Source organism: Massilia pinisoli (assembly GCF_024753285.1).
Taxonomy (GTDB): Bacteria; Pseudomonadota; Gammaproteobacteria; order Burkholderiales; family Burkholderiaceae_D; genus Telluria; species Telluria pinisoli.
The window spans coordinates 1-57,671 of sequence record NZ_JANUGW010000003.1; the positions used below are offsets into that span (position 1 = coordinate 1).

A 57,671-nucleotide genomic window follows, 5' to 3' on the forward strand; every position below is an offset into this window, starting at 1 on the left:
CCATGAAACAAAAAAGCATGCGACGGGCGCATGCTTTTTCATCGGAGCGGACGGCGATCAGTCACCGTACAGTTTCTGCTTCAGCTCGCGGCGCTGCTGGGCTTCCAGCGACAGCGTCGCGGTCGGGCGGGCGATCAGGCGGGGGATGCCGATCGGCTCGCCCGTTTCCTCGCACCAGCCGTATTCGCCGGATTCGATGGCGGCCAGCGATTGCTGGACCTTCTTGAGCAGCTTGCGCTCGCGGTCGCGGGTACGCAGCTCCAGCGCGTGCTCTTCCTCGATGGTGGCGCGGTCGGCCGGGTCGGGCACGAGGACCGTTTCGCGCAGGTGTTCCGTCGTCTCGCCGGCGTTTTTCAGCAGCTCTTTTTCGAGCTCCTGCAGGCGGTTCTTGAAGAACGCCAGCTGGGCCGGGTTCATGTAGTCGTCGTCGCTCATGGCCCGAATTTCTTCTTCCGTCAGAAGGCGGTCCTCGGGCTGCGCCACGGTATTCGGTTTCGTTGTTTTAGTCATGACTTCACTTACCTTTGATACGACAGAGTTTCCATTTTATCAGCTAACTCAGCGGTCACCGTTGCTATGGTGCGCGCCGGCCGGCTGCCGTAACGGCCCGGTTTCCCGGGCCTGCCCCGTGTCCGGACGTGCGGGCGGGGCTGTCCAGTCGTTCGTTCCCGGGTGCCTTCAGGCAGGCCAACGATACCGAACGAAGGGTGGACCGCGCAAGGAGCACTTTAGAACCGGAGTAGTTTATACCAAACACTGTTCCAATCCGCGAATAAAGACATCTTTCGGTAAATTTTTACCAATAAACACCATCTTGCTGCCACGGGCTTCGCCGTCCGCCCACTTTGCACCGAGGTCGCTGCCCATGATTTGATGCACGCCTTGGAAGACGACCTTGCGGTCGGCGCCTGCCATCGACAATACGCCTTTATAACGGAGCATGTTCGGGCCGAAGACTTGTACCATGCTGCCGAGGAATTGATCCAGGCGCTCGGGGTCGAAGGCGCGCTCGCTCTTGAACACGAAGGCCGCGATGTCGTCGCTGTGATGGCCGTGATGGTGGTCGTGGCTGTGGTCGCACGCTTCCGTGTGCACGTGGTCGTGATCGTGGTGATCGTGGTCGTGGTCGTGCGCCTCCTCGGTCGTGAGGAACGCCGGATCCAGTTCCAGCTTGTCGTTCAGGTTGAAGCCGCGCAGGTCGAGCACGTCGGTGAGGGGCGCCCGGCCGAAGTCCGACGTGCTGATCGGCGCGCGCGGATTGATGCGGCGGATGCGTGCCTTCAGCTCGTCGACGGCGGCGGCGTCCACGAGGTCGGTCTTGGACAGCAGGATCTTGTCGGCGAACCCGACCTGGCGCTGGGCTTCCTCGTGGCGGTCCAGCTGGTCCATCGCGTGCCGCGCGTCGACGACGGTGACGACGGCGTCCAGCAGGTAGTGGGCGCCGACTTCTTCATCGACGAAGAACGTCTGCGCGACCGGACCCGGATTGGCGAGGCCCGTCGTCTCGATCACGACGCGGTCGAAGTGGATTTCACCGGCATCGCGCTTGCGGGCCAGGTTCGTGAGGGCGACGATGAGGTCGCCGCGCACGGTGCAGCAGATGCAGCCATTGTTCATCTCGACGATCTGCTCGCCCGGGTCCTGCACGAGGATTTCGTTGTCGATGTTTTCCTGGCCGAATTCGTTTTCGATGACGGCGATGCGCAGGCCGTGCTCTTCCCGCAGGATACGGTTGAGCAACGTCGTTTTGCCGGCGCCGAGGAAGCCGGTCAGGATAGTGCTGGGAATCAATTCCATATATCGCTGTCCAATGGGGTGAGCCGTTTCCCCTGCGGGGAATCGGAAGATTATGCCGGATTTTGCGGATCGTCACCACCCGCCACGCCGTGCCCGCCTTGGTCGGCCGGCTACTTGCGCTTGGCGCGCGGATGGGCCTTGTCGTAGACGGCGGCCAGGTGCTGGAAATCGAGCGACGTGTAGATCTGCGTCGACGTGATGCTGGCGTGGCCCAGCAGTTCCTGCACGGCGCGCAGGTCGCCCGACGATTGCAGCAAATGCGACGCGAACGAATGGCGCAGCACGTGCGGGTGCACGTGGACCGGCACGCCGGCCTTGCGTGCGTGGACTTTCAGGCGGTATTGCACGACGCGGGGACTGATGCGGGTGCCGCGCGTCGTCAGGAACAGGGCGGCACTGCCGTCGCGCGCGGGCGGGCGCACGGCCAGCCACGCTGCCAGCGCCGCGCGGGCCGGTCCGCCGACGGGCACGCGACGCATCTTGTTGCCCTTGCCCGTGACGACCACTTCCTGCGCCTCGAGTTCGAGCCAGCCGAGCGAGGCCGGCTGGCCGTCGCGGGCGGGCACGTGGTGGACGTCGAGCCCGGCCAGCTCGGACACCCGCAGGCCGCTCGAGTACAGCAATTCGAACATGGCGCGGTCGCACAGTTCCGCCGGTTCCGCGTTGCCCGGGGTCGTCTTTTCCATCAACTGGACGGCGTCGTCGACGGCCAGCGCCTTCGGTAGCCGCTTCGGGCGGCGCGGCGCGCGCACGCCGTCGGCCGGGTTCGCCGCGAGGGGCAGCTGCCCCGACAGCCAGTCGAAGAAACCGCGCCAGCCGGACAGCTTGCGCGCGATCGACGTCGCGCTTTGTCCTTCGGCGTGCAGCTTCGCGGCGAAGCGACGGATGTCGAAATGGGTCAGCGCCGTCCAGCCGGCCTGGTCCGGCAGGTTGGCGAGCCGGGCCAGTTCGGCCAGGTCGCGGCGGTAGGCGGCGATCGTGTGGTCGGACAGCTGGCGTTGCGTCTTCAGCTCCGCCAGGTAGCGGCCGGTCCAGTCGTCGGCGGCCGGCGTGTCCATGTCAGCCGAGCAGGGGAGCGAGCGCGGTGCCGGCCGTCTCGCCGATGTGCACGAGGAAATCCGTCGCCATCGCGGCGCTGAAGCGTTCCGTCTCGGGTGAACCGAGCACGAGCAGGCCGAACGCGGTGCCGCCGGCGCGCAGCGGCAACAGCACGGTCGAGCGCACGGCGCTTGCATCGGCCAGCCAGCCGACTGCCTCGAATTCCTTGTTCGGACCGCAGTACGGCGCGCGCAGACTGCTGGCGAACAGGCGCACGTCTTCTGAGACGTCGCGCGCATACCAGGCATCCGCGTGCTCGGGCGCCAGCTTCCACAGGCGCAGCGTGGCTTGCGGCACGATGAAATGCTCGACGAGGCCGTCGGCCACGGCGGACGGGAGCTCGGCGGGCACGCGCGTGCGCAGCAATTGCTGGGTCCAGCCGTGGAAACGGTTGGCGATCGCCGCGTTTTCCTCGGCGTGGCGCACCAGTTCGGACATGCGCAGTTCCAGAGCGCGGTACTTGTCGCGCATGACTTCCATTTGGCGCTCCTGCAGCGACACCGCGCGGCCAGTCAGCGGGCTCGACAGTTTTACCTCGCCCAGCAGGGCGGCGTACTCCACGAAGAATTGCGGGTGGTCGACCAGGTATTGGGCGATGGCGGTGGAATCCAGTGATGCGGTGGTCATGTGCGGCTTGCGGGTTGGGTAGACCGTTCATTTTAACCGACCGCAATGGCTCGGCGCAGATTTCCTCTTGGCATTGTGTCACCGCAGCATCACTGAAAACAGCAAGGGCGGACCCGGTTGCCCGGGCCCGCCCTTGCGGTGCGATGCGGCGGGGTTGCCCCCGCGCCGTCAGCTTAGAACGAGTGGTTCAGGCCGACGTCGTAGAAGTTACGCACCGACGAGCCAGCCACGAAGCCCAGCGTGTCGTACGTGAAGATGTTCGTCTTGCGCGATGCATCGACGTACAGGTACGTACGCTTCGACAGGCTGTACTCGTAGCCCAGCGAGTACTGGCGGGTGATCAGGTCGTGCAGGCGGGTGGTCTCTTCTTGCTTCTTCAGACCGAAACCGACCAGCATCTTGCCCGGGCCCATGCCGTAGGTCATACCGATTTCCGCGCCCTTGACGGTCGGACGGAAGGTGTTGGTGTGCTCTTGATCGTGATGGGTGTAGGTAGCCATCAGTTTCATTTCCGGGCTGACCGAGAACGAACCTGCAACCGACCAGACCTTCGATTCGACGGCGTTGCGCTCGTAAGCAACCATCGCAGCGGCGGGACCGTTGTTATAGGTGCCAGCGATCGAGAACGGGTTAGCCGAAGCTTCTTGGTTAGTCAGGTACGTTGCGCCATTACCGATGCCGGTCAGCTTGCCGCCGGTGGCTTCTTTCGATGCCCACGATGCGTTCACCTGGAAGCCGTTCGAGACCGGCGAGTTATAGAAGATCGCGTTCGAGATGCGGTTGCTGTTCGGCGAACCGCCGGTGCTGTTCACGTCCAGCGGAGCCGAGTTGAAGCCGGCGACCGAGATGTCCGTGTAGAAGCCGGCCGGGGACGGCAGACCGTGCCACGGCTCGAACGAACCGACGATTTCCTGGAACGGGGTCAGGCCACGGCCCAGACGGACCATACCGAAGTCACCCTGCAGGCCGACGCGGGTCTGGCCTTGGAACAGCGGACGGCCGCCGTTTTCGTTGGTGCCGGTGTCCGGCTCGTAACGCATTTCGACTTGGAACAGTGCCTTCAGGCCATTGCCCAGGTCTTCCGTGCCCTTGAAGCCGAGGGTGTTGGCGGCGCGCTTGCCGATGTTCAGGGTCTGGTCCGACTGCTTGGACATGCCGACGTCGATGTTACCGTAGATTTGAACGGCGGTTTGAGCTTGTGCAACACCGGCGAAGGCGCCCAGCAGAGCGGCTGCCACGAGGGTTTTTTTCATCTATTTTTATCCTAAAAAGTGAATCGAAGGAATCCAGAGAGCATTGAGATTTTTATTAGTTGCTGAACACTCGGATGTGTGAACCTTAAATGCTTAATGCGTCAAGATTGTCTGATTTGTCAATTATGACTGTTGCACTTGGTCGAAAGCCAATAAAACCAATCGTGCTGTTGTATTTTCGAAACGCATGACCTCGCAACCGGGGCACACCTTAAGCCTCGTTTAAGTTTCCAACCATCATCATGCTGTCCCCGTACCACGGCAGGGTTTGTGCGGGCTCAAAGGTCATTGGAATCGCAGGCGAATCGCGCCGACGCGGCTTTAGACTCTGGCCCATCCGACGTCCATTGTTACCGCAGTGCGCGCCGCGTGAGCTCATCGATAGCGCATCGTAATCGATCTTGCGCGCATCTGCATGTATTTATATGCGTAAATATGTTGCGCGCACGTCTCAGGCGTCTCTAACATCCAGAAAATGAACGATGGCAAATCGTGAAGAACTGGCAGTCATCCGCGGTGCACGCGCGGGACGCGCCGAATCGCAACTGGCCCTGGGCCGGCTCTACCTGTTCGGCAGTGCGGGACTGCCGAAGAGCCTGCCCACGGCCCTTCATTGGCTCGACCGTGCCGCGCAGCAAGGGTGCGCGGAAGCATGGCAATTGATCGGGAACCATATTCCGGTCGACCTGGCGCGTGACAGTCCGCAGCCCGTGACCGATTGGTACGAGCGGGCATATGACGGCGGGCTCGTGCGTGCGGGACTCGTCTATGCCCAGCTGGTGCTCGGTGCGGCGCGCGATGGCGACGGCGCGCCGGTCCGGCGCGCCAAGGCGCTGCGCGCGCTGGAAGACGCGGCCCGGGCCGGGTTCCCGGAAGCGCAGTGGCTGCTCGCGCGCGCGCACGGCGCGGCGGCGCCCGAGGCGGACGAGCCTGCGGTCCATGCCCCCGCGGCCAGCCCGGCCGGACAGCGCTGGCTGCGCCGGGCGGCCGACAGCGGCGTCGGCGCCGCGCAGTTCGCGCTGCTGGAACAGGACTGGAATGCGCAACGCTTGGGTGCCTGGCTGGCCCGTGCGCTTCCGCTCGCGCGCGCCCTGGCCGGTTCCGCTGCCGCGCAAGACCACACGGCGGCGCGGCTCGCGCCGGACGAAGTGCAGCTGCTGTCGCGCTGTGCGCGGCTCGTCGAGGCGAACGAGGTGTCGCACGACGTCGGCGCGGAGGAATTGCTCGGGTTCTGGGAATGCGCCGCAGCCGAGAACGACCGCCATGCCCAGTTCGCGCTGGGACTGTGGTGCGCGCGCATGCGCGTCGACGGCAAACGCGTTCCCGGCAGCCATGGCGCCGCCAACTTCAAGAAGGCGGTGCGCTGGCTGACGCAGGCGGGTGAGCAGGGTCTGGCGGAAGCGTGGTATGCGCTGTCGCGCATTTATATCAAGCCGGAATTCTCGCAGCGCAATGTCATGGAGGCGCAGAAATACCTGGAGCGCGCGGCGGAGATGGGCTATCGCGACGCCCAGCTCGAATGCGGGAACGCGGCCTGGCGCGCGCGCCGCGAAAACGAGAACAACGACGTGCGTGCGCTGTTCTGGCTGCAGAAGGCGGCGGTGCAGGGTTGTCCCAAGGCCGCGGCCACCCTGCGCAAGCTGGCGCCGCGCCACCCCGGCGCCTGGCAGCACCTCGATCCGCTGCTCGTGGGGCGCGACCTGACGGCGTATCCGCTGCTGGCCGCGCGCCTGGAGTTGGCCGTGGCGTTCGGCTTGAGCCGGGCGGAGGCCCTGTTGCTGGACATCCGCGGCGCCGACCGCGGCCACTGCCTCGTGATCGACATCCGCGCCAGCTACGGACGCAGCCGGCGCCGCCTGATCTCGGTGGATACGGCACAGGAACGCCAGCTGCTCGACCGCGTCGGGCTCGTGTTCGACAACGTCGATTGCGGTCCCGGCGGTCCGGAAGGGAATTACCGCCAGCGCCTGTACCGGTTGCGCAGCCTGTTGCCCGACACGGAGGTCGGCAGCCAGGGCGGCGAGGGCGCGGAGGACGGTGATTACTCGCTGGCCGCCTGAACGCAGGCGGTCGTCGCCAGGTCAGATCTCGATTTCGCCTTCGAATACCGTCTCGGCCGGGCCACTCATATAGACGGGCTGGCCTTCGCCGGCCCAGTTGATGGTCAGCTTGCCGCCCCGTGCCTGCACCTGCACGGGCGCATCCAGCAGGCCGCGGCGGATGCCGGCGACGACGGCGGCGCACGCGCCGGTGCCGCAGGCCAGTGTCTCGCCGGCGCCGCGTTCGTAGACGCGCAGCTTGACGTGGTTGCGATCGACGATCTGCAGGAAGCCGGCGTTCACGCGGCGCGGGAAGCGCGGGTGGTGCTCGATCTGCGGACCCGTCTCGAGCACGGGCGCGGCGTCGACGTCGGCGACGACCTGCACCGCGTGCGGATTGCCCATCGACACCGTCGACACGAGCACGGTTTGCTCCTCGCCCTTGACGGACACGGTCAGCGGCCACAGCGTATCGCGGCCTTCCGCGACGCCTTCCAGGCCCGCGGCGTCGAACGGGACCCGGCTTGGCTCCAGGATCGGGGCGCCCATGTCGACGGTGATGCTGCCATCGTCTTCCAGGCGCGGCGTGATGATGCCGCTCATCGTCTCGACGCGGATGCTGCGTTTATCGGTCAGACCCTTGTCGCTGACGAAGCGCACGAACGCGCGCGAACCGTTGCCGCATTGCTCGACTTCGCCGCCGTCATTGTTATAGATGCGGTAGCGGAAATCGCTGCCGGCCGTGGCCGGGCGCTCGACGATCAGGATCTGGTCGGCACCGACCCCGAAACGGCGGTCGGCCAGGCGGCGCCATTGCTCCGGCCCCAGGTCGAGTTGCTGGTTGATCGCATCGATCACGACGAAATCGTTGCCGGCGCCGTGCATCTTGGTGAACTTGAGTTTCATGGTATTCGTAGTTAATCGTAGAACGAGGGCTCGCCGGGCGGCCGGGTCTTGAAGCGTTTGTGCGTCCAGAAATATTCGGCCGGATGTTCGCGCACGCGGTCCTCGATGAAGGCGTTCATGCGGCGGGTGGCGGCGATGATGTCGTCGCCCGGGTAATCTTCCCATGCTGGATAGAACTCTACCTTGTAACCCTTATAGTTGGGCAGGAAAGTTGCCACGAGCGGGATCACTTTCGCGCCGGTCGCGCCCGCCAGGCGGCCCATTGCCGTCAAGGTGGCGGCCGGAATGCCGAAGAACGGGACGAACGCCGCGTCCTTCTCGCCGAAATCCATGTCCGGCAGCATGTAATAAGGAATGCCTTCGCGCAGCGCGCGGATGATGGGCTTGATGCCGTCGCCGCGCGTAAATAGGCGCACGGGACCGTAGCGTTCGCGACCATAACGCAACAAATCGTCGAATGCCTTGTTTTTTTGCGGCGAATACATGGTCGACAACGGCATCACGCGCGCCGCCACGCCGCCCACGTCCAGGCAGACGAAATGGGGGCAGAACAGGATCGTCGGACCACTCTCCATCTGCGCCTGCGGCACGGCCGGGACGACTTCGATCAGGCCGTGGATGCGCTCGAACGGCGCCCACCAGATCAGCGACCGTTCCAGGATGCTGCGCGAATAGGCCATGAAGTGACGCTTGGCGATGTCGACCCGCTCCGCCTCGCTCAGCTCCGGCATGCACAGGCGCAGATTGATCAGCGCGATCTTGCGCCGCTTGGGGATCGCGTAATACATCAGCCAGCCGATGGCGTTGCCGATACGGCCGAGGACAGGCAGCGGCAGGAAGTGCAGCAGCCACAACAGGAAAATCAGGAACCTCATGCGACGGTCTCGGCTTGCGGTGCTTCAACGCCTTGCGGCTTCTTGTAGCGGTTGTAACTCCAGAAATACTGGGCGGGGCAGAAGGCGATGAGTTTTTCCATCTGACGATTGATGGCGGCAGCCTGCTGGGCGGCATCGCCTTCCAGCGTACCGTCGAACGGCACGAAGCGGATGACGAAGCCGCGGCCGCGCGGCAGGCGTTCCGCGTACACGGTGAGGATGTCGGCCTTGCCCAGCTGGGCCAGCTTGGCGGGCAGGGTCATCGTGTAGGCGTCGCGTCCGAAGAACGGCGCCCATACGCCTTCGCCTTCCTGCGGCACCTGGTCCGGCAGGACGCCCACCGGTTGGCCGCCGCGCAGCGCCTTGACGAGCATGCGCACGCCCGACAGGGTGGCCGGCGCCAGATGCATGTGCTGGCGCGCGCGGGCGCCCTCGACGAGGGGCTTCAGGGCGCTCTGGCGCGGCGGCCGGTACATCACGGTCAGTTCCACGCGCAGCGAGACTTGCTGCGCCGTCAGTTCGAAGCAGCCCAGGTGCGGCGTGAGGAAGACGATGCCGCGGCCGGCGTCGAGCTGGCGCTGCACCAGTTCCCAGTTTTCCATGGTGACGTGGCGCGTGACGCGGTCCTGCGGCGCGCACCAGACGAATGGCAGTTCGGCGATGGCCTTGCCCGATTCGGCGATCGCGGCGCGCAGGTGGCCTTGGTAACCGGCCCGTTCGAGGTTTTCGCGCAGGCGTCGGCGGTGCGACGGAGATGCCAGGTAGACAATCCAGCCGAGCGCCGCGCCGAGCGCATGCAGCATGCGCAGCGGCAAAAACGACAGTATTCGAAACAAAAAGACGAGCATTTATTGATTTAGGGTAGAGAAGCGACGGGTTGCTGTGCCAGAATTTTTTGAGGAGCGTAAAATACCACTTTGTAGCATCCGCGGAGTTAATGACAACTTGCGAAGCGGAATATAAATCTCGCTAAAGCGTCGCAGGCCTTGGTGCTGCGGCAATCTTCATCACAGTATCAGGAGCCTCAATGTCTTCCAACGACTACCTCTTCACGTCCGAATCCGTTTCGGAAGGCCACCCGGACAAGGTCGCCGACCAGATCTCCGACGCCATCCTCGACGCCATCCTCGAGCAAGACCCGCGCGCGCGCGTGGCTGCCGAGACCCTGTGCAACACGGGTCTTGTGGTGCTGGCCGGGGAAATCACGACGCACGCAAACGTCGATTATATTCAAGTTGCACGCAATACCATCAAGCGCATCGGTTACGACAACACCGACTATGGCATTGACTACAAGGGTTGCGCTGTGCTGGTCGCCTACGACAAGCAGTCGCCGGACATCGCCCAGGGCGTCGACGAAGGTGCAGGTCTCGACCTCGACCAGGGTGCCGGCGACCAGGGCCTTATGTTCGGCTACGCCTGCGACGAGACGCCGGAACTGATGCCGGCCGCTATTTATTACGCGCACCGCCTCGTCGAGCGCCAGTCGCAGCTGCGCAAGGACGGCCGCCTGCCATGGCTGCGCCCGGACGCCAAGTCGCAGGTCACGCTGCGCTACGTCAACGGCCGCCCGGTGTCGGTGAACACCGTCGTGCTGTCGACCCAGCACGCACCGGAAGTCAGCCACAGCCAGATCGAGGAAGCGGTGATCGAGGAGATCATCAAGCCCGTGCTGCCGCGCGAGTGGCTGCAGGACACACGCTACCTCGTCAACCCGACGGGCCGCTTCGTCATCGGCGGTCCGCAGGGTGACTGCGGCCTGACGGGCCGCAAGATCATCGTCGACACGTACGGCGGTGCCGCACCGCACGGCGGCGGCGCATTCTCCGGCAAGGACCCGTCCAAGGTCGACCGCTCGGCCGCCTACGCCGCCCGCTACGTCGCCAAGAACGTCGTCGCCGCCGGCCTGGCGCGTCAGTGCCAGGTGCAGGTCAGCTACGCGATCGGCGTGGCCCGTCCGATCAATATCACCGTGTACACGGAAGGCACGGGCGTCATTTCGGACGAGAAGATCGCCGAACTGGTGATGGAGCACTTCGACCTGCGCCCGAAAGGCATCGTGCAGATGCTCGACCTGCTGCGTCCGATCTATACCAAGTCGGCCGCCTACGGCCACTTCGGCCGCGAAGAACCGGAATTCACGTGGGAACGCACGGACAAGGCCGCGCTGCTGCGCGCGGAAGCCGGCCTGGCGTAATCGCCGGTGCCTGACAAAAATGCGCCCACCCGGGCGCATTTTTTTTTGGCGCGTGATCGTTCAGGTGCCGTCGTACGTCTTGAGGAATGCCAGCATATTGTCAATGAATTATCTGAACGCTGAGGCTTGTCAACGATTGGCCTCGTTTCCGTCGGCCGACGAGTGCGCACGCTCGCCCGTCGTGCTACACTTGTCAGTTCCGAGGAGCGTTGCGACGAAAGAATCTCTTTCGCCAGGCTCGGATATCAACACCGCGCTCACGTTACTTTTTTCTTAATTTGAAAGGAGGGCGTGATGAGCGCCGTACTCAAAAACACCACCCAGGACTACCTCGTTGCCGACATCGGCCTCGCCTCGTGGGGCGAGAAGGAAATCCGCATCGCCGAAACCGAAATGCCGGGCCTGATGGCCATCCGCGACGAATACGCGGCCAGCCAGCCACTGAAGGGCGCGCGGATCGCCGGTTCGCTGCACATGACTATCCAGACCGCCGTGCTGATCCGCACGCTGGAAGCCCTCGGCGCGCAAGTGCGCTGGGCCTCGTGCAATATCTACTCGACGCAAGACCACGCCGCCGCGGCCATCGCGTCGGTCGGCACGCCCGTGTTCGCCGTCAAGGGCGAAACGCTGGACGAGTACTGGGAATACACGCACCGCATCTTCGAATGGCCGGGTGACAACCATGCCAACATGATCCTCGACGACGGCGGCGACGCGACCTTGCTGCTGCACCTGGGCGTGCGTGCCGAGAAGGACATTTCCGTGCTGGACAAGCCGGGCTCGGAAGAAGAAATCTGCCTGTTCAATGCGATCAAGGGCCGCCTGGCCGTCGATCCTCAGTGGTATTCGAAGCGCCTGCCGGAAATTAAGGGCGTGACGGAAGAAACCACGACCGGCGTGCACCGCCTGTACCAGATGCACGCGGACGGCAAGCTGGCCTTCCCGGCCATCAACGTCAACGACTCCGTCACGAAGTCGAAGTTCGACAACCTGTACGGCTGCCGCGAATCGCTCGTCGACGGCATCAAGCGCGCGACGGACGTGATGGTCGCCGGCAAGGTCGCCGTCGTCGCCGGCTACGGTGACGTCGGTAAAGGTTCGGCGCAGGCGCTGCGCGCGCTGTCGGCCCAGGTGTGGGTCACCGAGATCGATCCGATCTGCGCACTGCAGGCCGCGATGGAAGGCTACCGCGTCGTGACGATGGACATGGCCGCCGAGCACGGCGACATTTTCGTCACCTGCACGGGCAACTACCACGTGATCACCGAGCAGCACATGCTGCGCATGAAGGACCAGGCGATCGTCTGCAACATCGGTCACTTCGACAACGAGATCGAAGTCGCTGCCCTGCGCAAGTATCAGTGGGAAAACATCAAGCCGCAGGTCGACCACGTGATCTTCCCGGATGGCAAGCGCATCATCCTGCTGGCCGAAGGCCGTCTCGTGAACCTCGGTTGCGGCACGGGTCACCCGTCGTACGTGATGAGCTCGTCGTTCGCGAACCAGACCATCGCCCAGATCGAACTGTTCTCCAACACTGCCGCCTACCCGGTCGGCGTGTACACGCTGCCGAAGAAGCTGGACGAGAAAGTCGCCCGCTTGCAGCTGAAGAAGCTCAACGCCCAGCTGACCGAGCTGACCGAAGAGCAAGCCTCCTATATCTCGGTGAGCAAGGAAGGCCCCTACAAGGCGGAACATTACCGTTATTGATCTGGTAAGCTCTTCCGTGAATTGACGCCTGTCATCTCCCGTCGGATTCCATCGTCGACGGTGGGTGGCGGCGTGCTGGATAACCCCTCACGAAAGACACAACATGCGTTTGCTCCTGACCTGGCTGATCAATGCCGCAGCCCTGATGGCCTTGCCGTACCTGATGCATTCGGTGTGGGTCGACAATTTTGGCGCCGCCCTCGTGGCCGCGCTCGTCCTGGGCTTGGTGAACACGGTGATCCGTCCCGTGCTCGTCGTGCTGACCTTGCCCGTGACGTTTCTGTCGCTCGGCCTGTTCATCCTGGTGATCAACGCGCTGCTGTTCTGGCTCGTCGCGCACCTGGTCGCGGGCTTCCACGTGGCCGGGTTCTGGTCTGCTTTCCTGGCGGCGATCCTGTACAGTGTCATTTCGTGGGCGCTTTCTACCTTACTTCTCAATAAAGATGGAAACCCCTAACATCAGTATCGAGTTTTTCCCGCCCAAGACGCCCGAGGGTGCGGACAAGCTCCGTGTGGTTCGCCAGAAACTGGCCGAGCTGAATCCGAAATACTTCTCCGTGACGTTCGGCGCCGGCGGCAGCACGCAGCACGGTACGCTGTCCACCGTGCTCGAGATCCAGGCCGCGGGCCACGATGCGGCACCGCACCTGTCGTGCGTCGGCGGCACGCGTGAGTCGATCCGCGCGATCCTGCAGGAATTCAAGGACAAAGGCATCCGCCGCATCGTCGCCCTGCGCGGTGACTTGCCGAGCGGCTATGGCGGCGCGGGCGAGCTGCGCTATGCCAGCGACCTCGTCGAATTCATCCGCCAGGAAACGGGCGACTGGTTCCACGTCGAGGTGGCCGCGTATCCGGAAATGCATCCGCAGGCGCGCTCGCCGCAGGACGATCTGCAGGCGTTCGCCCGCAAGGTGCAGGCCGGTGCCAACGCCGCGATCACGCAGTATTTCTACAATCCCGACGCGTACTTCCAGTTCGTCGACAATGCGCGCAAGCTGGGCGTGGACGTGCCCATCGTGGCGGGCATCATGCCGATCACGAATTACACGCAGCTGATGCGCTTCTCCGACATGTGCGGCGCCGAGATCCCGCGCTGGATCCGCCTGAAGCTGGCCAGCTTCGGCGACGATTCGGCGTCGATCAAGGCGTTCGGCCTGGACGTCGTGAGCGGCCTGTGCGAAAAGCTGCTCGCGGGTGGCGCGCCGGGCCTGCATTTCTACAGCATGAACCAGGCGGCGGCCACGACCGCGATCTGGCAGCGCATCACCGGCGCCTGATCCGGCGTTGTCCAGCCTCGATGCCCGTGCGACCGGCAGGCCGCGCGGGCATTTTTTTATCAGGTGACGTTGCTGATCTCCGTGACGATCACGTCCAGCGGCACGTCGTGCGGCGCATGCGGGAACACGGCTTCCTGGTTGCTGTAGGCGATGCCCAACGTGTGCGGGCGGGGCGGCAGTTCGAGCGTGCGGTCGTAATAGCCGCCGCCATAGCCGAGGCGATAGCCGTCGGCGTTGAAACCGAGGCAGGGAATCAGGAGGGCAGGCGGGCGTTCGATGAAGCGCAGCTGGGCCGGCACGTGCACGCCCGCTTCGTCCGGCAGCATGGGTTCGCCGGGTGTCCATTCCGTGAACGTCAGCGGGGCGTCGCGTTCCATCACGACGGGCAGCGCCAGGCGTACGCCGGCCTGGTGCAACTCCGCGTAGGCCGCGCGCAGGTCTGGTTCGCCGACCAGGGGCCAGTACACGCCGAACGTGTCAACCTGGCGCAGGCGCCACCACGCGATGATTTGCGCACCGATGTGCGCATCCCATTGGACCTTGATTGCCGGATCAAGCGCCCCACGTGTAGTCCTGAGCGCCTTGCGCAACGCCGTCTTCGCCGCCTGTTTCTCGTCCGCCACGCTCGGGCTCGAGGGGCGTGGTATTCTTGATTCGCCGGTCATGGATGAAATGAAGCCTACATTGAATATTGCATTATCGATGTCGCAGAAACTGATTGCCGGCACTGTATCTGCCGCCTACAGCCTGCTCTTCCTCGCGTCGCCCGGCGTTGCGGCCCAGACCGCTTCGCCCGGCACGACGCAACCCGTACCCGCCGCAACGCCCGCCGCGCCGGCGCCGGTCGTGGTGACGCCGGGTGGGCTGTCGCCGGCCCCGCCCGTTGTCGCGCCCGGGCCGCAGGCGGACGCCAGTCGCGAACAGGACGAGATCTTCCTGCAGCTGCGCGACGCGGCCCGCAAGAACGATGCGGACAAGGCCGCGGCGCTCGCGGCACGCCTGCCGAACTACGCGATACCGTCGTACGTCGACTATTATCGGCTCAAACCGCGGTTGCGCGACGCTTCCAATGAGGAAATCCTGGATTTCCTGAAGCGCTACGACGGCAGCGCCATCGCAGACCGCCTGCGCAACGACTGGCTGCTGGAACTGGGCCGCAAGCGCGACTGGTTCAATTTCGACCGCGAGCTGCCGCAGTTCGTCAAGAACGACGATTACCAGCTGAAATGCTACGCGTTGCTGTCGCGCGCATCGAAGGGGCAGAACGTCGCGGCCGAGGCGCGCGTGCTGCTCGACAATCCGCCGCTGTACGGCGAGGCATGCGCCGCGCTCGTCAACCAATTGGTCCAGTCCGGGCAGTTCACGACGAACGATCTGCTGGCCCAGCTGCGCCTGGCGGGCGAGATGCACGCGACGGGGCCGTCGCGCCGCACGGCGCTGCTGCTGGACGCGTCCGATACCCGGGCCGCGCAGGCCGTCGACCTGCCGGCCGTCGCGATGGCGCGCGGCGTCGGCAACACGCGCGCGGAGCACGAGATCTACCTCGTCGCCATCGGCCGCATGGCGCGCACGAGCCTGAAGCTGGCGACGGTGGCGCTGGACCGCAACGCCGGCAAGCTGTCGCCCGAAGAAAGGGCGATCGGCTGGGCGAACATCGCGCTGGCCGCATCGCTGACGCTGGCGCCCGAGGCTTACGACGACTGGAAAAAAGCGGACGGGGCGCCGCTGACGTGGAACCAGATCGAGTGGAAGACGCGCATCGCGCTGCGCCGTGGCGACTGGAAGACGGTGCGCACGACGATCGAGGCGATGCCCGCGCACCAGCACGACGAGCCCGCCTGGACCTATTGGCTGGGCCGCGCCCTGCAGGCAGAGGGCCGGCGCGAGGATGCGCAGGCGCTGTTCCGCCGCATCGCCGACCAAAACAGTTTCTATGGCCAACTGGCGATGGAAGAGCTGGGCATGCAGATCAGCATCCCGCCCGCCGCGGTGCCGCCCACGCCGGCCGAGCTGGCGCAGGTCGCAAGCAATCCCGGCTTCAAGCGCGCCCTGAAATTCTTTTCGATGCGCATGCGCTTCGAGGGCACGCGCGAGTGGAACTGGGCGCTCAACGGTTTTACCGAGCGCCAGTTGCTGGCCGCCGCCGAATTCGCGCGCCAGAACGACATCCTCGACCGCATGCTGTCCACGTCCGAGCGCACGCGCACCGAGTTCGACTACACCCAGCGCTTCCCGGCGCCGCACAACGACATCCTGCATCCGACGGCGCAAGGGCTCGGCCTCGACCAGGCCTGGGTCTATGGCCTGATCCGCCAGGAGTCGCGCTTCGTGTCCGATGCGCAGTCCGGCGTCGGCGCGTCCGGCCTGATGCAGGTGATGCCGTCGACCGGTAAATGGGTGGCGGAAAAGATCGGCCTGACGGACTACGGCCATGGCATGCTCAACGACATCCGCACGAATATCGTGCTGGGCACGAATTACCTGAACATGGTGTTGAACAATGCGGACGGGTCGCAGGTGCTGGCGACGGCCGCCTACAACGCGGGGCCGGGACGGGCACGTACGTGGCGCGGCCTGTTGACGGCGCCGATGGAAGGGGCCGTGTTCGTCGAGACGATTCCGTTCGAGGAAACGCGAACCTATGTGCGCAACGTGATGTCGAACGCGACGAACTATGCCGCACTGTTCGAGAAGCGTCCGCAGTCGCTGAAGGCGCGCCTGGGGACGATCACGCCGCGCGGAAGCAGTATCGGCTTGCCGTAACGGCGGCACGGGCAACCATCGGGAGGCAGCATGGACGCGCAGTCGGTCGTCATGTTCGGCGGGACGGGGTTCATCGGAAGCCACATCGCGGCCAGGCTGTCCGACCACGGTGTGCCCACCGTCGTGCCCACCCGGCACGCCAGCCACGGCATGCACCTGATGCCGCTCGGCGTCGACATCGTGCAGGCCGACCCGTACGACGACACGGCGTTGCGCAAGCTCGTGGCCGGACGCGCTGCCGTCATCAACCTCGTCGGCATCCTGCACTCGCGCCGCGGCGATCCGTACGGCCCCGACTTCCGCCGCGCCCACGTCGAGCTGCCGCGCCGCATCGCCGCCGCCTGCGCGGCCGAAGGCGTGCCGCGCTATCTGCACATGAGCGCGCTCGGGGCCGACCGCGACGGACCGTCGATGTACCAGCGCTCGAAGGCCGACGGCGAAGGGGCCGCGACGAGCGAGCCCGCGGTCGCGACGACGATCTTCCGGCCGTCCGTCGTGTTCGGACCGGAAGATAAATTCCTCAACACGTTCGCACGCCTGCAGCGCCACCTGCCCGTCGTGCCGCTCGCGTGCGCGCATGCGCGCTTCCAGCCCGTGTTCGTGGGCGACGTGGCCGAGGCGTTCGTGCGTGCGCTGCTCGATCCGCACACGGTCGGCTTCACGTACGAACTGGGCGGGCCGCAAGTCTATGAATTGGGCGAGCTGGTGCGTCTCGCCGGCCGCTATGCCGGCCACGAGCGCAAGGTCATCGCCTTGCCGGACGGCCTGGCGCGGCTGCAGGCGCGGGTGTTCGAACTGCTGCCCGGCGAGCCCGTCATCACGCGCGACAACCTCGATTCGATGAAGGTCGACAACGTCGTCCACCCGTCCACAAACAATAAAGTCTTGACAACAACGGCGCTGGGAATCAAGCTCACGGCGCTCGAGTCCGTCGCGCCGCAGTATCTGGCGCCATCCGGCGGCCTCGACGTCCTGCGCACCCGCGCCGGGCGCTGACCTCAACGATCACGCCACACCATGCAGACTCTCGAACTCGACCCGACTCTGACGCAAACCCTCGACAACGCACGCCAGGCCGGCCTGACCTTGGTCATCGGCAACAAGAATTACTCTTCCTGGTCGATGCGCCCCTGGGTGGCCGCCACGGCCGCCGGCATCCCGTTCACGGAAGTGCGCGTGCTGCTCGACAAGCCGGACACGGCCACGAACATCGCCCGCTATTCGGCCGCCGGCCGCGTGCCGGTGCTGCTGGCCGGCGAGATGACGATCTGGGACAGCCTGGCGATCTGCGAATACCTGGCCGAGCAATTTCCCGAGAAGCATCTGTGGCCGCAGGACGTGGCCGCGCGCGCGATGGCGCGTTCCGTCGCCGCCGAGATGCACTCGGGCTTCGCCGACCTGCGCACGGCGATGACGATGAACATCAAGGCCCGCCTGCCGGGCCGCGGCCGCACGCCGGGCGCCCAGGCCGACATCGGCCGCATCTGCGAGATCTGGGAAGAGTGCCTGTCGCGCTTCGGCCACCACCAATTCCTGTTCGGCGATTTCTCCATCGCCGACGCGTTCTTCGCGCCCGTCGTCACCCGCTTCCAGACGTACGGCGTGGTGCTGGCCCCCGCGCTGCAGGCATATTGCGAGCGCGTGCTGGCGCATCCGGCCGTCGCGCGCTGGATCGAGGAAGCGCTGGCGGAGACGGAAGTCGCCGACGCCCACGAAGACGAGCTGCCCGACTGAGATGCAGGCGTACGTCGTCGGCGGCGCGGTCCGCGATGAGCTGCTGGGCCTCGCGGTCCAGGACCATGACTGGGTCGTCGTCGGCGCCACGCCTGACGACATGATCGCCAAGGGCTTTCGCCCGGTCGGCAAGGATTTCCCCGTGTTCCTTCATCCGGACACGCACGAGGAGTATGCGCTCGCGCGCACGGAGCGCAAGACGGCGCCCGGCTACCACGGCTTCGTTTTTCACACGGCGCCCGACGTCAAGCTGGAAGACGACCTCATCCGGCGCGACCTGACGATCAACGCGATGGCCCGCGCCGAGGACGGCACGATCGTCGACCCGTACGGCGGCCTGCAGGACTTGCGCGACCGCGTGTTCCGCCACGTGTCGCCGGCGTTCGCCGAAGACCCCGTGCGCATCCTGCGCGTGGCCCGCTTCGCCGCGCGGCTCCCCGATTTTACGGTCGCCGACACGACGCTCGCGCTGATGCGGCAGATGGTCGACGCGGGCGAGGTGGACGCGCTCGTGCCGGAACGCGTGTGGCAGGAACTGTCGCGCGGGCTGATGGAGCAAAAGCCGTCGCGCATGCTGGCCGTGCTGCGCGACTGCGGCGCGCTGGCGCGCATCCTGCCCGAGCTGGACGCGCTGTGGGGCGTGCCGCAGCCGCCGCTGCACCATCCTGAAGTCGATACCGGTGTCCACATGATGCTCGTGATCGACTATGCGGCCGAACGGGGCTACGACCTGCCCGTGCGCTTCGCCGCGCTGATGCACGACCTGGGCAAGGGTGCGACGCCGCCCGAACACTGGCCGAAGCACCATGGCCACGAAGGCATCGGACCGCGCCTGATCACGGACCTGTGCAAGCGCTTGCGGGTGCCGGCGGAATGCCGCGACCTGGCCGTGATGACGGCGCGCGAGCACGGCAACGTCAGCCGCGCCCTCGAATTGCGCGCCAACACGCTCGTCACCTTGTTCGAACGCTGCGACGGGTTCCGCAAGCCGCAGCGTTTCGCGCAGATGCTGCTGGCGTCCGAGTGCGACGCGCGCGGGCGCGGCGACGAGAACCACGAGCTGCGCCACCGAGACTATCCGCAGGCGGCTTACCTGTTGCGGGCGCTGGATGCGGCGCGCGGCGTGAACGCGGGCGAGGTGGCCGCGCGCTGCGCGGAGAACCGCGCACGGATTCCGGAAGCCGTGCACGCGGCGCGGGTGAGTGCCGTGAAGGCGGCGCTGCACGACGTGCGCGACTAGACCCGGTGCGCCGCGTCCTCCGCCGGCTGCACGTCGGCCGGGTGGACCATGCGCCATGTGTTCCGGCCCGCTTCCTTGGCATGGTACAGCGCCGTGTCGGCTTCCTTGTACAGCATGGCCGTGTCCCCGACGTGCGTGGACGCCAGGACGGCACCGATGCTGGCGCTGACGTGCATGGTGTGCGGCCCGAACGCGACAGGCGCGCGCATCGACTCGACGATGCGCCGGGCCACGTCGGCGACGATGGCGTCGCTGGCCGGCGTCAGGAGGACGGCGAATTCGTCGCCGCCCAGCCGCGCCACGCAATCGGTCTCGCGCACGGCCGCGCGCAGTCGCCCTGCCGCCGCGACGAGCAGCGCGTCGCCCGCATCGTGGCCCAGCGTATCGTTGATGTGCTTGAAGTGGTCGAGGTCCATCAGGAGCAGCGCGAACGGCGTGCCGTTGCGCCGACCCAGTGCGGCCAGACGCTGCAGTTCGTCGTTGAAACGGCGCCGGTTGGGCAGGTCCGTCAACGCGTCGTTGTAGGCCATCGTTTCCAGCTGCAGCTGGGTCGCGCGCAGTTCGGCGGTGCGGCTGGCGACCACCGCCTCCAGTTCGCGCTGACGCCGGCGCAGCAACGACGTGCGGGCTTGCACCAGCGCGGCCAGGAGTGCCAGCACGCAGACCGCGCCGAGCGCGTGCGCCCAGGGCTGCTGGTACCAGGCGGGCAGGACGCGGATCGGCAGTTCCAGCGTCGTCACGCCGCCGGCTTCGTCCGTGGCGCGCACGTGCAGGCGGTAGGCACCCGGCGGCAGGTTGTTGTAGCTGGCGCGGCGCACGGCCGTGTCGGCATCGATCCACGTGCTGTCGAAGCCGTCGAGCCGGTACGTGTAGCGCCGGTATTCGGGCGGCATGTAATCGAGCGCCGCGAACTCGACCGTGAAGCCGCGCGCACGATCCTCGGGCGCGATGGTCAGCGTGCCCGGCGCGGGCAACCTGGCCGGGCGTCCGCCCAGCATCAACTGCGTCACGGCGAGAGACGGCTGGGTTCGGTGGATGGCCAGCCGATCCGGGAACACGACGGAGAGGCCGGTGAGACCGCCGAACAGCACCTCGCCGTCGGCGCCCAGCGCGCCTGCGCTGCTCCAGTACGTGGGCACGTGGACGCCGTCGGCTGCGCCCAGCCGGCGGACTTCGAAGGTGTCGGGCTGCACGCTGGCCAGGTTGCGGTCGGTGCTCAGCCATACCAGTCCCGTTCGGTCCTGCACCATCATGTTGATGCTGTTGTCGGGCAGGCCGTCGGCCGTCGTCATGCGCCGGAACCAGCGCCGTCCCGCCCGATCGGTACGCTCGAGAATGGAAACGCCGTTGCCGAATGAGCCGATCCACAGGCGGCCCTTGCGATCGGTGAGGAGGGAGGAGATGAAGCCGTTCGGGGCACGCGTGCGGTCGGCGTTGTCGGCCGGCAGGCGCTCCACCGTCTTGCCATCCCGGTCGAGCCGGACGACGCCGCTCCGCGTGCCGACCCACACGGTGCCGTCGTCGAGCGGCAGCAGCGCGGTCACGCGGCGATCGCCGAGCGCCTGATCCTCGCGGCGCAACACCGTGCCGGGCCCGGCAGAGGGCATCCGTACGGCCCATAACCCGTCCAGTCCGCCCAGCCACAGCACGCCATCTTGCCAGGCAAGGGCCCACACGGCCGAGTCCGCACGGCGGCCGGGAATCTCGATGCGCCGCGTGCCGGCACCCTCGCCGTCGTTGCGGTACAGGCCTTGCTGGGTGCCGAAGTAGACGCCGCCGTCCGGCGCGTTCGCCATGCTGAGGACCCGGCCCTTGGGCAGGGCACCCGGCGTGCCCTCGACCCCGATCTCGGTGACGGTGCCGGCGTGCGGGTCGACGTCCACGGCACCGCCGGGAACGGACAGCATGACCTTGCCGTCGGGACGGGGCCGGATGTGATACACGCCGAGCCCGGGAACGTTGCCGATCGCGCGTACGGTCATCACACCCCGCGGGCGCGGATCGTGCTGGCTCAGCGCGGTTCTGGTGACGACGAACAGCTGGCCGCTGCGTTCGCGCAGCAGGGCGTTGATCTCGTCGTCGCGCAGGCTGTCCGGTATGTCGGCCCGGTAACGCAGGCGCCGCGTCGTTTCCTGCTGCACGTCGACCTCGACGATGCCGCCCGTCTCCGTGCCGAGCCAGATCGTGTCGGCATCCTTTTGCACGACCGCCGTCACACGCTCATGTTCCAGTGTGGCGTGCGCGCCTTGTTCCACGACGGACCGGGGCGCTGCGCCCGGTGCGGCCGCGACGAAGGCGCCGTTGGCGCTGGTGCCGATCCACACCCGGCCCGCTTCGTCCTCGTACAGCGTCCTGATCGAAGGTTCGTCGGGCCTTGGCCCGGCAAGGTGCACAGCCTGCAGCGGCGCAGTGTCGCCGGACCGGTAAAACAGGCCCTCGGGCGTGCCGATCCAGAGCCCGCCCTGGCGGTCGCGCAGCAGTGCGCTGATGCCGGGCGCCGGCAATTGTGGCGCGGCCAGTTGCGGCGCCCCGCTCGCCGCGCCGTGAAACCGGCCGCCGGCGTCGACGCGCGCCAGTCCCGCGCCGGTGCCGACCCAGATGCCGCCGGCGCCATCGTCGACGATCGCGGCAACGTGGGCATTGCCCTGGCCGCGCGGGGCCGTGCGCAGGGTGGCGAAGCAGTCGCACGCCGCGTCGTAGCGCGCGAGGCCGCCTGCGCTCGTCCCGATCCACACGCGGCCGCCCGCATCCGTGTGCATGCTCTGGATGTAGTTGTCGGGCAGGCTGCCTGGCTGTTCGGGATTGGCGTGGTAGAGCCGCGTGCGATGGCCATCCCAGCGCACCAGCCCGGTCTGCGTGCCGAGCCAGATGAAGCCGCTGCGGTCCTGGGTCAGCGAGGTGCCGGAATTCAGCGCATCTTCGTCGTGATGCCGGAACGATACCTGCGCGAACGGTGCCCAGGCCGAGGGCAGCGTGGCGGCCTGCGGGAACGATACCGCCAATAGTGTGCCGATCCACAAAACGGTAGACAGCAGGAATTGACGGGTAAATAACATGCGGGACTTCTAGTGTTTCTGTGGAATCAAGTGTACCCCGCTTCACATTCTGCAGGACAAGCGAAACGTGCGGTTCGGTAGAATGGGTGTGGTTGTATTGCACAAAGATCGATCATGCAGGACCATCCTCTGCGCCACTGGCTGAACAATTTGCTGAAAAAGAAGGGGCAGGCGGTGCTCGTCAAGGCGCTGGGCAAGCGCGACCGCCGGCGTGTCCTGCGCCACTTCCACGCCCTCGACCGCGACGACCGCCTGCTGCGCTTCGGCACCGTCCTGCCGGACGCACAAATCGAAGCGTACGTTGCGAAACTCGACTTCGCGCGGGACATCGTGTTCGGTGTCTACAACAGCATGTTCCGCCTCGTGGGCGTCGGCCACCTCGCGTTCGCGTCGCGCGACGCGCACCCGGGTAGCAGCCACGACACGGACAAGGAAAAAGTGGCCGAGTTCGGCGTCTCCGTGTCGAAGTCGGCGCGGGGGCAGGGCGTCGGCACCCGGCTGTTCGAACGCGCGGCCATCCACTGCCGCAATTCCGACGTCGACACGCTGTACATGCAATGCCTGTCGTCGAACCGCACGATGATGCACATCGCGAAGAAGGCCGGCATGGAGATCCGCCGCGAATACGGCGAGGCGGACGCCCACCTGCACCTGCCGCCGCCCAGCCCGGGCAGCGTGCTTGCGGAGGCCCTGGAAGAGCAGATCGCCAAGATCGACTACACGGTCAAGGCGAATGCGCGCGCCGCCGTCAAATGGTTCCGGCCGAAGCGCTGAGCGGCACTACGCGGAATCGCGCGGCACGAGGCCGCCCGTGAAGCGCTTGCGGTACGGTGTCGTGTCGGTGCCGTCGAGCTGCGCCTGCAGGCATTCCATCGCCGCGACGCCGATGGCGGCCACGTCCTGGCGGAACGTCGTCAGCGGCGGATACAGGTAGGCGGAGATCGGCAGGTCGTCGTGGCCGACGATGGCGAGGTCCTTGCCCGGTTCCAGGCCGAAGCGGCGGCAGGCCGACATCGCGCCGATCGCGAGCCTGTCCGTGCCGCACGCGAGCGCAGTGATGCCGGCGCGCTTCCCCGCGCCGCTCGCGAGCCAGTCGAGCACGTGGCGGAACGCATACGCTTCGAAATCCCACGACGGCTGCGTGCTGGCCGGGACGACGTGCGGTTCCACGCCAGCTTCCGCCATCGCTTCCAGATAGCCCGCCAGCCGTTCTTCCGGCGACGGATGCGCGACGGGCGGCGCCCCCAGGTACGCGGGCTTGTGGCCGCGGCCCAGCAGGTAGCGGGTCAGCATCGCCATGCTTTGCCGGTTGTCGTTCATGACGTAGTTGCAGTCTTCGTGGACGTAGCTGTCCATGTAGACGATGCGCATTTCCTGTTCGAGCCGCAGCAGCAGGGCGAGGTTGGCCTGCGAGGCGACCGCCGTCAGGATCACGCCGGCCACCTTCATCGAGCGCATCGTCATCAGCGCGGCCGCTTCCTCGGCCGGGTCGTTGTACGAGCACTGGATGATGACGTCCATGCCCAGCGCCTTCGCCTTTTCCTCGATGGCGCGCAGCGCCTCGGCGAAGAACGGTTCGTTCACCACGGGCAGGATGACGCCGACCATGCGCGAGCGTCCGCGCACGAGGCTCACGGCGTGCGGGTCGGGCACGTACTCGAGTTCGCGGCATGCCTGTTCGATGCGGGCCAGCGTGTCGGCCTTCAATCCTTCGCGGTCGTTGAAATACTTCGACACCGTCGCGCGCGACACGCCCGCGCGCGCGGCCACGTCGTGCATCGTGACGGGACCACGAGGGGCGGCATTCGTGTTGTGCGCAGGTTTCATCGTGATTTTGACTCGTGTAAATTTCTGTCGGCACCTTCCGGCCGAAGGCATGGCGCGGCGGCCGGTGCGTCGTCATCATAGCAAAAATACTTCGCTGCAATAAGAATTCTGGAAAGGCCCCTGCCGGCAGGGGCGAACACGGTTTGCTGCCGTGCCGTTGTGGTCGCTCAACTATTAAAAAATCTTTAAAAAATCTGTTGACGACAAAAAGTCGACACGTGTAAAGTTATTCGCAACGACACATCACAACAAGGGTGGCATGCCTCAGCGGACCACGAGCCGCGCCGCCCCCGATAAAACAGTTCGGAGACTACGTCATGAAAAAACAAGCCGTGTTCGGATGCATCGCGGCGGTCGCCTTCTCGCTGGCCGGCCCGGCCAGCGCGGCGCGGCCGCTGAAATCCGTCGGCGTCGCCGTCAGCGACCTCGCCAATCCGTATTTCGTCGCGATCGGCAAGGGCGCCAGCGACGCGGCCCGCAAGGTCGGCGGCGACAAGGTCAAGGTCACGACCGTGTCCAGCAAATACGACCTCAATACGCAGGTCGGCCAGATCGAAAACTTCATCGCCAACAAGGTCGACATCCTAATCGTCAACGCGTCCGATCCGAAAGGTATCGCGCCCGTGCTGCAGAAGGCGCGCAACGCAGGCATCGTCGTGATGGCCGTCGACGTGGGTGCCGACAATGCGGACGCGACGATCATGTCCGACAACACGATGGCCGGCACCGAGTCGTGCAAGCGCATCGTGGAGCGCCTGCACGGCAAGGGCAACGTCGTGATCGTCAACGGGCCGCCCGTCACCGCCGTCACCGCGCGCGTGGCCGGCTGCAAGCGGGCGTTCGCGGGCACCGGCATCCGCATCGTGTCGGACAACCAGGATGCGAAGGGTAGCCTCGATGGCGGCATGGAAGTCATGACGAACCTGTTGATCGCGCATCGCCGCATCGATGCCGTCTTCGCCATCAACGACCCCTCCGCGATCGGCGCCGAACTCGCGGTCAAGCAGGCCGGCCGCGCCGACGTGCAGATGGTCGCCTCCGTCGACGGCGCGCCCGACGCGGAAGCGGCGCTCCGCGCGAAGAACAGCATCTTCGCCGTCACCACGGCACAAGACCCCTACAAGATGGCCACCATGGCCGTCGACATCGGCTACGACATCATGAACGGCAAGCGTCCCGCGAACCCGGTCGTGCTGATTCCCACGCCAGCGATCACGAAGGACAACGTGTTCGCCTACAAGGGCTGGGCCAGCCACTAAAAATGCGGCCGGCCCGTGCGGCCGGTCCATCACCTCATCGGAGGAGACATGGCAACAACATCACCACCACCCGTGCTGGAGGTATCCGGCATCCGCAAGCGGTTCGGCGCCGTCACGGTGCTCGACGGCGTCCAGCTGACCATCCGTCCCGGCGAGATCCACGCGCTGATGGGCGAAAACGGTGCCGGCAAGAGCACCCTGATGAAGATCCTGGCCGGCGTGTACCAGCCGGACGCCGGCGAGATCCGCGTGGCCGGCAAGCTTGTTCGCATCGGCTGCTCGGCGGATGCGCGCGCCTGCGGCATCAACCTGATCTACCAGGAGCTGTCCGTCGCGGCGAACCTCACCGTCGCGCAAAACATCTTCATGGGCGCGGAGCCGCGCGGGCGCTTCGGCATCGTCGACACGGCCCGGATGAACCAGCGCGCGGCCGAGGTGCTGAAGACCCTGGGCGCCACGTTCGCACCCACGCGCATCGCGAGCGGTCTGTCGATCGCCGACCAGCAGCAGGTCGAGATCGCCCGCGCCCTCGTGCACGACAGCCGCGTGCTGATCATGGACGAGCCGACGGCGGCGCTGTCCGAACGCGAGACGGCGCGCCTGTTCGACGTGATGCGTGCGCTGCGCGAGCGCGGCATCGCGATCATCTACATCAGCCACCGCATGGCCGAGGTGCGCATGCTCGCGGACCGCGTGACCGTGCTGCGCGACGGCACGTGGATCGGCGAGCTGACGCGCGAGGAAGCGACGCCGGACACGGTCGTCCGGATGATGGTCGGCCGCGAACTGGGCGGCTTTTATGAACACACGGCGCGGCGCGCGCCCGGGCCCGTGCGCCTGAAGCTGGCCGGCGTGCACGGCGCCAAGGTGCATCCCGCGACACTGGAAGTGCGGGCCGGCGAGATCGTCGGACTCGCGGGTCTCGTGGGCGCGGGCCGCACGGAACTGGCGCGCCTCGTCTTCGGCGCCGACCGCCTCGCGGGGGGCACGGTCGAAGTGGATGGCCGGCCCGTGTCGATCCGCACGCCGCTCGACGCCATCCGCCTGGGCCTCGCGTACGTGCCGGAAGACCGGAAGGGGCAAGGCCTGTTCCTGCAACAGACCCTGCTCGCGAACGTGACGATGAACGTGCTGGGCAAGCACGCGCGCTGCGGCGTGCTGCGCCGGGGCGAGCTGCTGGACGTCACGCGCGATGCGATGTCGAAGCTGTCGGCGCGCGGCGCGGGACCGAACGGCATCATCGGCGGGCTCTCGGGCGGCAACCAGCAAAAGCTGCTGCTGGCGCGCTGGCTGGAAATCAAGCCGCGCGTGCTGATCCTCGACGAGCCCACGCGCGGCGTGGACATCGGCGCCAAGCACGAGATCTACCGGATCATCCACGAACTGGCCGACGCCGGCGTCGCGGTGCTGTGCATCTCGAGCGAACTGGCGGAAATCATCGGCGTGTGCGACCGCGTGGTCGTGATGCGCGAAGGCTGGCTCGCGGGCGAACTGGAAGGCGAAGGCATCACCCAGGAAAACATCATGGCACTGGCCACCCTGGCCCAGGCCGCATAGGAGACATCATGCAGACTCTGAAATCATCCCTTCCCGCGGCGCCGCATGCGGGCACGCACGGCGGCGTCAAGCAGGCGTTCTCGCGCATGTTCGCGACGATGGGCATGCTGCCCGTACTCGTCGCGCTGTACGTCGTGTTCTACTTCCTGACCGGCTACTTTGCCGAAGACGGCGTGTCGAATTTCGCGACGATGGCCAACACGATGAACGTGCTGCGCCAGAGCTCCATCAACCTCGTGCTCGCGACCGGCATGACGTTCGTGATCCTCACGGGCGGCATCGACCTGTCCGTCGGTTCCGTGCTCGCCGTGTCCGCCGTGCTGGGGATGATCGCATCGCTGCCGGGCCATGCGCCGTCGCTGTCGTTGCCCGTCTTCGTGCTCGCGGGCCTCGGCATGGGGCTGCTCAACGGCTTGCTCGTCGCCGTCTTCAAGATCAATCCGTTCGTCGTCACGCTCGGCACGATGACGGCGCTGCGCGGTACCGCGTACCTTCTCGCCGACGGCACGACGATCCTGAACCGCGAGATCCCGAGCTTCGAGTGGATCGGCAACGGCTCGTTCGCCGGCCTGCCTTGGCTCGTGTGGGTCGCTGCCGCGCTCGTGGTGCTCGCGTGGTTCATCCTGCGCCGCACGGTGCTCGGCATGCACGTGTATGCGGTGGGCGGCAATGCGCAGGCGGCGCGCCTCACCGGCATCAAGGTCGGTCTCGTCCTCGTGTTCGTGTATGCGTTTTCCGGCCTGTGCGCGGGCACCGCGGGCGCCATGTCGGCCAGCCGGCTGTATGGTGCGAACGGCAACTGGGGCTCCGGCTACGAACTCGATGCGATCGCGGCGGTGGTCCTCGGCGGCACGAGCCTGATGGGCGGTGTGGGCACGATCTGGGGCACGGTGACGGGCGCGCTGATCATCGGCCTCCTCAACAACGGCCTCACGATCCTCGGCTTGTCGTCGTTCTGGCAGTACGTCGCGAAAGGCACGGTCATCGTGCTGGCCGTGATGCTCGATAAATGGCGTTACCAACAACAGGCGAACTGACATGCAAGCACAACGACTCCCCCGCTACGTGGTCTTCGGCGAAGCGCTCACCGACATGATCCGCCAGGACGACGGCACGTGGCGCTCGCTGCCCGGCGGCTCGTGCTGGAACGTGGCCCGCGTCGGCGCGCGGCTCGGCGTGCCCACGGGGTATGCCGGCGCCGTCAGCATGGATGCCTTCGGCGACGAGATCGCGGAGGCGGGTGCCGCGGCCGGCCTGGATGCGCGCTTCCTGCAGCGTGTCGATGCGCCGCCGTTCATCGCGATGGTGACGTCGCGCCATCCGCCCCGTTACGTCTTCCTGGGCGAGAACAGCGCGGACCTGCACTTCCGGCCCGAGCTGCTGCCGGCCGGCTGGCTCGACGCGGCCGACGTCATCCACGTGGGCAGCCTGGCACTGGCGCGCGGCCCGCTGGCGCGGCGCCTCGTGGAACAGGCGCTGATGGCACGCCAGGCCGGCAAGCGCATCGCGTTCGACCCGAACTTCCGCACCGCGATGCGCGACGCGTCGTACCGGCCCACGTTCGAGCTGATCGCGTCGATCGCCAGCCACGTCAAGGTGTCGGACGAAGATCTGGAAGGCCTGTTCCCGGGCCTCGCGCAGCGCGACGCGCTCGCGGCGCTGCGCGCGCTGGCGCCGGCTGCCGAGATCCTCTTTACGCGCGGTGCCGACGGTCTTTCCCTGATCGGCGGCGATCAGGTGCTCGACGCTCCGGCATGCCGCGTCGACGTCGTCGATACCGTCGGCTGCGGCGACGCGTCGATGGCCGCGTGGATCAGCGGGCTGCTGCTGCATCCGGAGATGCCGGCACCGCGCCAGCTCGCGCGCATCGCGGCGGTGGCCGCCACGGCTGCCATGCATGCGGGGCCGTACGCGCCCACTGAGAACGAAGTCGAAGCCCTGCTCGAGCCTGCCCTGTAGGGTGGGCACGGGGTGCCCACCCTGCGAATGATCCTGTTCCATTGACCTGCCGCGGCATCTGCGCCGCGGCCGGACGGGACTCGCTTTGCCCAAAACATCAGGAGACAACATGCGCATGAACCACATCGCGCTGGCGCTGCTCGCGCTCGCGTGGAGCATCCCCGCGTCCGCGCTGGACATCCAGAACTACCTGCGCGCCAACGCGGCCGCCAATTCCGAGCACGGCGGCCAGACCTGCTTCGGCCTTGCCGGCGCGGGCGCCAAATACCGGCTCGGCAACGAGTGCGGCGTCTATGGCGAGACGATGCTGGGCCAGACCTTGCAGAACGGCGACGACGGCGAGCAGGTGAAGGCGTACGCGATGCTCAATCTCGGCAACGCGGCCGCGTCGAGCAATGCGAGGCGGCCGGAGGGCAGCTGGAAGATCGGCCTGCCGCAGGCGTATTTCGCGATCGAGCACCTGTCCGGGCTGCGCGGCGCGTCCGTGTGGATCGGCCGGCGCTACTACAAGCGCGAAGGCGCGAACGTCAACGACTTCCTGTACTGGAATCCGTCGGGCATGGGTGCCGGCATCGAGAACGTGCCCGTGGGCCCGATGCAGTTCAGCTACGCCTACCTGCACGACGACCAGCAGACGATGCCGATCATGCGCGTGGGCGACACGGCGAACCGCCACGACTTCCAGCTGCGCGGCATGCCCGTGAATCCGGGCGGGACGCTGGAACTGGGCCTCGCGCTGATCCGCGGCGACGGCGAGCTTGGCCACCACGGCGGCTCGATGGTCACGGTGCAGCACCGCCAGCGCCTGCTGGCCGGCGCCGGCGAGAACCGCCTCGCGCTGCAGTGGGGCACGGGCGCGGGCACGGACAACGGCGCGACGGGCGACATCACGAACGGCCGCGACGTGCACCGGCTGCGCGTCGTCGACAGCTGGTATGCGCAGGTCACGCGGCGCTTCGGCGCGGAACTCGTCGGCGTCTGGCAGCGCGACACGGCGCACGATGCGGCGAAAGCGAAGACGTGGGCGTCGGCCGGGGGACGCCTGTCGTACGGCCTGCGCGACCACGTGAAGCTGCTGGCGGACCTCGGCCACGACCGCGTCGCGCCGCAGAACGGCGACGTACGCCGGCTGACCAAGTTCACGGGCGCCGTCGCGTTCTCGTCCGCGCCCGGCTATTTCGACCGTCCCGAACTGCGGCTGTTCTTCACGCACGCGCACTGGAACGAGGCCGCGCGCGCGGCGGCGCGCGTGAACGATCCGCTGGCCGCCAATGGCATTTTCGGCACGACGCTGTCCGGCTACACCGTCGGCGTCACGTTCGAAAACTGCTGGTGATCAGGCATGCATCCCGGCCAGCAAGGTATCGATCGCAGCAAGCGACGGCGGCGTGGCACCGGCCGCGAGACACGCCGCGGCGCCCGCGGCGACGGCAAAGCGCAGGTGCGCGAGGCCGTCGCGTTCGGGCGCATGCAGCATGCTCCACGCGAGCGCCGCGATGCTGGCGTCGCCCGCGCCGACCGTGTCCACGGGCGTGATGCGCGGTGCCGGCACCTGCCACGACCCTGCGGGCGTATGCAGCGACGCGCCGGCCGCGCCTTTCGTGTACAGGTAGCTGGCATCGGGGTTCCAGCCGCGCAAGGTGGCGAAGGCGGCGTCGGCATCGTGCGTGCGCAGCAGGCCGGCGAGGTCTTCCTCCGACACCTTGATCACGTCGGCCAGCGCCGTCATGCGGCGCAAGGTGGGGTCGTAGTTCTCGTCCATCAGCGCGCGGAAGTTCGGGTCGTAGCTGATGCGTACCCCGTGCGCCTTCAGTGTCTCCGCGAGTGCGACGAGCTTGCCCGCCAGCGGCTGGCGCGCGAGGCTGATGCCGCCGAAGTGCGCCCAGCGGCACCCACCCATCCAGCCTTGGGGCAGCAGCGCGGCGTCGAAGTGCAGGTCGGCGCTGTCGTCGCCGACGAAGAAATAGCTGGGCGGGTCGAGCTTGTGCACGATGGCGAGCAGCGGCGATTTGTCGAGGCGCTGCAGGAAGCGGTCGTCCAGGCCGGCGTCGAGGCTGGCGCGCCACAGCTGGTCGCCGAATACGTCGCGGCTGACGGCGCCCGCGAACGCGCTGGGCGCGCCCAGCTTCGCCATCGCGCGCGCCACGTTCCACGTCGAGCCGCCCGTCACGCTGTGCCAGCGCGTGGCAGCGGCGTCATCGACGATCATGTCCGTCAGGGCTTCGCCTGCGGCGACGAATACGGGAAAGTCGCTCATGTCAATCATGTCAGTCCTTCGTGAGCACGGGCAGCACTTCGTAGCAGGCGCCCATCGTGTGGTAGTCGACCTTGCCGGCCGGGCTCTTTTCATCGGTCAGCTTTTCGTTGGCCGGACCGAGGATGCGGTACCACGCGCCGTGCTCGTGGTCGACGAAGTGTTCCCAGCTATAGGCCCAGATGCGGTCGTACCACGTCCAATACGCCTGGTCGCCCGTGCGCGCGCCGAGGAGGGCGGCGGCGGCGAGGCTCTCGGCCTGCACCCAGAAGTATTTGTCGGCGTCGCAGATTTCGTCCTGCGGGCCGAAGCCGTAGTAGATGCCGCCATGGTGCGCATCCCACGCCTTCGACAGCGCCGCGTCGAACAGCTGGCGCGCGCGCGGCACGAGCCAGTCGGACGGGCCGGCCATCAGGTCCTTGTGGCGTTCCATGATCAACAGGAGCTTGGCCCATTCCGTCAGGTGGCCCGGCTGGTAGCCCCACGGGCGGAAGATGTTCGTCTTGTCGTCGCGGTTGTAGTCCGGGTCGACGGACCAGTCGCTGTTGTAGTGTTCCCAGACCAGGTTGCCGTACAGCGCGGCCTGGCGCACGGTGATGTTGTGCGCGAGCGTCTCCGCGCGCCACAGGAATTTCGTGTCGCCCGTCGCGTCGAACGCGGCCAGCATCGCTTCGCAGGCGTGCATGTTGGCGTTCTGGCCGCGGTACGGGAACAGCGTCGCCCAGTCGCCGCTCGCCTCGTCCGCGTACAGGCCGTGCGCCGGTTCCCAGAAGCGGCGTTCCATCAGGTCGTACGTCTCGTCCAGCCAGGCGCGCGCCTCGTCGACGCCGGCCATGATGGCGTGCGCGTATGCGAGCAGCACGAAGGCGAGGCCGTAGCAGTGGTTCGTGTCGTCCGTGACCTTCTTCGCACCGTCGTTCCAGTCCAGCGTCCACGCATAGCCGCCCGTTTCCGGATTGCGGTGCGCGTCGCGCAAAAAGCGCAGGCCGTGCAGCACGCGGTCGCGGTCGGCGGGTTCGCGGAACCGGCGCCACGCCATCGAGAAATTGAAGACGAAGCGCGTGCTGCTCACCAGGTGGCGCGTGTGCGCATCGTAGACCGTGCCGTCGTCCTTGTAGAAATGATAGAAGCCGCCGCTCGGGTCGGTGCAGCGCGGATCGTAGAACTGGCGGGTGTGGCGGATGTGCTGCAGCAGTGTCGCGCGGGATCGGAAATCGGGAAGCATGGGTCGGTCGTGATGAGTGAATCGGTGAGAGGCGCCCCGTCGTGCGGCGCGGGCGCCATGCGGGTCGATGGCGGGCGGTTATCTGCGCATGCGGTAGTCCTCGCACACGGTGCTGGCACGCACGATCAGTTCGACCGGGGCCACCTGTTCCAGCGGCGGGTCCTGCGGGCCGCGCAGCAGCAACTCGACGCCCAGCGCGCCCAGTTCCTTCTTGTTGATGCGCAAGGTCGTCAGCGGACGGTGGCCCAGCACGGCGCCGGGGATGTCGTCGAAGCCCACGATCGACACGTCGTGCGGCACCGTCTTCCCGGCCGCGAGGCAGGCGCGCATCGCGACGAGGGCGGCGGCGTCGTTGTAGCAGAACACGGCATCGGGCGGGTGCGGCTGGTTCAGGAGCGCCTGCATCGCCTCGTAGGCGCCCGTCTCGAGGTCGACGCCATCCGGGATGCACGTCTCCAGGCGCGGGTCGGCCAGCATGCCGGCGTCGAACAGCGCCTGGCGGTAGCCGCGGTTGCGCTCGCGGATGCTGTAGTGACCCAGCGAGCCGGAGATCATGCCGATGCGCTCGCGTCCCAGCGAAATCAGGTGGCGCGTGGCGAGGTAACCGCCCATGTGGTTGTCCGGATTGACGGAGCTGTAGCCGCGCAGCTTCATGTCGATGAGGACGAGGGGCTTGCCGCTGCCGCGCAGGGCGTTCAGCAACTCGGGTTCGAAGAAGCCGGCGCACACGATGGCATCCGGCGCGTGCATGCGCAGCTGTTCCGTCACCCCGTCGGCCGGCCCCACGGCCATGAACGACAAGACGATGCCCTGCTTGCGGCACGCTTCCTCGGCGCCGTGCAGCACGGGCGAATAGAACGGGCTGCTGGCCGCCGTGTTGTGCTGACGGTGCAGCAGGAACGTCAGGCGGCGGATGCGCTTGCGGCGCAGCTTGCAGAAGTCATAGCCCAGTTCGTGGGCTGCCGACAACACCATCTGGCGCGTGCTTTCCGTCAGGCCCGGCTCGTTCTTGAGGGCGCGCGAGATCGTGCCGGCCGAGACGCCGGCGTACTTGGCCAGGTCGCGGATCGTGACCGGCGCCGGGCTTGCGCCCGCTGGGGTGCGTGAGGGTTCGGGGTTCACACTGTCTCCGGAATCATTTGCGACGCCCTGGGCGCCGCTCGTTTGAATGGAGTCTTGCATATCAAAATCGCCTTGGTCAAACGTCAGTCGGCACTTCAAGTCAAGTTTAGTCGGCTTTACTAAACAGCTGTTTGCCCGGTATATTCTCAATTTAAGAAACCGATTTCATAAGAGGGTAGCGCATGTTTAGTGACGACTGACTAAACTCCGCCGCGAACCCGACGTCGCGTTTGACCCCACCATCCTGCTTATGCAGAATATTTTTTACAAAAAAGTTACTCGTTTATAAGTTAGCGGTAACATCCACAAGGAGACAAGCATGGAACGTGCTTCACAGGCCGCAATCGCGCCTGCCGATCGGGCCCAGCCCGCCAATTACACCTTTGCCCTCACGGTCGTCACCGCGCTGTTCTTCATGTGGGGCCTGCTGACGTCGCTGAACGACATCCTGATCCCGCACCTGAAGTCGGTGTACAACCTGACGTACGTACAGGCGATGATGGTGAACCTCGCGTTCTTCAGCGGCTACTTCCTGCTGTCGATCCCGGCCGGCGCGCTGATCCGCCGCATCGGCTACAAAGCCGGCGCCGTCGTCGGCCTCGCCGTGTGCGCCGTCGGCGCCGCGCTGTTCTACCCGGCCGCGACGAGCGTGTACGCGCTGTTCCTGTGCGCGCTGTTCGTGCTGGCCGGCGGCATCACCATCCTGCAGGTGGCCGCCAACCCGTACGTCACCGTGCTGGGCGCGCCGGCCACCGCGTCGAGCCGCCTGAACCTGACGCAGGCGCTGAACTCCTTCGGCACCTTCGTCGGCCCCCCGGTCGGCGGCTACCTGATCCTGTCGCACATCTCGACCGTGGCCGATCCGAGCCACATGACGGCCGCCGAAAAACTGGCGCAGGCGCAGGCCGTGCAGGGTCCGTACCTGGGCCTGGCCGCGACGCTGGCGATCCTGGCCATCCTGTTCGCCGTGATCCGCCTGCCGGTCATCCGCGACGATGACACCGGCACGACGGTCGCCGGTTCGATCCTCAAGCAGAAGCGCCTGATGCTGGGCGTGCTGGCGATCTTCGTGTACGTCGGCGCCGAGGTGAGCATCGGCAGCTTCCTGATCAACTACATGGGCGACGCGTCCATCGCCGGCTTCACGCCGGAAATCGGCGCGAACTACGTCGCCTACTACTGGGGCGGCGCGATGGTCGGCCGCTTCATCGGTTCTGCCGTGATGCGCACCATCAGCCCGGGAAAGGTCCTCGCGTTCAATGCCGCCGTGTGCATCGCGCTGCTGGTGGCGACGACGTTCGGCCACGGCCACTTCGCGATGTGGGCCGTGCTGGCCGTCGGCCTGTTCAACTCGATCATGTTCCCGACCATCTTCAGCATGTCGGTGCACGAACTGGGCCCGCAGACGAGCCAGGGCTCCGGCCTGCTCGTGATGGCGATCGCCGGCGGCGCCGTCGTGCCGGTGATCCAGGCGCAAGCCGCGGACGTCATCGGCCTGCAGCCTTCGTTCCTCGTTCCGGCCGCGTGCTACGCCTTCATCCTGTACTTCGGCGCGAAATACGCCCGCATGTACGTGGACGTCAAGGCCGTCTGACCGGCAACGATCCCCTTGCCGCCGCGGCGCGTCCGCGGCGGCGTTGCGTCGAATACTGATAACGATCCATCCCTTAAAGAGCTTCGTCCCATGCGCCTCCGTCACCTGACCCTCGTCGCGGCCCTGACTGCCGCCTTCCCGCTGTTCGCCACCGCCGCCGACACGCCTGCCCAGCAGCCGTGGATGAACCGTTCCCTGAGCGCCGACCAGCGCGCCGAACTCGCCGTCAAGGCCATGACCCGCCAGGAAAAGCTGCGCTGGGTGTTCGGCTATTTCGGCACGGCGTTCCCGCCCAAGACCACGAAGCCGATCGACGGCGCGATCCCGTTCTCGGCCGGCTTCGTGCCGGGTAACCCGCGCCTCGGCCTGCCGGACCTGCTGGAGACGGACGCCGGCCTCGGCGTCGCCACCCAGGCCACGCCGACCCCGCGCGAGCGCACGCAGCTGCCGTCGGGCCTCGCCACCGCATCGACGTGGGACACGCAGATGGCCTATGCGGGCGGCGCGATGATCGGTTCCGAGGCGCGCGCGTCCGGCTTCAACGTGATGCTGGCTGGCGGCGTGAACCTGATGCGCGATCCGCGCAACGGCCGCAACTTCGAATACGCGGGCGAAGATCCTCTGCTGGCCGGCACGATCGTCGGCCATGCCGTCAAGGGCATCGAGTCGAACCACGTGATCTCGACCGTCAAGCACTACGCGCTGAACGACCAGGAAACGGGCCGCAACGAACTGGACGTTCGCATCGACAAGGCCGCATCGCGCATGTCCGACCTGCTCGCGATGCAGCTCGCGCTGGAACAGTCCGACGCCGGCTCCGTCATGTGCTCGTACAACCGCGTGTACGGCACCTATGCGTGCGAGAACGACTACCTGCTGAACGAAGTGCTCAAGAAGGACTGGGGCTTCAAGGGCTACGTGATGTCCGACTGGGGCGCGACGCACAGCACCGTGGAAGCCGCGAATCACGGCCTGGACCGCCAGTCGGGCCAGGAATTCGACAAGTCGCCGTACTTCGGCGGCGCGCTGGAAGAAGCCGTCAAGAACGGCCACGTGTCGGAAGCGCGCCTCGACGACATGGCAACGCGCATCGTGCGCGCCATGTTCGCCAAGGGCGTCGTCGACAATCCGGTCGCGCAGGGCGGCACCATCGACTTCGCAAAGAACGGTGCGGTGAGCCGCGCGACGGCGGAAGAGGGCGCCGTGCTGCTGAAGAACGACAACAAGGTACTGCCGCTGTCGAAGGACGTGAAGACCATCGCCATCATCGGCGGCCATGCCGACGTCGGCGTGCTGTCGGGCGGCGGCTCGTCGCAGGTGTATCCGGTGGGCGGCATGGCCGTGAAAGGCCTGGAGCCGAAGAGCTGGCCGGGCCCCGTCGTGTACCACCCGTCGTCGCCGCTGCGCGCGATCCAGGCGCTGGCGCCGAATGCGAAGGTCGTGTACGACGACGGCCTTGACCCCGCGCGTGCCGCGCGCGTGGCCGCGCAGGCGGACGTCGCGCTCGTGTTCGCGACGCAGTGGATCGGCGAGGCGAATGACGCGACGTCGCTGGCGCTGCCGGACAACCAGGACAAGCTGATCGACAGCGTGGCCGGGGCCAATGCGCGCACCGTCGTCGTGCTGGAGACGGGCGGCCCCGTCGCGATGCCGTGGGTCGCGAAGACGCCGGCCGTGCTGGAAGCATGGTATCCGGGCACGAGCGGCGGCGAGGCGATCGCGCGCGTGCTGTTCGGCGCCGTCAATCCGTCGGGCCACCTGCCGGCCACGTTCCCCGTGTCCGAAGAGCAGCTGCCGCGTCCGAAGCTGGACGGCGATCCGAAACAGCCGGACCAGCAGTTCACGGTCGAGTACAAGGAAGGCGCGGCCGTCGGCTACAAATGGTTTGACAAGCAGGGCCTGACGCCGCTGTTCCCGTTCGGCCACGGCCTGTCGTACACGACGTTCAGCTATGCCGGCCTCGCCAGCCAGGTGAAGGATGGCCGCCTGCACGTGCGCTTCAAGGTCACGAACACGGGCAGCGTCGCCGGCAAGGACGTGCCGCAGGTGTACGTGTCGCCGCTTGCCACGAAGTGGGAAGCGCCGAAGCGTTTGGCCGGCTGGGACAAGGTCGCGCTGCAGCCTGGCGAATCGAAAGAGGTCGATGTCGTCGTCGAGCCGCGCATCCTCGGCATGTTCGACGAGAAGTCCAAGACCTGGCGCATCGCCAAGGGCAAGTACAAGGTCGTGCTGGCTGAGGATGCCGCAGGCAAGAACGCGACGAGCGTGACGGTCGACCTGCCGGCGTCCACCCTGGACGTGCGCGGCCGCGCGCGCCGCTGAGTTTTACCCGCCGCCCGTGCCCGCGGGCGGCGTCCGATCCAAGACCGATAACGACGCTTCCCGAGGAGCGCGAGGAGACTATATGCAAAGCAAGTTCGGCAAGATCGCCCTGGCCGCCGCCCTGCTGGCGGCCGGCGCATTCGGCATCGCCCACGCGGCCGGCGCGGCGGGCGGCAAGAGCAGTTTCGTGGCCGTCAAGGACAGCCACTTCGAACGCAACGGCCAACGCTATATGGTGGCCGGAGCGAACTTCTGGTACGGCGGCTACCTCGGCGCGCCGAGCAGCGTCGGGCAGCGCGCCCGCCTCGTCAAGGAACTGGACCGGTTGAAGGCGCTGGGTGTCAACAACGTGCGCGTGCTCGCGGTGTCGGAGCAGACGGCGATGAAAAGCGCCGTCAGCCCCGCCACGACGAGCGCGCCCGGCCACTACGACGAGCAGCTGCTGCAAGGCCTGGACTTCCTGATGGCGGAACTGGCGAAGCGCGACATGACGGCCGTGCTGTACCTGAATAATTTCTGGCAGTGGTCCGGCGGGATGACGCAGTACCTGAACTGGTTCACCGGTTCGCCCGCGCACGACCCGAACGTGAGCAAGGATTACGAACGCTTCATGGCCGAGAACGCGCGCTTCTACACGAACGCGCGCGCGCAGGCCGAGTACCGCAACGTGATCGCGAAGATCGTCCAGCGCACGAACACGGTGACGAAGAAGCCTTACCGCGACGACCCCGTGATCCTGTCGTGGCAGCTGGCGAACGAGCCGCGGCCCGGCAACGCCAAGTCGACCAAGGAAGAGAAGGCGACGTACGTGAAGTGGATCGCCGACACTGCGCACTACATCCGCTCGCTCGACGCAAACCACATGGTGAGCACCGGTAGCGAAGGCCTCGCGGGTTCCGCGCAGGATGCGCAGCTGTACCTGGACGCGCACCGCACGCCGGACATCGCCTACCTCACGTACCACCTGTGGCCCGCGAACTGGGGCTGGTTCGATCCGAAGCAGCCCGACACGACGTGGGCCGGCATGATGGACAAGGCGCAGCACTACCTGAACGTGCACGTCGACTATGCGAAGCAGCTGGGCAAGCCGATCGTGCTGGAGGAATTCGGCCTGAACCGCGACGGCGGCTCGTTCGACATCAAGGCGTCGACGAAGGTCCGCGACCGTTTCTACGACGAGGTGTTCACGACGTTGGAGAAGCGCGCGGCCGCGGGCGACCCCGTCGGCGGCTGGGCCTTCTGGGCCTGGGGCGGCGCGGGCCGCGCGGCCAATGCCGATTACTGGTGGAAGCCGGGGAACGATTTCGTCGGCGATCCGCCGCAGGAAGAGCAGGGCCTGTATTCCGTGTTCGACAGCGACGCGAGCTCGCTCAAGTTGATCGCGGCCCACGACAAACGCCTGAAAACCATCGGAGCGAAACAGTGAACCGGAGAGCCTCCCTGATCCTCGCCGCGGCCATCGCGGCGTCCCCCGCCGCCGCGTGGGCGCAGAAATTCGACGGCCTCGCGGCCACCCCGCAAATGGGCTGGAACAGCTGGAATCGATTCGCCTGCGACATCGACGAAAAGCTGATCCGCGAGACGGCCGACGCGATGGTGAAGACAGGCTTGAAGGATGCGGGCTACCAGTACATCAACATCGACGACTGCTGGCACGGCGCGCGCGACGAGCACGGCGACATCCAGCCGGACCCGCAGCGCTTCCCGTCCGGGATGAAGGCGCTGGCCGACTACGTGCACGCGCGCGGCCTGAAGCTGGGCATTTATTCCGACGTGGGCGACAAGACGTGCGGCGGCCGCCCCGGCAGCCGCGGCCACGAATACCAGGACGCGAAGACGTATGCCGCCTGGGGCATCGACTATTTGAAATACGACTGGTGCGAGAGCAAGGGCTTGAGCGCCGTCGGTGCCTACACGACGATGCGCGACGCGATCCGCGCGGCCAACCGCCCGATCCTGTTCAGCCTCTGCGAATGGGGCGACAACAAGCCGTGGGAATGGGCGCCCGAGGTCGGCCACTCGTGGCGCACGACGGGCGACATCTATCCGTGCTGGGATTGCGAACTCAGTGCCGGTACGTGGTCCCGCTGGGGCGTGATGCGCATCCTCGACATGCAGGCGGGCCTGCGCAAGTATGCGGGGCCGGGCCACTGGAACGACATGGACATGCTGGAAGTCGGCATGGGCATGACGGAAGACGAGGACCGTTCGCACTTCTCGATCTGGGCGATGCTGAATTCCCCGCTGATCCTCGGTAACGACCTGCGTTCGATGCCGGAGTCGGTGAAGAAGATCATCGGCCGGCGCGACGTCATCGCCATCAACCAGGACCCGCTGGGCGTGGCGGCGCTGCGTTTCTGGAAGCAGGGGCCCGTCGAACTGTGGGCCAAGCCGCTCGCGAACGACGAGTGGGCCTTCATGGTGCTGAACCGCGGCGAGACGGCGCTGCCGCTGCACTATGACTGGAAGCAGAACGTGATCGACGACCAGGTCTTCAAGCACCAACTCGACTTCAGCAAGGCCACTTGGCACTGGACGGACGCGTGGACCGGCAAGACGGGCGACACGAGCCGCCGCCTCGACGCGACGGTGCCCGCGCACGGCGTCGTGCTGCTGCGCCTGAAGAAGGGCGCGTGATGCGTCGGCCGCTGGTCGCCGCGCTGCTGGCATGGTGCGCGGCCGGCGCGGCGGCCGAACAGACCATCGCGGCGAGCGATGGCCACGTGACCCGCATGGGCCGCACGGTCGCCGCGGACGATGGCACGGTGCGCTTCGGCTATCCCGGCGTGACCTTGCTGGTGGCCGTGGACGGCACGCGCCTCGCCGTCGATGCCTCGGGCGGCACCCGCAGCCTGTTCGACGTGATCGTGGATGGCAAGCCCGCGGGCACGCTGCGCCTGGCGCCGGAGATGAAACGCTACGACGTGTTCAAGGACGCGGCGCCCGGTCCGCACAAGGTGGAACTCGTGCACCGCGGCGAGACGTGGCTCGGCGAGCCCTCCATCGCGCGCTTCGCGACCGACGGCGCGTTCCTCGCGGCGCCGCCGCTGCCGAAGCGACGCCTGCTCGTGCTGGGCGATTCCGTGACGTGCGGCGCCGTCATGGAGCGTGGTGCCGACGAGAAGGACATGCCCGAATGGTCGAACCCGCGCCTGTCCTACGGCATGCTGGCCGCGCGCGCCCTCGACGCGCAGGTGCAGCTGGTCTGCTATGGCGGCCGGGGCCTGGTGCGCAGCTGGAACGGCCACACCGACGAATTCCAGCTGCCCGCGTTCTACGACCTCGCCATCGCCGACGCCGCGCATCCGGTGCGCTGGAAACAGGCCGATTACGATGCGGACCTGATCGTCATCGCCATCGGCACCAACGATTTCAACCCCGGCATTCCGGAGCGTGCGGGCTATGTGGACGCGTACACGGACCTGCTGCGCCGCGTGCTGCGCGACCATCCGCACGCGCAGGTCGCGCTGACGGAAGGCGTGCTGCTGAATGGCGACAAGAAGGCCGCGTTGATCGGCTATCTGAAGGAAGCGATGGCGCGCGTGCACGATGCCCGCGTCTACTCGCTCGCGCCGGCGACGTACCAGCCGGGTGACGCCGTCAACGGCCATCCGACGACGGCCCAGCATGCGGCCATGGTGGCCGAATTGCTGCCGCAGCTGAGGCGCATCGCGGGCTGGTAGGGGCAAAAAAAACCGACGACCGGGCAGCTGCCCGGTGCATCGGTAAGAAGAGAGCCGGTTGCCCGGCCGGAGACGAACCGGCCGCCGCGCCCTGAGTCGCGCCGGCTGGATCGAGACCCGGTCGAGATTACCGGTGTCGTGTTTGCCGGTCAAACGCGTCCGCACCGCGGCCTTTGAGTTTCGTGCTTATTACTAAACAGAAGAGTAAAGAGACGCTGACGTCCCGCGTGGGCTCGTCTCATTCGAGGCCGCCGGCCTCAAATGCCCACCCTACCAGTATAAGAACGCCCGTCAAACGATGGGCAGCGCCGTCGTTTCCTTGATGCGCTGGAGGGCGAAGCTCGATTTCACGTCCAGCACGGCCGGATGGCGCAGCAGGGTGCCCATCATGAAGCGCGAGAAGTGGTCCATGTCTTCCACGTGCACGCGCAGCAGGAAATCCATCTCCCCCGTCATCGCATAGCAGGCCACGACTTCCGGCCAGGTCGACACGGCCTGGGCGAACTCGAAGCGCGGCGACGTCGCGGGCACGCGCGCGTTCGGCGCGCCTTCGCTGTGTTTTTCCAGCCGGACATTCACATAGGCCAGCAGGCCCAGCCCCAGTTTGTCGGGATCGAGCAGGGCGACGTATTGCCGGATGACGCCGGCCTCTTCCAACCGTTTGATGCGGCGCAGGCAGGGCGACGGCGACAGGCTGACGCGTTCCGCCACGTCCTGGTTGGACAGGCGGCCATCCGACTGGAGAATGGCCAGGATTTTGCGGTCGGTTTTATCCAGCTCGATTTTTGACATGAATTCTCCTCAGGACGGGCGCACTTCGCAATTTTATTGCGCAAATCGTTTGGTGGGGGGAATTCATTGAAATTTAATGCTTGTGACACAGGTCTATACTGGCCCGGACACAGACGCGTTCAACCGGCGCCAATGCAATGGCCACGCGTACAACAAACACAACGGAGACACGCATGAACGCCCCCCTGGACCGCAGCCAGCTGGAACCGCTACCCCCGCACGAGATCACCCTCGACGATAAATGGACGCTCGAGCGCGGCCGCGCCTTCATGACGGGTACCCAGGCGCTGATCCGCCTGCCGATGCTGCAGCGCGAACGCGACCTGAAGGCCGGCCTGAACACGGCCGGCTACATCACCGGCTACCGCGGGTCGCCCGTCACGCAGGTCGACCAGACGGCGTGGAAAGCGCAGAAGCACCTGGAAGCGCACCACGTCCACTTCCACCCCGGCATGAACGAAGACCTCGCGGCGACGGCCGTCTGGGGCACGCAGCAGACCAATCTGTTCAAGGACGCGACCTACGACGGCGTGTTCGCCATGTGGTACGGCAAGGGCCCCGGCGTGGACCGCTGCGGCGACGTGTTCAAGCACGGTAACAATGCGGGCTCCGCGAAGAACGGCGGCGTGCTCGTACTGGCGGGCGACGACCATGCGGCGAAATCGTCGTCGACGGCGCACCAGTCCGACCACATCCTGCACCACTGCGGCATTCCCGTGCTGTACCCGTCATCCGTGCAGGAATACATCGACTACGGCCTGCACGCATGGGCGATGAGCCGCTACAGCGGCCTGTGGGTGTCGATGAAGTGCGTGACCGACATCATCGAATCGGGCGCCGTCGTCGACCTCGATCCGGACCGCGTGCAGACGATCCTGCCGACCGACTTCGAGATGCCGCCGGGCGGCTTGAACATCCGCTGGCCGGACGCCGTGCTGGACCAGGAAGTGCGCATGAACCACTACAAGTGGTATGCCGCCCTCGCGTATGCGCGTGCGAACAAACTCAATCAGATCATCTGGGACAGCCCCACGCCGAAGATCGGCATCATCACCGCGGGCAAGTCCTACCTCGACACGCGCCAGGCGCTGGCCGACCTGGGCATCGACGAGCAGGCGGCGCGCGACATCGGCCTGCGCGTCTACAAGGTTGGCATGACGTGGCCGCTCGACTCGGTGGGCGTGCACGAATTCGCGCGCGGCCTGGACGAGATCCTCGTCGTCGAGGAAAAGCGGCAGGTGCTGGAATACGCGCTGAAGGAAGAGCTGTACAACCTGCCGGACGGCGAGCGGCCGCGCGTCGTCGGCAAGTTCGACGACGCCGGCGAATGGAGCGTCAAGAACCGCTCCGGCCAGGGCGACTGGCTGCTGTCGGCGAACTACGAACTGAACCCGGCCCAGATCGCGCGCGCGATCGCGTCGCGCATCTCGCACTACTGCGCCGGGCACCCGGTCGAGCAACGCGTGAAGGAACGCATCGCCTTCCTCGAAGCGAAGGAACTGATCCTCAAGAACATCCCGAAGGCGAATCCGGAAACGGACCGCATCCCGTACTTCTGCTCCGGCTGCCCGCACAACAGCTCGACGAAGGTGCCGGAAGGGTCGCGCGCGATGGCCGGTATCGGCTGCCACTACATGGTGCTGTGGATGGACCGCGAGACGTCCACGTTCACGCACATGGGGGGCGAGGGCGTCACGTGGATCGGCCAGGCGCCGTTCACGGGCGAGAAGCACGTGTTCGCGAACCTCGGCGACGGCACGTATTACCACTCGGGCGTGCTGGCGATCCGCGCGTCGGTCGCCGCGAAGGTCAACATCACGTACAAGATTCTGTACAACGACGCCGTCGCGATGACGGGTGGCCAGGTCGTCGACGGTCCGCTCGACCCGGCCAAGATCAGCCGCCAGCTGGCGGCCGAAGGCGTCAAGCCGATCATCGTCGTCACGGACGAACCGGAAAAATACCCGGACGATTATCCGTGGGCCGAAGGCGTCACGGTGCGCCATCGTGCCGAACTGATGGACGTGCAGCGCGAACTGCGCGAGATGCCGGGCGTCTCCGCGATGATCTACGACCAGACCTGCGCGTCCGAGAAACGCCGCCGCCGGAAGAAAGGCGCTTACCCCGATCCGGCCAAGCGCGCCGTGATCAACGAAGCCGTGTGCGAAGGCTGCGGCGATTGCTCGAAGCAGTCGAACTGCCTGTCCGTCGAACCGCTGGAAACGGAGCTGGGCCGCAAGCGCCAGATCAACCAGTCGTCGTGCAACAAGGACTTCTCGTGCGTGACCGGCTTCTGCCCGAGCTTCGTCACCGTCGAAGGGGGCGGCCTGAAGAAACCGAAGAAGACGGCGGCCGAAGCGACGCCGCCGTCGCTGCCGATGCCGAAGATCCCGGCGACGACGAACCCGTTCGGCATCCTCGTCACCGGTATCGGCGGCACGGGTGTCGTGACGGTCGGCCAGATCCTCGCGGTGGCCGCCCACGTCGAGAACAAGGGCGCCCTCGTGCTGGACATGAGCGGCCTCGCGCAGAAGGGCGGCCCCGTGATGTCGCACGTGCGTCTTGCCGACCGCCAGTCGGACCTGTATTCGACGCGCGTCGGCACGGGTAACGCCGACCTCGTGATCGGCTGTGACCAGATCGTCACCGCCAGCCGCGACGCGCTGTCGCGCATGGGCGAAGGCCGCACGTGGGCCGCCGTGAACGGCACGGGCGCCACCACCGCCGCGTTCATCAAGAACCCGGACTGGCAATTCCCGGCCGAAGGCTCGCGCGGCGCCATCGTGCAGGCGTGCGGCGAGGGCAACGTCGACTTCATCGACGCCGGCCACATCGCGACAACGTTGATGGGCGATGCCATCGCCACCAATATGTTCATGCTGGGCTACGCGTTCCAGAAGGGCCACGTGCCGCTGCAGGAAGCGTCGATCATGAAGGCCATCGAGTTGAACGGCGTGTCCGTCGGCTTCAACAAGGCCGCGTTCAACTGGGGCCGCACGGCCGCGCACGACCTGCCGTCCGTGCAAAAGCTCGTCACGCCCGCGAAGGTGATCGAATTCAAGCGCGCGCAATCGCTCGACGACCTCGTCAAGCGCCGCGTCGAACTCCTGACCGCGTACCAGAACGCCGACTATGCCGCGCAGTACAAGGCCTTCGTCGACCGCGTGCGCGCCGCTGAAGAGAAGCTGGGCAAGGGCACGCGCCTGACGGAAGCCGTCGCGCGCTACCTGCACAAGCTGATGGCGTACAAGGACGAGTACGAGGTCGCGCGTCTGTACACCGACCCCGCGTTCATGGCCAAGATCGACGGCATGTTCGAAGGCGACGTGACATTGAAATTCCACCTGGCGCCGCCGCTGTTCGCGAAGAAGGACAAGGAAGGCCACCTCGTGAAGCAGGAGTTCGGCCCGTGGATGATGAAGGCGTTCGGCGTGCTGGCGAAGCTGAAGGGCTTGCGCGGCACGGCGCTCGATCCGTTCGGCCACACGGCGGAGCGCAAGATGGAACGCGCGCTGATCGCGGAGTACCGCGCGACCGTCGAAGGCCTGCTGCCGAAGCTGACGGCCGACAACCTGGCGCAGGCCGTCGCGATCGCGAGCGTCCCGGAAGACATCCGCGGTTTCGGCCACGTCAAGGAGCGCAACCTGAAGGCGGCCAAGCGCAAGGAAGGGGAATTGGTGGCCGCATTCCACGGCGGCGCCACGGTCACCCGCGCTGCCTGATCGGGCGTGTCACGACACCGCCGGCCGGGCAAAAACCGGCCGGCGAATGTTGCAAAAAATATTTGTTGCTCTGTTACATTTGGATATCGTGCGCGGGTATGCGGCAACTATAATTAATGCATGAGCACGCCAAAATTCCCCCCGACATCGACCGCTTTCTCCCGCCTGTTTGCCAGCGCTTTCGTGGCGCTGCTCACCCTGTCCGCTTGCGGCGGCGGAGGAGGTTCCAGTGGCACCTCGACACCGGTAGCCAACAACCCGACACCCACGCCGACCCCGGATCCCGGACCGACGCCGGATCCGATCCTCGCGGACTACACGAGCGTGCAGAACCTGTGCGCCAAGCCGCGCACGGGCGTCGACGCCGAAGGCGTGCCGTTCCCGGACCGCCAGGGCACCTTGCAGGACGAAATGAAATTCCTGCGCGGCTGGATCGATAAGACCTATCTCTGGTACAACGAAGTCCCGACCACCGTCCGCATGGCGGATTACACGAACACGCTCGATTACTTCGCCGCGCTGAAGACGAATGCAACGACCGCGTCCGGCCAGCCGAAGGACCGTTTCCACTTCACGTACACGACGGCGGAATGGGATGCGATCAGCAACCAGAGCCAGGATACGGGCTATGGCGTGACCTGGTCCGTGAATTCCGTCACGGCGCCGCGTAACTGGCGTATCGCGATTGTCCAGCCGAACTCGCCGGCCGCCGCGGCCGGTCTGCAGCGCGGCGACATGCTGACGGCCGTCGACGGCGTCGACTTCGTCAACTCGACGGATGCCGCGCAGGTCGACCAGCTGAACGCCGGCCTGCTGCCCGCGAATGCGGGCGAAAACCACACGCTGACGGTCCAGCGCAACGGCGCCACGGTCAACGTCCCGATGACGTCGGCCGTCGTCTCCATCGTGCCCGTGAAGAGCGTGAAGGTGATCGATACGCCGACGGGCAAGGTGGGTTATCTGAGTTTCGAAGACCACAATGCCGCATCCGAGCAGCAGCTGATCGACGCGTTCACCTCGCTGAAGAACCAGGGCGCGACTGACCTCGTGCTCGACATGCGCTACAACGGCGGCGGCCTGCTGTACATCGCCAGCGAGCTCGCGTACATGGTCGCCGGACCAAGCGCGGCGAACAAGACGTTCGACCGTCCTGTCTACAACGACAAGACGGCACCCGGTGCCGCCGTTCCTTTCCTGAGCACGGCCTACGGCTTCTCCGCCGCGGCCAACACGCCGCTGCCGTACCTGGGCCTGAACCACGTGACCGTCCTCACGTCGCCCGACACGTGCTCGGCCAGCGAAGCCGTCATCAATGGCCTGCGCGGCGTGGACGTCAAGGTCGACCTGGTCGGCGGTACGACGTGCGGCAAGCCCTATGGCTTCACGCCGGTGGACAACTGCGGCACGACCTACTTCTCGATCCAGTTCAAGGGCGTGAACGCGAAAGGCTACGGCGATTACGCGGACGGTTTCGCACCGACGTGCGCCGCGTCCGACGACATGACGCACGCCCTGGGCGATCCGGCCGAAGGCATGCTGGCCGCGGCGCTGTCCTACCGCGCCAACAACACCTGCCCGGCGGCGGCGACCGGTTTCGCGAGCTCCGTGCAGATGCGCCTGGCGAAGCCGGCCGCGAAGAAGATCGCGATCTACCCCAAGACCTGGGCGCGCTGAGCGTCATCCACCTGTCCCCGGGCCGGCGGCCCGGGGTGTCCCGTCCTGAGCAGGACCGATCCGCAGTACAGATCTATAATTTCCGGCTTATATCTTTCCTAATTTGCCGGAGTCGTTCGATGATCCGTACCGCGTTCCTGCTGGCCTTGCTGGCCGCTCCCCTGGCGCATGCCGCCCCCGACCTGGTCACCGTCTCGGAACGCTCCGGCTTCCAGGCCACGGGGCGCTACGATGAAGTCGTCAGGCTTTGCCGTGCCTTTCAGCAGGCATATCCGAAGCAAGTGAGCTGCTTCCAGTTCGGCACGACGCCGGAAGGCAGGCCCATGCTGGCGCTGGCCGCCAATGCCCGCGGCACGCTCACGCCGGTTGCCGCGCGCAAGGCGGGCCTGCCGGTGACGCTGGTCCAGGGTGGCATCCACGCAGGCGAGATCGACGGCAAGGACGCCGGCTTCCTCGCCCTGCGCGAGATCCTTGAGGGCAAGGTCGCGCCGGGTGTGCTCGACAAGCAGGTCCTGCTGTTCGTCCCCGTGTTCAACGTGGACGGCCACGAGCGCTTCGCCAAGTGGAACCGCCCGAACCAGCGCGGCCCCGTCGAGATGGGCTGGCGCACGACGGCGCAGAACTTCAACTTGAACCGCGATTACGTGAAGGCCGATGCGCCCGAGATGCAAGCCATGCTGGCGCTCGTGAACGCCTGGGACCCGCTGACCTACGTCGACCTGCACGTGACGGACGGCGCCAAGTTCCAGCACGACGTGTCGATCCAGGTCGAGCCCGTGTACTCGGGCGATCCGGAATTCCGCAAGGCCGGCCTGGCGCTGCGCGCGAACGTCATCGCCGACATCGCCAAGCAGGGTTCGATGCCGCAGGCGTACTACATGTCGTTCAAGGAGACGGACGACCCGGCCTCGGGTTTCGTCGACGGCGTGTCCGATCCGCGCTTCTCGACCGGCTATTTCCAGCTGCGCAACCGGATGGCGATGCTCGTCGAGACGCATTCGTGGAAGGATTACCCGACCCGCGTGCGCATCACGCACAATGCGGTAGTGTCCGTCCTGCAGCAGGTCGCCGCACACGGCGCGGCCTGGCAGCAGGCGGCGCGCGACGCCGACGCCCGCGCCACGCACATCGCCGGCCAACCGGTCGCGCTGACGTACCGCACGACCGACCGGACGACGATGGTCGACTTCCAGGGCTATGCGTACACGCGCACGATGTCGGACGTGTCGGGCATGCTGATGACGCACTACGACGAGACTCAGCCGCAAGTCTGGCACGTGCCGCTGCGCGACGAAGTCGTGGCCGACCTGCAGGTGCAGGCGCCGGGCGCCGGCTACGTCGTGCCTGCCGCGTGGGCGCAGATGGTCGCGGCCAAGCTCACGCAGCACGGCATCGTGTTCCGCAGGCTGGACAAGGCCATCGACGGCGCACCCGTGCAAACGTTCCGCGCCGAACAGGCCACGTTCGCGGCGACGTCGTTCGAATCGCACCAGCGCCTGACGGTGACGGGCGCCTGGAAAGCGGAGCCGCGCAACCTCGTCAAGGGCGCGCTGTTCGTGCCGATCGCCCAGCCCAAGGCGCGGCTCGTGATGGCCCTGTTCGAGCCGCAGGCTCCCGATTCGCTGCTGGCCTGGGGCGAGTTCAACAACGCCTTCGAGCCCAAGGAATACATGGAGGACTACGTGGCCGAGGATGTCGCGCGCGAGCAGATGGCGCGCGACCCGGCGCTGGCCGCCGCGTTCCGCAACAGGCTCGAGCACGACCCGGCGTTTGCAGGGAATCCCCACGCACGCCTGGAATTCTTCGCGCGCCGCCACCCGTCCTGGGATGAGCGGCTGAACCTGTACCCGGTGTTGCGCACCGACGTGGCGCTGTAACACGCTGCGCGGGCCGCATGCGCACGCGGGCCCCTGGATCGTTGGACCTCTGCCGTTCCCGTTCGTCGGCGCGACTTGCGCGCGGTCTGATCCCGCGCAAGCGCCGTCGATTCCGCTGCAACCGCCGCGCACGGCGCCGCTCTTACCACATGTGTGATCGACAAAGGAGAGCGCCATGCGGACCCATCCCGACTTTGCACCCGGTCGTCACGCCACGCGGGCCGTGGCCGGACGCCGCCGAACGCGCACGCGCGGCGGAGGCTGAGCATGGGCGCCGCGGCGGCCCGCGCCAGTTGCTGCATCGTGTGCGGCACGGCGGCACCGGAACGCATCGAGCGCCTGCTGCTCAGCCTCGCGACCGCCAGCCCGCACGTGCTGGTCTACCTGGTCGACGATGCACGCCACCCCGGGCTGGCCGCACTCGCCGGACGCTACGGCGTGCACTATCGGCGCCAGCCCGACTGGCCGGGTCACGCCCGCATCCATAACCGGGTGTTGCGCGAGGCTGCGGGCGCCGGGAGCGCCTACCACCTGCTGCTCAGGCCAGACATTGGCTTGCCGGTCGACGCGGTGGCCAGGATGGTTGCCTACATGGAGCAGCATCTGGACGTCGGCTTGCTGGCGCCGCGGGTGCAAGGGCCGGACGGGCGATTGGTGCCGATGTGCAGCCTGCTGCCGGGGCCGCTGGAACTGCTGCTGGGCCGCTGTTTCCCGTTGCTGCATCGGTCCAGCGGCAGGCTTGCGCGCTACCAGTTGCACGCGAGCGGCTACAGCCGCGTGATGGACGTGCCCGTGCCCACGGCCTGTTGCCTGCTGATGCGGATGGAGACGCTGCTGCGCGCCGGCATGTTCGACGAGCGCTTCCTGCTGCGCTTCGACACGGTCGACCTGGCGCGCCGTACGGCCCGCATCGCGCGCACCGTGTTCGTGCCGCACGTGACCGTCGTGCGCGACCCTGCTCACGTCGGCGGCGGGTGGCGCGTGCGGTCGGCGTGCTGGTGGCGGCGGTGCGTGTCGGCCTGGCGCTACTTCAACAAGTGGGGGTGGCTGCACGATGGGGAACGGGACCGCATCAACGCGCGCGCGCTGCGCCAGCTGGGGCCGGCGCAGGGGCGACAGGACGGCGTGATCCCGGCCGGGACCGACGTGGCCGGATGACAGTGCGTGGCCGGATCACGGTGCGGGTAGAAGGCGGTGCGGGTAGTCGGCGAGCGGTACGTCCGGGCAGGCAGGCTGCCCGGACGTAGAAGACGCGAGGATCGGTCGCGGGCTCCGTCGCAGCTTCAGTCGCGCTGCAGCGGCCGGCGCGCATACCAGCCGAACGCGAGGATGACGAGGTAGCACAGCGCAGGCACGGCGAGCGCGAGGCGCAGGCCGGCGGCATCGGCGGCGTAGCCCGTGATCAGCGGCACGATGGCGCCGCCGACGATGGCCACGCAGATCAGGCCCGAGCCTTCGGCTGCGCGCTCGCCCAGGCCTTCCGAGGCCAGCGTGAAGATCGTGGGGAACATGATGGAGTTGACGAGGCCGATGGCCAGCAGCGCCCAGCCCGACGCGGCGCCGTGCGTCGTGGCCGAGACGAGCAACAGCAGCGCGGCGATGGCGCCGGCGCCGGCCAGCACCTTGCCCGGCGAGCAGATGCGCAAGACGTAGGCGCCGAGGAAACGGCCGACCATTGCACCGCCCCAATACAGCGGGACGTGCTTGCCGGCCGCTTCCGCGCCCAGGCCCAGCACGTCGTGCTGCATCAGGTAGTTGACGATCACGGAGCCCACTGCGACTTCCGCACCGACGTACAGGAAGATGCACAGGGTGCCGAACGCGAAGCGGGGCTGTTTCAGCAGGTCGAAGGCGCCCAGCATGGTGCTTTCCGGATGGGGATGCTCGACGAGCTTCTTGCGGTTCGTCCAGACGAGGAAGGCGACGATGGCCAGCGCGACCGCCAGGCCGAGGTAGGTGTGCACGACGACCTGGCTCTCGGCGGCGCGGTAGGCGGCGAGGGCGTCGGCCGACAGCGTGGACTGGTCGACACGGGCCAGCGAGCCGAGGATCAGGATCGCGCCGACGTACGGGAAGACGGTGGTGCCGAGCGAGTTGAACGCCTGCGCGAACGTGAGGCGGCTCGACGCGGTGGCGGGGGCGCCCAGCATCGAGATCAGCGGGTTCGCCACGACCTGCACGATGGTGATGCCGGCGGCCAGTACGAACAGCGCCAGCAGGAAGGTGATGAACATGCCGGACGACGAGGCGGGGATGAACAGCAGGCAGCCGGCCGTCATCGTGAGCAGGCCGACGACGGCGGTCCGCATATAGCCGATCCGCTGCACGATAGCGGCGGCCGGCAGCGACACGATGAAGTAGGCCGCGAAGAACGCCGACTGCACGAGCATCGCCTGGGCGTACGACAACGTGAACAGGTCTTTCAGTTTGGGGATGATGACGTCGTTCAGGCTCGTGATGCCGCCGAACGTGAAGAACAGTGCGAACACGAAAATGCGCAGGCTGGCGACCTGCGGACTGGCGTTGGCGGAGGCGCCGCCCGGCTGGGCGGTACCGGCGGGTTGGCCGATTTGCATGTGGAATCCAGTGGGTTGGATGATGCGCGCGCCGTCGTGGCGTTGCGAGCGAGGTAGGAATATTACATCGCTTTAGCGGCCTGTTGTGTGGTTTGGCGCGGAGCCGCTAGAGTGAAATCGATGTCATTTTCAGGACGGGTGGCCGAGAGGAGGAAACTGCACTACATACGAAACGTCACAGATGCGGCAAGCGGTGTCCCGCGCAGGCGCGCCCGCGCGGGAAGGCCAACGCGGGTCAGAGCGGTTGCAGCGGAATGGTGCCCGTGGCCGGCGTGGAGCACGGCTCCTCGTCGAAGGCGATGTCCCCGGCCGGATTTGCGACGCCGTCGGCCTTCAGGTCCGTGAAGCCGAACATGTCGCGGTCCATCAGGTGCGACGGCACGACGGTCGACAGCGACGAGAAGATGTTTTCCACGCGGCCCGGGTATTTCTTCTCCCAGTCGCGCAGCATGGCCTTGATCTGCTTGCGCTGCAGGTTTTCCTGCGAGCCGCACAGGTCGCACGGGATGATGGGGAATTCCTTCACTTCGGCGTAGCGCTCGGTGTCCGCTTCCTTCACATAGGCCAGCGGGCGGATCACGACGTGCTTGCCGTCGTCCGACACGAGCTTCGCCGGCATGCCCTTGATCTTCGCACCGAAGAACATATTCAGGAAGAAGGTTTCGAGGATGTCGTCGCGGTGGTGGCCCAGGGCGATCTTCGTGCAGCCGAGTTCGTCCGCCACTCGGTACAGGATGCCGCGCCGCAGCCTGGAACAGAGCGAGCACGTCGTCTTGCCTTCCGGGATCAGGCGCTTGACGATGCTGTACGTGTCCTGGTTCTCGATATGGAACGGGATGCCCAGTTTTTCCAGGTAGGCCGGCAGCACGTCGGCCGGGAAGTTCGGCTGTTTCTGGTCGAGGTTGACGGCGACGATGTCGAAGTGGATCGGCGCGCGCTCGCGCAAGGTCATGAGGATGTCGAGCAGCGCATAGCTGTCCTTGCCGCCGGACAGGCAGACCATGACCTTGTCGCCATCCTCGATCATGTTGAAATCGCCGATCGCCTGGCCGACGAGGCGGCACAGGCGCTTGTGCAGCTTGTTGTTTTCGTAGGCCTGCTTCTCGGCCTTCTTGCCGGCTGCCTCGGCTGCCTCTTCCACGTCGGCCGGGCGTGCCATCGTCACGTCATTCATGCTTCATCCTTGATCTGGAACACTTCGACGCCGACGCCTTCGCAGTCGGGGTACACGTCGGGTTTCATCGTCGACACGCGGGCCGCGCGCACGTTCGGGTGGGCCAGCATCGCTTTGACGACGTCGTCGCACAGCGTTTCCTGCAGGTGTACGTGGCCTTGCGCCATGCGCCGGGCGATGGTTTCGCGCATGAAGTCGTAGTCGACGACTTCGTCCAGCTGGTCGTCCTTCGGCGTCGACAGCGCGAGCGGAATGTACAGGTCGACATTGATCAGGACGCGTTGCTCGCCCTTCTTTTCGAACTCATGGACACCGATGTTGATCATGACTTCGTAATTGCGCAGGAACAGCCGGCGGCAATCGCGCAGCTGCGGGTAATACAGGGCGGACGACATAGGAAACCTTGATGGGTAAAGGGGATAAATGAGGTTATTCGGTCAAAAACATCACGTCTCGGGCCAGCGGCATCAGGTGCTGGCCGCCGTCGACGAGCAGGGTGGTGCCGGTCAGCGCCGTCGCGTTCGCCGCGTAGCACACGGCGTCGACGATGTCCTGCGGCGTGGACGACCGTCCCAGCGGCGTGATCTTGTGCGCGCTCTCGAAGCCGGTGGCGCTCTGGTCGCCGGAGACGAGGGTGATGCCGGGCGCGACGCCGACGACGCGCAGTTTCGGCGCCAGCGCCTGGGCCAGCATCGTCGTGGCCGTGTGCAAGGCCGCCTTCGACAACGTGTACGACAAAAAATCCGGGTTGAGATTGTACAGTTTCTGGTCGAGCAAGTTGATCACGACGGCTTGGCCACCGTCCGGCACTTGCGCGTGCAATTCCTGCGCGAGCAGCAGCGGGGCCGCCACGTTGCACTGCATGTGGGTGGCCAGCAGGGCCGGCGAAAAAGCGTCCGGCTTGTCGTATTCGAACAACGATGCGTTGTTGACGATGCAATCCAGCGCGCCCAGCAGGTGCACGGCCTGGCGCGGCAGCGCGCGCACGGCCGTCTCGTCAGCGAGGTCGGCGTGCAGCGCGACGGCACGCCGGCCCAGCGCGCGGATCGCAGTCACGACCTCGTCCGCGTCGGCCGCCGACGCGCGGTAATGCACGGCCACGTCCCAGCCGGCGGCGGCCAGGCCCAGCGCGATGGCGCGGCCGATGCGTCGTCCGGCGCCCGTGACGAGCGCCACGCGCGCGCGCCCGGCATGCGGTGCGTGCGTGTCGCCGGTGGTGTGGCCGGTGCGGGATGGATCGTCGTTCGTATGTGTCTGTGTCATCGTGGTGTGTGCGGGGCGCCGTTTGTGGCTCGCTCCCGATTCTCGCTACAATGGCCGGATGTCCTTGCCTCTTCCCTCGAGCGACGCGCTGGCCGCGTCCCAAGCCCTGCAGCGCATGATCGCTGCCGAGATCGCCGACCAGGGCGGCGCCATCCCGTTTGCGCGTTTCATGGAACTGGCGCTGTACGCGCCGAATCTCGGCTATTACAGCGGCGGTGCGGCCAAGCTGGGCCGCGACGGCGACTTCACGACGTCGCCCGAGATCAGCCCGCTGTTCGGTGCCACGCTGGCGCGCGCGGCCGCCGCTATTATGGCCCAAAGTGGCCCCAACATCATCGAATTCGGCGCCGGCACGGGCAAGCTGGCCCATGACGTGCTGACGACGCTCGGCGAACTGGGCGTGCGCATCGACAGCTATACCATCATCGAATTGTCCGGCGAACTGCGCGCGCGCCAGCAGGAAGCGCTGAAGGATTTCCCTCAGGTGCGCTGGCTGACGGGCTTTCCCGACGCGTTCCACGGCGCCGTCCTCGCCAACGAGGTGCTCGATGCGATGCCGGTGGAACTCGTCGTGCGCGACGGCGGCCGCTGGCAGCGCCAGATGGTGACGGTCGACGCGGGCCGCTTCGCCTTCGTATCGGCCGAATCGGACGCGGACCTCGCGGACCAGATCGCGCGCCAGATCCCCGACGCGGACACGCTGCAGGACGGCTACCTGACGGAAGTCCACCCCGTCGCCTGCGGCTTCATGCGCTCGCTGGCGCAGATGTTCAAAGGCGGCAAGGGCGCCGCGATCCTGATCGACTATGGTTTCCCGGCCCACGAATACTATTTCGACGAGCGCACGAGCGGCACCTTGATGTGCCATTACCGCCACCATGCGCACCCCGACCCGTTCTACCTGCCGGGCCTACAGGACATCACGGCGCACGTCGACTTCACGGCGATGGCGCTGGCCGCGCACGGCGCCGGGCTCGACGTGCTCGGTTATATGAGCCAGGCGGCGTTCCTGCTCGCGTCCGGTATCGGCGAGCTGCTGCTGAAGACGGACCCGGAAGATGCGCTGCGCTACCTGCCCCAGTCGAAGGCCGTGCAAAAACTCGTGTCGCCGGCGGAGATGGGGGAATTGTTCAAGGTGCTCATCGTCGGCAGCGGCGTCGCGGCCGACCCCGCCATCGAGCGCGCCGATCGCAGCCATAAGTTGTGATTAGGACATCTTGCGCGGTGGACACAAACCCGGCTATGCTGTAACGCTGCCGGTGACAGCGATTCGGCTACTATTGATGCAGCAGGGCGTCCGTACGTGGCGCCCGCGCAACCCCGACTCCCGACCATGGCCAAGATCCATACCCATTATGACAACCTGAAGGTGTCGCGCCACGCACCGCAGGAAGTCATTCGCGCGGCCTACAAGGCGCTGAGTCAGAAATACCATCCCGACAAGAACCCGGGCGACGAGCGTGCCGCCCGGATCATGGCGATCGTCAACACCGCCTACAACATCCTGTCCGATCCCGTGCGCCGCAAGGAGCACGACGACTGGATCGCGTCGGAAGAGTGGGAAGTGGAGTGGCTGGAAAATTCGCACGGCGACGAGGGCCGCGAGAAGCGGGGCGACCACTGGGAACCGCGCACCGTCGCGGCCCCGTCGCGCTGGCGCGTGTTGCGCGACCCGCGCTGGTGGGGTGTGGGACTCGCCGCGTTCGCGAGCGGCGGTGCGCTGGCGATCATGCTGCTCGATCCGGCCAAGGTCGTGCCCAGTGCGCTCGCCTGGGTCGGCAAGGGCCAGCCCGTCCCCGCGACGAGCCCGGCCACGCCCGTGCCGGCACCCGTGCCCGTGCCGGCGTCCGCCACCGCTTCGGCCGCATCCGCCTCGGCGGCGTCATCGGATCCGCTCGGCGGCGATGCCGGCGCCGACGCCTGGGCGCACCCGGCGGGCCAGGCCGACGTGCCGCCCGACGTCAAGGCGCTCGCCGTGACCCAACTGGTCGTGCCCGCGCGCGCCGCCGATTGCGATACCGACCTCACGGCCCAGGTCGCGCCGACGGGCATGCCGTGGCCGGCGGAATCCGGCTACATGGACGGCTACCCGGTCGGCAATCAGGGCGACGAGATGCAGGTGCTCGTCGACAACAGCAATAATCCGTCGCCCGTGCTCGTCAAGATCGTCGACCTGGACCACCGCGCCACCGTGCGCCACGCCTACGTGCAAGGGCACGCCAAGTTCCTCGTCGACAAACTCTCGGCCGGCAAGTACGAAGTCCGTTATCAGAACATCATGATCGGCGAGTCCCATGCCGAATGCGCCAATGGCCGCCGCACGCCGTTGCGCCAGGCCGCCGCCCGCCAGCCCGGCGCGTGACGGGCACGGTGACCAAGAGTGTGGTTTTTTGCGACATTCCGCCGGGCTGGATACGCGTGAAATTCAAGAATTTTGTTCCCTGGACGTAATATACTCGGTAAAACTGCGGGTCCACGCAACCCGCCCTGCCCAATGCAGGCACACACGGAAAACCGGGATATGAACGAACTTGAAGGCCTCACCGCGCTGATCATCGAACCGCATCCCGGTATGCGCTCGACGATCCACAACATGCTGAACATGTGCGGCCTGAACAAAATCGACCACGTGGGCGGTTCGAACCAGGCCGTGAAGCACCTCGGCCTGAAGCACTACGACCTGATCCTGTGCGAATACGGGCTGGAGGGCGGCCAGGATGGCCAGCAACTGCTCGAGGACGTGCGTCACCACAAGCTCATGCCGCTGTCGACCATGTTCTTCATGGTCACGGCCGAAGGCGATTACGGCAAGGTCGTCAGCGCCGCCGAACTGGGCCCCACCGACTACGTGCTGAAGCCGTTCACGGCCGACCGCCTGCTCGAACGCATCGCGCGCGGCCTGGAGCGGCGCAACGCCCTGTTGCCCGTCTACGAACTGATGGAGGCGGGCAGCCAGCGCGAGGCGATCGACGCGTGCATCGACGGCGAGGCGCGCCATCCGCGCTACCTCGTCGACTTCCTGCGCCTGCGCGCCGAACTGCACATGTTCCTCGGCGAGCCGCACGAAGCCGAACCGATCTACCGCAAGCTGATCGAGACGAAAGCCATCGCCTGGGCGCGCCTGGGCCTGGCGAAGACACTGGTCCTGCGCGAGCGTTTCGAGGAGGCCCGCGACATCCTCGAGGACCTCGTCGACAGCAACAAGAACTTCCTCGATGC

General features: G+C 66.6%; 46 protein-coding genes and 1 riboswitch (1 of these 47 running past the window's edge). Of the genes, 27 read left to right on the forward strand and 19 right to left on the reverse strand.

Annotation, left to right across the window (positions count from 1 at the left end):
* Nucleotides 1–57: 57 nt before the first annotated feature.
* The 5 genes from dksA to NX784_RS04290 form a co-directional block, all read right to left on the reverse strand.
* Complete coding sequence (dksA, locus tag NX784_RS04270; protein WP_166857751.1) at nt 58–510, reverse strand: RNA polymerase-binding protein DksA; 453 nt, start codon at nt 508–510, stop codon at nt 58–60.
* A 234-nt stretch (nt 511–744) separates the two neighbouring features.
* Entirely contained in the window at nt 745–1,797 is a 1,053-nt protein-coding gene (locus NX784_RS04275; RefSeq protein WP_258815458.1) for a CobW family GTP-binding protein, read from the reverse strand.
* Nucleotides 1,798–1,907: 110 nt separating this feature from the next.
* Nucleotides 1,908–2,855 carry a tyrosine recombinase XerC gene (gene xerC, locus NX784_RS04280; protein ID WP_258815459.1) on the reverse strand — a complete coding sequence of 316 codons (948 nt, stop codon included), beginning with the start codon at nt 2,853–2,855 and terminating at the stop codon, nt 1,908–1,910.
* 1 nt (nt 2,856) lies between these two features.
* Nucleotides 2,857–3,522 carry a DUF484 family protein gene (locus NX784_RS04285; protein ID WP_258815460.1) on the reverse strand — a complete coding sequence of 222 codons (666 nt, stop codon included), beginning with the start codon at nt 3,520–3,522 and terminating at the stop codon, nt 2,857–2,859.
* Nucleotides 3,523–3,695: 173 nt separating this feature from the next.
* Entirely contained in the window at nt 3,696–4,775 is a 1,080-nt protein-coding gene (locus tag NX784_RS04290; RefSeq protein WP_258815461.1) for a porin, read from the reverse strand.
* Nucleotides 4,776–5,257: 482 nt separating this feature from the next.
* On the opposite strand from NX784_RS04290, the gene NX784_RS04295 reads away from it, so the two are divergent.
* The gene (locus NX784_RS04295; RefSeq protein WP_258815462.1) at nt 5,258–6,835 is read left to right on the forward strand and encodes a tetratricopeptide repeat protein; all 1,578 of its coding nucleotides are present in this window, start codon (nt 5,258–5,260) and stop codon (nt 6,833–6,835) included.
* Between the two features lie 21 nt (nt 6,836–6,856).
* On the opposite strand, the gene dapF is transcribed toward NX784_RS04295, so the two are convergent.
* The 3 genes from dapF to NX784_RS04310 are packed head-to-tail and all read right to left on the reverse strand — an operon-like array spanning nt 6,857 to nt 9,443.
* Nucleotides 6,857–7,720, reverse strand: coding sequence for a diaminopimelate epimerase (gene dapF / locus NX784_RS04300; RefSeq protein ID WP_258815463.1), 864 nt, complete (start codon nt 7,718–7,720; stop codon nt 6,857–6,859).
* Between the two features lie 11 nt (nt 7,721–7,731).
* On the reverse strand, nt 7,732–8,595 hold the full coding sequence (locus NX784_RS04305) for a lysophospholipid acyltransferase family protein (RefSeq protein ID WP_258815464.1): 864 nt from the start codon (nt 8,593–8,595) through the stop codon (nt 7,732–7,734).
* A complete protein-coding gene (locus NX784_RS04310) occupies nt 8,592–9,443 on the reverse strand; it encodes a lysophospholipid acyltransferase family protein (protein WP_258815465.1) in 852 nt (283 codons plus the stop codon). Before NX784_RS04310 ends, NX784_RS04305 begins: the two co-directional genes overlap by 4 nt.
* Before the next feature lie 179 nt (nt 9,444–9,622).
* Between NX784_RS04310 and metK the strand changes: the two genes are divergently transcribed.
* The 4 genes from metK to metF all read left to right on the forward strand — a co-directional run bounded on the left by metK (nt 9,623) and on the right by metF (nt 13,779).
* A complete protein-coding gene (gene metK, locus NX784_RS04315; protein WP_258815466.1) occupies nt 9,623–10,792 on the forward strand; it encodes a methionine adenosyltransferase in 1,170 nt (389 codons plus the stop codon).
* Between the two features lie 195 nt (nt 10,793–10,987).
* A riboswitch (S-adenosyl-L-homocysteine riboswitch) is annotated at nt 10,988–11,058 on the forward strand.
* A 28-nt stretch (nt 11,059–11,086) separates the two neighbouring features.
* On the forward strand, nt 11,087–12,502 hold the full coding sequence (gene ahcY, locus NX784_RS04320; RefSeq protein ID WP_258815467.1) for an adenosylhomocysteinase: 1,416 nt from the start codon (nt 11,087–11,089) through the stop codon (nt 12,500–12,502).
* 103 nt (nt 12,503–12,605) lie between these two features.
* A complete protein-coding gene (locus NX784_RS04325) occupies nt 12,606–12,959 on the forward strand; it encodes a phage holin family protein (protein ID WP_258815468.1) in 354 nt (117 codons plus the stop codon).
* The gene (gene metF, locus NX784_RS04330) at nt 12,946–13,779 is read left to right on the forward strand and encodes a methylenetetrahydrofolate reductase [NAD(P)H] (protein WP_258815469.1); all 834 of its coding nucleotides are present in this window, start codon (nt 12,946–12,948) and stop codon (nt 13,777–13,779) included. The genes NX784_RS04325 and metF overlap by 14 nt, the downstream gene beginning before the upstream one ends.
* Nucleotides 13,780–13,838: 59 nt before the next feature.
* Here the strand turns inward: metF and NX784_RS04335 are convergent, their stop codons facing one another.
* The gene (locus tag NX784_RS04335; protein WP_258815470.1) at nt 13,839–14,402 is read right to left on the reverse strand and encodes a 5-formyltetrahydrofolate cyclo-ligase; all 564 of its coding nucleotides are present in this window, start codon (nt 14,400–14,402) and stop codon (nt 13,839–13,841) included.
* A 79-nt stretch (nt 14,403–14,481) separates the two neighbouring features.
* Between NX784_RS04335 and NX784_RS04340 the strand changes: the two genes are divergently transcribed.
* The 4 genes from NX784_RS04340 to NX784_RS04355 are packed head-to-tail and all read left to right on the forward strand — an operon-like array spanning nt 14,482 to nt 19,516.
* Entirely contained in the window at nt 14,482–16,542 is a 2,061-nt protein-coding gene (locus tag NX784_RS04340; RefSeq protein ID WP_258815471.1) for a lytic transglycosylase domain-containing protein, read from the forward strand.
* A gap of 30 nt (nt 16,543–16,572) precedes the next feature.
* Nucleotides 16,573–17,538: a complex I NDUFA9 subunit family protein gene (locus tag NX784_RS04345; protein WP_258815472.1), complete on the forward strand. Its 966-nt coding sequence runs from the start codon at nt 16,573–16,575 to the stop codon at nt 17,536–17,538.
* Nucleotides 17,539–17,559: 21 nt separating this feature from the next.
* Complete coding sequence (locus NX784_RS04350) at nt 17,560–18,276, forward strand: glutathione S-transferase family protein (RefSeq protein WP_258815473.1); 717 nt, start codon at nt 17,560–17,562, stop codon at nt 18,274–18,276.
* Nucleotide 18,277: 1 nt separating this feature from the next.
* A complete protein-coding gene (locus NX784_RS04355) occupies nt 18,278–19,516 on the forward strand; it encodes a multifunctional CCA addition/repair protein (protein WP_258815474.1) in 1,239 nt (412 codons plus the stop codon).
* Here NX784_RS04355 and NX784_RS04360 read toward each other — a convergent pair.
* Complete coding sequence (locus NX784_RS04360; protein ID WP_258815475.1) at nt 19,513–22,572, reverse strand: ligand-binding sensor domain-containing diguanylate cyclase; 3,060 nt, start codon at nt 22,570–22,572, stop codon at nt 19,513–19,515. The genes NX784_RS04355 and NX784_RS04360 overlap by 4 nt on opposite strands.
* A 114-nt stretch (nt 22,573–22,686) precedes the next feature.
* On the opposite strand from NX784_RS04360, the gene NX784_RS04365 reads away from it, so the two are divergent.
* Nucleotides 22,687–23,346, forward strand: coding sequence for a GNAT family N-acetyltransferase (locus tag NX784_RS04365; RefSeq protein WP_258815476.1), 660 nt, complete (start codon nt 22,687–22,689; stop codon nt 23,344–23,346).
* A 6-nt stretch (nt 23,347–23,352) separates the two neighbouring features.
* On the opposite strand, the gene NX784_RS04370 is transcribed toward NX784_RS04365, so the two are convergent.
* Nucleotides 23,353–24,399, reverse strand: coding sequence for a LacI family DNA-binding transcriptional regulator (locus tag NX784_RS04370; protein WP_258815477.1), 1,047 nt, complete (start codon nt 24,397–24,399; stop codon nt 23,353–23,355).
* 317 nt (nt 24,400–24,716) lie between these two features.
* Between NX784_RS04370 and NX784_RS04375 the strand changes: the two genes are divergently transcribed.
* The 5 genes from NX784_RS04375 (at nt 24,717) to NX784_RS04395 (ending at nt 30,510) form a co-directional block, all read left to right on the forward strand.
* A complete protein-coding gene (locus NX784_RS04375; protein ID WP_258815478.1) occupies nt 24,717–25,658 on the forward strand; it encodes an ABC transporter substrate-binding protein in 942 nt (313 codons plus the stop codon).
* 48 nt (nt 25,659–25,706) lie between these two features.
* Complete coding sequence (locus NX784_RS04380) at nt 25,707–27,215, forward strand: sugar ABC transporter ATP-binding protein (protein WP_258815479.1); 1,509 nt, start codon at nt 25,707–25,709, stop codon at nt 27,213–27,215.
* A gap of 8 nt (nt 27,216–27,223) precedes the next feature.
* Complete coding sequence (locus tag NX784_RS04385; RefSeq protein ID WP_370662908.1) at nt 27,224–28,252, forward strand: ABC transporter permease subunit; 1,029 nt, start codon at nt 27,224–27,226, stop codon at nt 28,250–28,252.
* A gap of 1 nt (nt 28,253) precedes the next feature.
* Nucleotides 28,254–29,174 (forward strand): carbohydrate kinase family protein, encoded by a 921-nt coding sequence (locus NX784_RS04390; protein WP_258815480.1) that lies wholly within the window; start codon nt 28,254–28,256, stop codon nt 29,172–29,174.
* 109 nt (nt 29,175–29,283) lie between these two features.
* Nucleotides 29,284–30,510 (forward strand): maltoporin, encoded by a 1,227-nt coding sequence (locus NX784_RS04395; protein WP_258815481.1) that lies wholly within the window; start codon nt 29,284–29,286, stop codon nt 30,508–30,510.
* Here NX784_RS04395 and NX784_RS04400 read toward each other — a convergent pair whose 3' ends face one another.
* The 3 genes from NX784_RS04400 to NX784_RS04410 form a co-directional block, all read right to left on the reverse strand.
* Entirely contained in the window at nt 30,511–31,440 is a 930-nt protein-coding gene (locus tag NX784_RS04400; RefSeq protein WP_258815482.1) for a carbohydrate kinase family protein, read from the reverse strand.
* A gap of 1 nt (nt 31,441) precedes the next feature.
* Nucleotides 31,442–32,653, reverse strand: coding sequence for an AGE family epimerase/isomerase (locus tag NX784_RS04405; RefSeq protein ID WP_258815483.1), 1,212 nt, complete (start codon nt 32,651–32,653; stop codon nt 31,442–31,444).
* Nucleotides 32,654–32,731: 78 nt separating this feature from the next.
* Nucleotides 32,732–33,775, reverse strand: coding sequence for a LacI family DNA-binding transcriptional regulator (locus NX784_RS04410; protein ID WP_258815484.1), 1,044 nt, complete (start codon nt 33,773–33,775; stop codon nt 32,732–32,734).
* 319 nt (nt 33,776–34,094) lie between these two features.
* Between NX784_RS04410 and NX784_RS04415 the strand changes: the two genes are divergently transcribed.
* From NX784_RS04415 to axe2C, 5 genes are all read left to right on the forward strand, one after another.
* Nucleotides 34,095–35,369, forward strand: coding sequence for a sugar MFS transporter (locus NX784_RS04415; protein WP_258815485.1), 1,275 nt, complete (start codon nt 34,095–34,097; stop codon nt 35,367–35,369).
* A 90-nt stretch (nt 35,370–35,459) separates the two neighbouring features.
* Nucleotides 35,460–37,691: a glycoside hydrolase family 3 C-terminal domain-containing protein gene (locus tag NX784_RS04420; protein WP_258815486.1), complete on the forward strand. Its 2,232-nt coding sequence runs from the start codon at nt 35,460–35,462 to the stop codon at nt 37,689–37,691.
* An 82-nt stretch (nt 37,692–37,773) separates the two neighbouring features.
* Entirely contained in the window at nt 37,774–39,117 is a 1,344-nt protein-coding gene (locus NX784_RS04425) for a glycoside hydrolase 5 family protein (RefSeq protein ID WP_258815487.1), read from the forward strand.
* Complete coding sequence (locus NX784_RS04430; RefSeq protein WP_258815488.1) at nt 39,114–40,328, forward strand: glycoside hydrolase family 27 protein; 1,215 nt, start codon at nt 39,114–39,116, stop codon at nt 40,326–40,328. Before NX784_RS04425 ends, NX784_RS04430 begins: the two co-directional genes overlap by 4 nt.
* The gene (gene axe2C, locus NX784_RS04435) at nt 40,328–41,374 is read left to right on the forward strand and encodes a bifunctional acetylxylan esterase/glucomannan deacetylase AxeC2 (RefSeq protein ID WP_258815489.1); all 1,047 of its coding nucleotides are present in this window, start codon (nt 40,328–40,330) and stop codon (nt 41,372–41,374) included. The genes NX784_RS04430 and axe2C overlap by 1 nt, the downstream gene beginning before the upstream one ends.
* Nucleotides 41,375–41,665: 291 nt before the next feature.
* On the opposite strand, the gene NX784_RS04440 is transcribed toward axe2C, so the two are convergent.
* A complete protein-coding gene (locus NX784_RS04440) occupies nt 41,666–42,166 on the reverse strand; it encodes an Lrp/AsnC family transcriptional regulator (protein ID WP_166857807.1) in 501 nt (166 codons plus the stop codon).
* A gap of 173 nt (nt 42,167–42,339) precedes the next feature.
* On the opposite strand from NX784_RS04440, the gene NX784_RS04445 reads away from it, so the two are divergent.
* From NX784_RS04445 to NX784_RS04460, 4 genes are all read left to right on the forward strand, one after another.
* Nucleotides 42,340–45,888 carry an indolepyruvate ferredoxin oxidoreductase family protein gene (locus NX784_RS04445; RefSeq protein ID WP_258815490.1) on the forward strand — a complete coding sequence of 1,183 codons (3,549 nt, stop codon included), beginning with the start codon at nt 42,340–42,342 and terminating at the stop codon, nt 45,886–45,888.
* Nucleotides 45,889–46,008: 120 nt separating this feature from the next.
* Entirely contained in the window at nt 46,009–47,562 is a 1,554-nt protein-coding gene (locus NX784_RS04450) for a S41 family peptidase (protein WP_258815491.1), read from the forward strand.
* 119 nt (nt 47,563–47,681) lie between these two features.
* Nucleotides 47,682–49,439, forward strand: coding sequence for a M14 family metallopeptidase (locus NX784_RS04455; protein WP_258815493.1), 1,758 nt, complete (start codon nt 47,682–47,684; stop codon nt 49,437–49,439).
* Between the two features lie 267 nt (nt 49,440–49,706).
* Nucleotides 49,707–50,597, forward strand: coding sequence for a glycosyltransferase family protein (locus tag NX784_RS04460; protein WP_258815494.1), 891 nt, complete (start codon nt 49,707–49,709; stop codon nt 50,595–50,597).
* Between the two features lie 125 nt (nt 50,598–50,722).
* Here NX784_RS04460 and NX784_RS04465 read toward each other — a convergent pair whose 3' ends face one another.
* From NX784_RS04465 to NX784_RS04480, 4 genes are all read right to left on the reverse strand, one after another.
* Nucleotides 50,723–52,015: a sugar MFS transporter gene (locus tag NX784_RS04465; RefSeq protein ID WP_258815495.1), complete on the reverse strand. Its 1,293-nt coding sequence runs from the start codon at nt 52,013–52,015 to the stop codon at nt 50,723–50,725.
* A gap of 235 nt (nt 52,016–52,250) precedes the next feature.
* On the reverse strand, nt 52,251–53,189 hold the full coding sequence (gene ttcA, locus NX784_RS04470; RefSeq protein WP_258815496.1) for a tRNA 2-thiocytidine(32) synthetase TtcA: 939 nt from the start codon (nt 53,187–53,189) through the stop codon (nt 52,251–52,253).
* On the reverse strand, nt 53,186–53,584 hold the full coding sequence (locus NX784_RS04475) for a dihydroneopterin aldolase (RefSeq protein ID WP_258815498.1): 399 nt from the start codon (nt 53,582–53,584) through the stop codon (nt 53,186–53,188). The genes ttcA and NX784_RS04475 overlap by 4 nt, the downstream gene beginning before the upstream one ends.
* Before the next feature lie 34 nt (nt 53,585–53,618).
* Nucleotides 53,619–54,452, reverse strand: coding sequence for an SDR family oxidoreductase (locus NX784_RS04480; RefSeq protein ID WP_258815499.1), 834 nt, complete (start codon nt 54,450–54,452; stop codon nt 53,619–53,621).
* A gap of 58 nt (nt 54,453–54,510) precedes the next feature.
* On the opposite strand from NX784_RS04480, the gene NX784_RS04485 reads away from it, so the two are divergent.
* The 3 genes from NX784_RS04485 to NX784_RS04495 all read left to right on the forward strand — a co-directional run.
* On the forward strand, nt 54,511–55,659 hold the full coding sequence (locus tag NX784_RS04485) for a class I SAM-dependent methyltransferase (RefSeq protein WP_258815500.1): 1,149 nt from the start codon (nt 54,511–54,513) through the stop codon (nt 55,657–55,659).
* Nucleotides 55,660–55,785: 126 nt separating this feature from the next.
* The gene (locus NX784_RS04490) at nt 55,786–56,814 is read left to right on the forward strand and encodes a J domain-containing protein (RefSeq protein ID WP_258815501.1); all 1,029 of its coding nucleotides are present in this window, start codon (nt 55,786–55,788) and stop codon (nt 56,812–56,814) included.
* Nucleotides 56,815–56,973: 159 nt separating this feature from the next.
* Nucleotides 56,974–57,671, forward strand: the start of a protein-coding gene (locus tag NX784_RS04495; protein WP_258815502.1) for a tetratricopeptide repeat-containing response regulator. Its footprint extends 937 nt past the window's final position; the window shows 698 of its 1,635 coding nt (coding positions 1–698); it begins with the start codon at nt 56,974–56,976; its stop codon lies off the right edge, out of view.

Excerpts from the sequence above, each read along its gene's own strand:
- NX784_RS04275 (WP_258815458.1), bottom strand. The coding sequence starts at position 1,797 with ATGGAATTGATTCCCAGCACTATCCTGACCGGCTTCCTCGGCGCCGGC.
- NX784_RS04345 (WP_258815472.1), top strand. The coding sequence starts at position 16,573 with ATGGACGCGCAGTCGGTCGTCATGTTCGGCGGGACGGGGTTCATCGGA.
- NX784_RS04425 (WP_258815487.1), top strand. The coding sequence starts at position 37,774 with ATGCAAAGCAAGTTCGGCAAGATCGCCCTGGCCGCCGCCCTGCTGGCG.
- metK (WP_258815466.1), top strand. The coding sequence starts at position 9,623 with ATGTCTTCCAACGACTACCTCTTCACGTCCGAATCCGTTTCGGAAGGC.
- NX784_RS04385 (WP_370662908.1), top strand. The coding sequence starts at position 27,224 with ATGCAGACTCTGAAATCATCCCTTCCCGCGGCGCCGCATGCGGGCACG.
- NX784_RS04455 (WP_258815493.1), top strand. The coding sequence starts at position 47,682 with ATGATCCGTACCGCGTTCCTGCTGGCCTTGCTGGCCGCTCCCCTGGCG.
- NX784_RS04295 (WP_258815462.1), top strand. The coding sequence starts at position 5,258 with ATGGCAAATCGTGAAGAACTGGCAGTCATCCGCGGTGCACGCGCGGGA.
- NX784_RS04355 (WP_258815474.1), top strand. The coding sequence starts at position 18,278 with ATGCAGGCGTACGTCGTCGGCGGCGCGGTCCGCGATGAGCTGCTGGGC.
- NX784_RS04450 (WP_258815491.1), top strand. The coding sequence starts at position 46,009 with ATGAGCACGCCAAAATTCCCCCCGACATCGACCGCTTTCTCCCGCCTG.
- NX784_RS04380 (WP_258815479.1), top strand. The coding sequence starts at position 25,707 with ATGGCAACAACATCACCACCACCCGTGCTGGAGGTATCCGGCATCCGC.
- NX784_RS04290 (WP_258815461.1), bottom strand. The coding sequence starts at position 4,775 with ATGAAAAAAACCCTCGTGGCAGCCGCTCTGCTGGGCGCCTTCGCCGGT.
- metF (WP_258815469.1), top strand. The coding sequence starts at position 12,946 with ATGGAAACCCCTAACATCAGTATCGAGTTTTTCCCGCCCAAGACGCCC.
- NX784_RS04370 (WP_258815477.1), bottom strand. The coding sequence starts at position 24,399 with ATGAAACCTGCGCACAACACGAATGCCGCCCCTCGTGGTCCCGTCACG.
- NX784_RS04350 (WP_258815473.1), top strand. The coding sequence starts at position 17,560 with ATGCAGACTCTCGAACTCGACCCGACTCTGACGCAAACCCTCGACAAC.
- axe2C (WP_258815489.1), top strand. The coding sequence starts at position 40,328 with ATGCGTCGGCCGCTGGTCGCCGCGCTGCTGGCATGGTGCGCGGCCGGC.
- dapF (WP_258815463.1), bottom strand. The coding sequence starts at position 7,720 with ATGAAACTCAAGTTCACCAAGATGCACGGCGCCGGCAACGATTTCGTC.
- NX784_RS04485 (WP_258815500.1), top strand. The coding sequence starts at position 54,511 with ATGTCCTTGCCTCTTCCCTCGAGCGACGCGCTGGCCGCGTCCCAAGCC.
- NX784_RS04325 (WP_258815468.1), top strand. The coding sequence starts at position 12,606 with ATGCGTTTGCTCCTGACCTGGCTGATCAATGCCGCAGCCCTGATGGCC.
- NX784_RS04375 (WP_258815478.1), top strand. The coding sequence starts at position 24,717 with ATGAAAAAACAAGCCGTGTTCGGATGCATCGCGGCGGTCGCCTTCTCG.
- NX784_RS04360 (WP_258815475.1), bottom strand. The coding sequence starts at position 22,572 with ATGTTATTTACCCGTCAATTCCTGCTGTCTACCGTTTTGTGGATCGGC.
- xerC (WP_258815459.1), bottom strand. The coding sequence starts at position 2,855 with ATGGACACGCCGGCCGCCGACGACTGGACCGGCCGCTACCTGGCGGAG.
- NX784_RS04395 (WP_258815481.1), top strand. The coding sequence starts at position 29,284 with ATGCGCATGAACCACATCGCGCTGGCGCTGCTCGCGCTCGCGTGGAGC.
- NX784_RS04420 (WP_258815486.1), top strand. The coding sequence starts at position 35,460 with ATGCGCCTCCGTCACCTGACCCTCGTCGCGGCCCTGACTGCCGCCTTC.
- dksA (WP_166857751.1), bottom strand. The coding sequence starts at position 510 with ATGACTAAAACAACGAAACCGAATACCGTGGCGCAGCCCGAGGACCGC.
- NX784_RS04310 (WP_258815465.1), bottom strand. The coding sequence starts at position 9,443 with ATGCTCGTCTTTTTGTTTCGAATACTGTCGTTTTTGCCGCTGCGCATG.
- NX784_RS04390 (WP_258815480.1), top strand. The coding sequence starts at position 28,254 with ATGCAAGCACAACGACTCCCCCGCTACGTGGTCTTCGGCGAAGCGCTC.
- NX784_RS04285 (WP_258815460.1), bottom strand. The coding sequence starts at position 3,522 with ATGACCACCGCATCACTGGATTCCACCGCCATCGCCCAATACCTGGTC.
- NX784_RS04440 (WP_166857807.1), bottom strand. The coding sequence starts at position 42,166 with ATGTCAAAAATCGAGCTGGATAAAACCGACCGCAAAATCCTGGCCATT.
- NX784_RS04480 (WP_258815499.1), bottom strand. The coding sequence starts at position 54,452 with ATGACACAGACACATACGAACGACGATCCATCCCGCACCGGCCACACC.
- NX784_RS04475 (WP_258815498.1), bottom strand. The coding sequence starts at position 53,584 with ATGTCGTCCGCCCTGTATTACCCGCAGCTGCGCGATTGCCGCCGGCTG.
- ttcA (WP_258815496.1), bottom strand. The coding sequence starts at position 53,189 with ATGAATGACGTGACGATGGCACGCCCGGCCGACGTGGAAGAGGCAGCC.
- ahcY (WP_258815467.1), top strand. The coding sequence starts at position 11,087 with ATGAGCGCCGTACTCAAAAACACCACCCAGGACTACCTCGTTGCCGAC.
- NX784_RS04400 (WP_258815482.1), bottom strand. The coding sequence starts at position 31,440 with ATGATTGACATGAGCGACTTTCCCGTATTCGTCGCCGCAGGCGAAGCC.
- NX784_RS04445 (WP_258815490.1), top strand. The coding sequence starts at position 42,340 with ATGAACGCCCCCCTGGACCGCAGCCAGCTGGAACCGCTACCCCCGCAC.
- NX784_RS04490 (WP_258815501.1), top strand. The coding sequence starts at position 55,786 with ATGGCCAAGATCCATACCCATTATGACAACCTGAAGGTGTCGCGCCAC.
- NX784_RS04365 (WP_258815476.1), top strand. The coding sequence starts at position 22,687 with ATGCAGGACCATCCTCTGCGCCACTGGCTGAACAATTTGCTGAAAAAG.
- NX784_RS04465 (WP_258815495.1), bottom strand. The coding sequence starts at position 52,015 with ATGCAAATCGGCCAACCCGCCGGTACCGCCCAGCCGGGCGGCGCCTCC.
- NX784_RS04305 (WP_258815464.1), bottom strand. The coding sequence starts at position 8,595 with ATGAGGTTCCTGATTTTCCTGTTGTGGCTGCTGCACTTCCTGCCGCTG.
- NX784_RS04405 (WP_258815483.1), bottom strand. The coding sequence starts at position 32,653 with ATGCTTCCCGATTTCCGATCCCGCGCGACACTGCTGCAGCACATCCGC.
- NX784_RS04415 (WP_258815485.1), top strand. The coding sequence starts at position 34,095 with ATGGAACGTGCTTCACAGGCCGCAATCGCGCCTGCCGATCGGGCCCAG.
- NX784_RS04340 (WP_258815471.1), top strand. The coding sequence starts at position 14,482 with ATGTCGCAGAAACTGATTGCCGGCACTGTATCTGCCGCCTACAGCCTG.
- NX784_RS04460 (WP_258815494.1), top strand. The coding sequence starts at position 49,707 with ATGGGCGCCGCGGCGGCCCGCGCCAGTTGCTGCATCGTGTGCGGCACG.